The sequence below is a fragment of the Methylobacterium brachiatum genome, assembly GCF_020523825.1.
In the GTDB taxonomy this organism is placed as follows: Bacteria; Pseudomonadota; Alphaproteobacteria; order Rhizobiales; family Beijerinckiaceae; genus Methylobacterium; species Methylobacterium brachiatum.
Map to the genome: position 1 here is coordinate 1 of NZ_JAJALK010000009.1, position 57671 is coordinate 57671.

Sequence of the window (57671 nt, forward strand, 5' to 3'; positions counted from 1 at the left end):
GGGGCGTCCCGCCATACCCATCCAGGGGGTCAAAATTCGACGCCGATCCAGGGTCAATGTTCAACGCTGTTTGACACCCTGGAACAGGGCGGTGCCTGGAATGGCTACGTGCGGGCCATCGCGGGCTTCATGAGCGGCGTCGCGCCCGAGGACATCTCAGCGACCGACTACCTGGCCTACGACGACGCCTCGACCGGTAAGAACTGGCACTTGCCGCTCGGCTACGGCACCTTGGTCGCCGCCAGCTTGCCGTCCTCGGCGACGGTCCGGCTGGCCACGCCAGCCGAACGCATCGACCTGACTGGGGACGGCGTCGAGGTGACCACCCGCGCGGGTACCATCCGCGCCAAGGCCGCCGTTCTTACGGTCTCGACCGCGGTCCTGGCCGGCGACGCGATCCGCCTTCCCCGCGGCATCGACCCTTGGCGAGAAGCGGCCGCCGCCCTTCCCCTCGGGCGCAACGAGAAGATCTTTCTGGAGATCGAGCGCGACACCGCGTTCGGGCCGGACTCGCATGCCTACGGCAACCTGGAGGACCCGAGGTCGGCGGCCTATTCCATACGACCCAACGGCTGGCCGGTGATCGAGGCCTTCCTCGGTGGCGAGGGCGCGCGCATCCTGGAGGAGGAGGGCCCGGCCGACGGCTTCGCCTTCGTGACGGCGCAGTTGGCCGCCCTGTTCGGCAGCGACGTGGCGTCGGCGATCCGGCCGCTCGCGGCGACCTCGTGGAGCCGGATCGCGTCCATAGGCGGCGCGTATAGCTGCGCGCTTCCTGGTCGCTCGCAGGCGCGTTCGCGCTTGGCGCAGCCTTTCGAGAACCGGCTGTTCTTCGCTGGCGAGGCGACGCATCCCTTCGACTTCACGACCGCCCACGGTGCCCACGACAGCGGGCAACGCGCCGCCGACGAGGCCTTGGCTGCTCTTCGGGACAGCCATGTCCTGGATAGGCGGGATCCCCCGTTCGCAGCCTGACCGGCCAGATGGTGACCTCGTTTCCCCGGGGACGGCGCAGTCGCCGCCGAAGAGGGGTGATGCTCCCGCCCAGGCATCATGGTTGCTTGCTGGAGATCCTGGTCGGCGATGCTGCGGCCATCTGCCATCGGACGGGCACCCCACCGTGCCATGGCGCACATAGCCTTGGAACGGCGCACGCCCCGAGCTGTTGAGGTGCCATTCCCATGCGACATGAGATTTCGGATGCGTAAGATCGCACTCGCTTCCACGGCTTTGCTTGGCCTCGGGCTCTTGGCATCGGCACCCGCAGAGGCCCGCGGCTGGGGCTACGGCGGTGGCTACGGTTACGGCCATGGCGGATACGGTTATGGCGGCGGATATCGCGGCGTGGGCTTCCGCGGCGGCTACGGCGGCTACGGACGCGGTTACGGCTATCGCGGTTATGGCTATCGCCGCGGCATCGGCCCCGGCGCAGCCATCGGCCTCGGGATCGCCGGCCTCGCCGCAGGTGCCATCGTCGCGAACTCGTACGGTGGCTACGGTTACGGCTATGGCCGCCCGGTCGGATATTACGGCGGCTACGGCTATGCTCCGGCTTACGGATACGCTCCAGCTTATGGCTACGGATACCCCGCTTACGGCTACGGATACTGAAACATCACTTCGAACGGCGGGTCGCAGGCTTCGCCATAACGTCTAACGACAGAGGCGTCCGACGGACTGTCGGGCGCCTCTTTGCGTATGGGAGCATCCTGCGAGCGTCGACTAGAGCCCGATGCGTCCACTAGGTGCGTCGCCTTCAGGTCGACGAGACCATTTCCCCTGGTGTCGGTTCGGCCCCGGCGGCACCGGGTTCAGGCCCGGACGGGGACGCCGGCACGGTGGCGCTGGAGGCCGCGACGAGTGAGCCGATCACGCCAAGCAGCGCGAGCCGCTCCGGGCTGTCCGCCTCGGAGGAGAGGAAAGTCGAGAGTTCGACGCGGGACGGTCTCCCGCCTGAGGGACCGTTCGGCTCATGGAGGACGAACACGTCCGTCGGGTTCTTGCCGACGCACAGGAACCAGTTGTCGCCGTTCGATGCGGCGTAGATCAGTTTGCGCGCGATGGTCATAACCTCGACGGCCTCCTCGTTCACGAGGTCAACTAGGGCTGGGGATCAGACATGTCCGACGAGAAGGACCGTACCGACGAGGCACCCGAACCGACCGAGGACCTTGGGCTGCCGACGCCGCCGAGCCCGGGACGCGTCCCGCCTCCCCATTTGCCACCGCCTCCAAAGGACGACACCCCGCCCGCGGAACCGCAGACAGACGGCTGGCCATGAGGTCGGCGTGCGCTTGAGGGGTGTGGCCTGCCCCACGTGATCCCGCGCCCCTCGGGAGGGCCGTCTCAGGCCATCAGGCGGTGGGTGTTGTCGGCGACGAGTTCCCTGTAGCGGGCGATGACGTCGCTCTGACTTCCCCCCGCCATCAGGGTGTTGGCGGCCTCCATCGCGGCGACCACCTTCTCGCCGACCATCGAGACCATCTCAGCCTGGCCCTCGGCGCCGCCCCAGGCGATCCGCACCAGCCGCAACTCGATGACCTTCTGCGCCTCCACGGTAAGCAGGAAGGCGGCATAGAGGGGGTTCAGCATGGGGGCTCCGGCCTGACGATATACGTGGGCAACGCCTGGCCGTGGGCCCGGTCCCTGCGGATGATGACGCAGGACGCCTACCGTTCGCGGGCGGCGACGCCCGAGCCCGGCGACGTGGCGGTGTCCTCGGAGATACCCGACCGGTTTGTCGGGACGCGGCCGGCAAGCCGCCAAGCCGCAACCCCTACGTCTTCCTCGACCTGCCCTTGTCGCGCATCTTCGGGGGTCAGACCGTACGGGCTTGGTAGATGCGCTGCTCTCGACCAGACATGCGGACGCGTAAAGTGCCTGCGGGACGCTGGGACCTTGCCTATCCCGCGACGCACCTCCCGAGAGCGCATCGGCTTTCACGCCTATGCGGAAAGCCTGAGGATCACCGCGGACGATCCGACGATGTGGGCCAGGGTGACCAGGACCGACCCGGTATGAAGCACGCCGAAGCGCCTGCGATTGCCTACATCGCTCGCCGCGTTGATGGCCGGCATGAGAACCTGCCGCGCCAGGAGGGCCGTGAAGGCGATGAGCCCGAGGATGAGGGCGGAGGTCCCATCGAGATTGGCCGTCAGCGCCGCGCCGGCGAGGGCGCACCCTATGACGAAGGCGTAGAAGTGCGGGAAGGCGCGCCGCAGTAGCGGGCCTGCGGCTTCGGCAGGCAGGGCGCTGAAGAGGAACGAGGCGAAGCCGAACGAGTACAGGACCATTCCCCCGAACAGGAGGGCTGTCAGGAGGACGGCCGCTTGGGAGAGCATCGTTCCAGACCTTTTATTCAAGGATCGCCCTTGCGGGCGGGATTGATTTCGCTCGGCTCGACCGGGTCGCGTGTCGGTGGTGGCGCACGAGGGGGTTTCGGGGACGACCCTATGCGTCATCGGACGTTGGCGACACTCGTTGGCCCCGCGTCATTCGCGCCCCGGCCCGTCTGGGAGCGCCCCGCCGGCAGCAGGCGCCCTGGAACGTTGCGTCGCGCGACTCCGAGGGTAACGCGTAACGGGTCACGCCATGCGCTACGCGTTACGGCTTCGAGTTGAGGGCCCGAGGCCAATGGCTGGGTGGCGTCTTCCTCGTACGACTGCCATGCCCGGGCCTACCGCGGACATCGGGCGGTCGCTTGCGCTATGGATGGGCATGCCGCTTCCCGCCTGAACGGATCGTCTGCCTGACCGAGGAAACGGTCGAGACCCTGTACCTGCTGGGAGAGCAGGACCGGATCGTCGGCGTGTCCGGCTACGCCGTCCGCCCGCCCCAGGTCCGTCGCGAGAAGCCCCGGGTGTCGGCCTTCACCAACGCCGACATCCCCAAGATCCTGGCACTCGCGCCGGACTTGGTCCTGGCCTTCTCGGACTTGCAGGCCGGCATCGTCGCCGACCTCGCCCGGGCCGGGGTCGCGGTCCACCTCTTCAACCAGCGGGACGTGGCCGGCATCCTCGCCATGATCCGGACGGTGGGCGCCCTCGTGGACGCAAGGGACCGGGCGGAGGCGCTGGCCCGCGGCTACGAGGAACGGCTGGTGACGGTCGCCGGACAATCGCACGGACGCCCGCGGCCCCGTGTGTACTTCGAGGAATGGGACGAGCCGCTGATCTCCAGCATCGGATGGGTATCCGAGCTCGTGCGCATCGCGGGCGGCGACGACGTATTCCCCGAACTCGCCCGGCAGCCGGCCGCCAAGGACCGCATCGTCACGCCGGAGGCGGTGTTGGCCTCACGGCCGGAAGTCATCCTGGCGTCTTGGTGCGGGAAGAAGGTAGTGCCGTCCCGCATCGCGTCGCGGCCCGGCTGGTCGTCGATGCCGGCGGTCGCGGAGGGACGGATCGTCGAGATAAAATCGCCGCTCATCCTCCAGCCTGGGCCGGCTGCACTCACCGATGGGCTCGACGCCATTCTGCGTGCCTTAGCCGCCCCGATGAATCGTCCGACTGCGCCGATCTCAGTTCAAAGTCATACGTAAGGAATGGGCCATGACATGCTGATGTCATGGCCGCCGCTTTTAGGGCCGCTTCGCCTTCTGAGCTGACTTCGCCTTCGGACATCGGAAGCCGCAGGGTGGAAGGTCCGCAACGAGGCACATTCAGACGAGGGCCTAGGCCGTAACAAAGGTCTGCTTCTTCGTTTTAAACGCTGGAAGCGGATGGGCCGGTTTCGGCCAGCATCGGCCGTTGTGAGGGAGCCGCGCGGACGTCTCAGATGGGTGGATATCCGCCGTTCCGCTTTCGAGTAGTCTGGGGTCGGAAGCGGACGTCGTATCTACTCCCGCTTCCGACCCGTGACAGGCGCAGATCAGATTCATCCAAGCGCACCGCGCTCTCTCGCCTTGACCCGTTCGCCTCATCGCGGCGACTCTCGAAAATCATTCGGTGGGTCGGACGATGGAGAGCATGCTCGGCAATCTTGAAATTTTAAGCCGTCTGATGCTCGCCGCTGTTCTGAGCGGCCTGATCGGGGTCGAGCGAGAACGCTTGCTCTGGGCTGCCGGACTTCGAACGCACATGCTGGTCGGCGTGGGCGCATGCCTCATCGTCATTGTCTCAGCCTTCGGCTTCAGCGACGTGCTGGGTGCCCACAATGTCGTCCTGGACCCCTCACGCATTGCGGCGCAGGTCGTCTCGGGTGTCGGCTTTCTCGGGGCAGGAACGATCCTGCTCCGAGGTGAGGTCGTCAAAGGGCTCACCACAGCAGCGAGTCTGTGGGCGGTGGCGGCCATCGGCCTCGCAGTCGGCAGCGGCCTTTACGTCGCCGGCATCGCCACGACCATTATCCTCCTGGCGATCCTCGCCGGTTTGAAGCCCCTTCAGGATCGCTACCACAACCGGCTGCGCGTCCGGCCGCTTCGCGTGTTGGCCGAGCCGGGAAAGGTCACGTTCGATACCTTGCAGACGATCGCCGGCCAGAGAGCATCCCGCATTCGCCAGTTCGTCGTTCAGCGGGCTGCCGATCCAGGACAGGACGAGATCCTGGTTTCGTTCGCGCGACTGTCACGTCAGTCGGTGGCGGAGATCGCAGAGGGTCTCCGAGCGCATCCCGGTGTCGCCAGCGTCGAGAATGTCGAGGGCCACCTATAGCCTTCTCTTTTGTCGAGACACGCAACCGATATCTGCATGCCCCGTTGACCGGCACGGCAATTATGGAGGCGGCTAATGAAATCCCGGAACCTTGCCTTAATCGCCTTGGCCGCGGCCTTGGGGATCGCCGGCCCGGCCATCGCCAAGAGCGACAAGCCCGGCGCCGACTGGATGCCCGCCGAGCAGGTGAAGCAGAAGCTGATGGATGCGGGCTATTCCAGCATCACCGAACTGGAGGCCGATGACGGCCACTGGGAAGGCGAAGGCATGAAGAACGGCGTGAAGATGGAGTTCCACGTCGATCCCAAGACGGGTGCCATCACCAAAGAGAAGCCCGACAAGGACTGATGAGCAAGGTTGGGTAATCCGCCGCCGCGGAGATCAGCGGCGGCAAGAAGGGAAAGCGCACGGCGTACTTGATCGCCGTGCGCCAGAAGCGCGAAGCGACCCGCGTCTACGCCGTGGTCGCAACCTCGGCCGAGGCCGCGCTCGCGCAAGTGGCTGGACTTACTGTGGACGGCATCGAGACCGAGGTCGTTGGGACGTTCTCACGAGACCTCACCCGGAGCCTCGGCCTCAAGCCAAGCGAGATGCGGCTCGTCTGAGCGAGCCGCTCCCCCGGACCACACACCGGACGCTCACTACCGCTGCCAGCCTCCAGCCTGCTTCTTGGCCTTCTTCAGGCGCCGCAAGCTGCGGATCGCACGGACGAGCTTCTTGGCCTGCCGCTTCTCGCAGGTCTCGGTGACAGGACGACCGGCGACCTTGACCATGAAGTGCCCGTCGGCCGCCTTTTCCTTGGTGACGTAGTGCATGGTCCGGTCTCCTGTCGTTCAGGGCTCGGGTGTCGAGCGGTCTGTCTCCGGGGTTGGTGGATGCGGCAACGACCGGCGCGTGGGCGCCTAGGGTTGCCTAAAATCGCAGGTAGATACGTGGGCCCGCCTCGCAACCCGCCTCCCGCCTTCGTGATCCAGCCTGAAGCAATCTTCACCTCAACGACCGGAGGCGCTCTCCTGGGCCGCGATTTCTGCGTCTGCTTGGTCGAGATCACGTTCGAAGCGAGGGTCGTGGAACAGCGCCTCGGCGATGACGGCCGCAGCGATCCTCCCGGCTTCCAGGTCGGTCGGGAAATGGGTGCCGGCGATCACGCGGTTCTCCCCGTACGAGGCAGCGAACGCAAACAGTGCCTGGCGCTTCTCGGGCACGAGACGCGCCAGCACCGTGGCTGCGAGATACCCGAACGTGGCGTGGCCGCTCGGGTAGGACGTGCTGTCGGAACGATGCCCGAACGTGGCAAGATCCGACTTGAGCGTGTAGGGGCGCGGTCGGGCGATGGCTGTCTTGGCCGCCAGCACGGCGAGTTCTCCATCCTGGAACACGCGCTCGATCAGCGCCGCGGTGATCGGCATCGCCGCCGCGGTGAAGGCCGGACCGAGAACCCCGCCGAAGCGGTCGAGGGCGCACGGCAGGTTCGCGGTGATGCGGCGCTCGTCGTCGGGTGTGCGGGTTCGGACGGCTGCTTCCACGGCCTGCATGTCCGCCTTGGCCGCTTCCGAATTGGCTTCTGGCGGGGGCGACAGCACGCGCTGTAGCGCCATTGCCGCCGGGTCGATGTAGGTGCTGTGCAGCGTCCCGGCGGTGGCAGGCAGGGCAAGGGACAGGAGCACGGCCAGCGGCGCGATGAACCGCTGGCAACCCATGGCAGAAATCCGGTTTGTCACGGCCCCTCCTCACGCCTTGCCGGGTAGCACCGTTCGCAACCACGCCGCCGGGTCACTCCGATGCCTCCCGGAGGCGGTCTCCGGCATTAGCGTCACGAGCACCGCCAGCGCGACCGCTGCCACGGCGGCGCACGCGAAATACGCGGCATCGAACCCCGCCTGGTGAACCAAGGTTCCGGCGATAACGAACGACAGCGAAGCGCCCGCGCCCTGCACAGTCCCGATCAGGCCATGGGCGGCGTTGTAGCGACCGGTCCCGCGGGTGATGTCGGCCATCACCAGGGGCTTCACCGCACTGAGCAGACCGGCGCCGACGCCGTCGAGGCACTGGACCGCGATGAGCCAGTACGGGTCGCGCCAGACTAGGTAGAGCAAGGCCCGCAAGGGCAGCGCGGCGAAGCCGATCACGAGCAAGGGCTTGCGGCCCCAGCGCTCGGCCCGGCGGCCGACGATGAGCCCCATCGGCACCATCACCGCCTGCGCACCGACGATGCAGACGGAGACGATGACCGACGACCAATCAGGGCGCGCCTGCCCGATCTCCTGCGCGACGAGGGTCAGCAGCGGCGCGTTGGCGAAATGGAAAAGCCCTACGCAGGCCGCGAAGATCATGAGTGGCCGGCAGGTCAGCAGGGTCCGCCACCCGGCCGGGGCTTGCTCCCCGTCGCCCTCGCCGCCGCCGCGGGCTCGACGCGCATCGATGGCACCCCGTGGGATCGAATAGAGCGACGCGGCCGAGACGATGGCGCAGGCCGGGACCAAGAGGAAGACCGCCCGGTCCGGGAACAGCCAGCCGACGAGCCCGATCAGGACGGCGATGGCGACGTTCCCGGTCCGCTCCAGCGCGGCGTTGCGGCCGAAGCGCCGGGCGAGCCTCTCGGCCGGGAACAGGCCGAGCGTGAGCGTGGCGATGGCCGGGCTCAGCATGCCCCCGACGGCGGCCAGCACGCAGGAGGCCGCGAGGACGGGCCAGAACTGCGGGAAGAGCGCGACGAGGAGCGTGGTCAGCGAGAGCGCGACCAGGGCGCCGAGCAGGATCACGCGCTTGTCGCGCACCGCGTCGATGGCGGTGCCGATCGGCGTCTGCGCCACGATGCCGACGATACCCGATATCGTGCTGACCAGACCGACCGAGGCGTCGTCCCAGCCCCGGTGCACGTAGAGGTAGACGTTGAGGTATGGCTTGATCGCCCCATTCACGTCGATCAGCAGGAAGTTCAGGAGGTCGAGAGGTTTGGAAATGGACTTCCTCCCTGGGGCCGGAGGCTGCCCGTCACCTTCGTTGCTGTCCTGCTCCACTTGGTCGGCCTCCCTTTCCAGCCCACCTAGGGCAGAGCAGGACGGAACCGAGCGGTAGCCTACCTCGACCGTGTCCGCTTTTCAGAAGCGTTTGATGCGACTGACAAGACCGGGTTGGGTCGCAAGCGGGAGTGCCGCTCAGGGTGGATTTCCGAATATCTGCTTTCCGGCGTCGAATGCAAAAATGCAGACATACAGCCAACGGCAGGATTTCGCCGTGATCGGAACATCTACCCCAAAGCATGACCGCGGCGGAAACGAGCCAAGCAGTCTCGCTCACAAGGCAAGAGAGCTTAGCGGCCATGGTAGATGGGCGGCCGCCCCTCAGCTTCGGCCTTTCGGCCTTCGAGAAAGTCCTCGGTGCCATAAAGAGCGCGATACTGCTCCCCGAGGTTGGAGAAGGCCCTTCCTTCCCACTGGTCGATCGCATTGCGGGCGGAGGCCAGGGTAGCTTTGATCCCAAGCGGACCACAGCGGGCAATCCTGACCGCCATGCCCAGCCCCTTTTCCAAGGCGGCACGTGGATTCGGGGCGATCTCCTGTACCAGCCCCATACGTCGAGCCTCCTCGGCCCCCCAATGGTCGCCGGTCAGCATGTACCGCATCGCGTTGCCCCAACCGGCCTCCCTCGGAAATCGAACCGTCGAACCTCCTCCTGGGAAGCGGCCATGCGTGTTCTCGTCCTGGGCGAAGCGCGTCTCGGCGGACGCGATGCGGATGTCGGCCACGAGGAAGAGTTCGTGGCCCATGTTCCAGGTATCGCCGTGCACGACCGCGACGAGCGGCTTGCTTAGAAGGGCACGCCGTCCCAACGGATCGATGCCATCGGCATCGGGAGCGCGCGCCGTACCCGTCCTCAGGACCGAGGCGAAGGCATCGACATCGATGCCGCGCGTGAAGTTCTCGCCGTGTCCGAACAGCACCGCGGCGCGAAGGTCGTCGTCGGCATCGTACGCGGCGTATGCCCGTGCCAAGGCGCTGAACGCCTCGGGATCGACCCGGTTGTAAACATCGGGCCTGTTGAGGCCGATCAGGCAGACCTGACCGCGTCGCTCGACCGTGATCTTGCGTCCGTCCGGCGGTCGGCTCGGACCGTCGACAACGCGTTCCGAGGCCTGGGAACTTTCGACCGAAGCACCCTGGGCGAGCATGCCTGACGTCCAGCCGACCAGGGAGGACATGACAACCGTGCGCCGCGACGGTCGGGGTATCGGAGCTGACATCGGCAACACCATAAGCTTCGCAGACATCCCCCCCGGTCCGGACCTCGCTAGCCGCGCCGTATGAGGTGTGAACCTCGGACTCCGCGACATCCCCGACCGTGAGAACGAAGGCCATTGACGATAGATGACGACCATAATAGATGATGGTCTTAATTTCAAATCGTCGATTTGGCCGTGGGGGAACTGGCTATGGGTGCGAGGTGGGTGATCGGTTTGGCAGGGGTGGCCGTCACGGCTGTCTCGGCTTGTTCGCCGGCCGAGACAGCCGTGACGCCGGAGCCTCCGTTGGTGCAGATCACCGAGGTCGCTCCGGGCGTGAGTGGGGTCTCTCGCTATACGGGGGTCATCCGAGCCCGGACCGAGAGCAACCTCGGCTTCCGGGTCGGCGGCAAGATCTTTGAGCGTCTTGTCGATCCTGGCGACCACGTGCGCCTCGGCCAGCCCCTGATGCGCCTCGACCGCACCGACTTCACCCTGGCCCTCAACGCCGCCCGGTCCTCCGTCGAGGCTGCGCGCGCCCAGATGATCAAGGCCAAGGCCGACGAGGAGCGCAGCCGCAAGCTCGTGGGCGACGGCTGGACCTCGAAGCAGACCTACGACCAGAACAAGGGCGCGGCCGACGCCGCCATCGCCCAGTTCGCCAACGCCGAGGCGCAGGCGAGCCAGATCGAGAACCAGGCCGGCTATTCCGAGCTCAAGGCCGACGCCGACGGCGTCGTCATGGACGTGCCCTCCTATCCCGGAGAGGTGGTCGCCGCCGGCCAGACCGTGGTGAAGCTGGCACGGGACGGCGCGCGCGAGGCCGAGATCTTCCTGCCGGAGGCGAGCCGGTCCCTGGCCAAGGGCGTGGCAACGGCGACGCTCTACGCCGAGGGCGAGGCGACCTTCCCGGCCCGACTGCGCGAACTGTCAGCCATCGCCGACCCGGCCACGCGGACCTATCGCGCCCGCTACATCCTTTCCGGCGGCGGCGAGGATGCCCCGCTGGGCGCAACCGTGACCCTGCAACTCAAGTCCCGGGAGGCGGCTCGCGCCGCCATGGTCGAGGTGCCTCTCGCAGCCCTCTTCAACCAGGGGACCGGCGCATCGGTCTGGCGCTACGACGCCGCCACCGAAACCGTGAAGCCACAGGCCGTGAAGGTCGCGCGCATGGGCGAGGAACGCGCTGACGTCGTCGGCGGCCTCAACCCCGGGGACCGGATCGTGGCGCTCGGCGCCCATCTCCTAAAGCCCGACCAGAAGGTCCGCCTCGCGCCCTCCAGCATGACGGGAGCCGTGCAGTGAACGCGTCCCACTTCAACCTTTCGGCCCTGGCGGTGCGCGAGCGCGCCGTCACCCTGTTCCTCCTGATCGCCCTCGTCGGCGCCGGCTTCTTCGCCTTCGAGAAGCTCGGACGCGCCGAGGACCCGGCCTTCACCGTCAAGGTCATGACGGTCTCGGCCGCGTGGCCGGGAGCGACCGCCGAGGAGATGCAGCGCCAGGTCGCCGACCCGTTGGAGAAGCGGCTGCAGGAACTCGTCTACTACGACCGGGCCGAGACGACCGTCCGCCCCGGGCTGATGGTGACCAAGGTCATCTTCAAGGACCAGATGCCGCCTGCCAAGCTGCAGTCGGAGTTCTACCAAGCCCGCAAGAAGCTCTCCGACCAGGCCTCCAGCCTGCCGCGTGGCGTGATGGGGCCGCTGTTCAACGACGAGTTCTCGGACATCTATTTCGCCCTCTACGCCGTGCAGGCCAAGGGCCTTCCGCACCGGCAGTTGGTGCTCCGGGCGGAGGACATGCGCCAGCGGCTGCTGCGCGTACCCGGTGTCGAGAAGATCAACATCCTCGGCGAACAGGCCCAGAAGATCTTCGTGGAGGTCTCCTACCAGCGCCTCGCGACGCTCGGCATCAACGGTCAGCAACTCCTGGCGGCCTTGGCCAACCAGAACGACGTGACCCCGGCCGGCTTCGTCGAGGCCGATGGTCCGCGCGTGTACCTGCGGCTCGACGGCGCCATCGACAACCTCGACGCCATCCGCGACCTGCCGGTGGCGGCCGGCGACCGCAGCCTCAAGCTCGGCGACATCGCGCAGGTGAAGCGCGGCTACGAAGACCCGAAGACCTTCGAGATCCGCAACGACGGCGAGCAGGCCCTGATGCTCGGCCTCGTGATGAAGCCCGGTTTCAACGGGCTCGCCCTCGGCGAGGCGTTGAACGCCGAAGAGGTGGCGATCCACCACGAGACGCCGCTGGGCATCACCTTCACGAAAATCACCGACCAAGCCAAGGTTATCGACGACGCGATCCACGAGTTCATGGTGAAGTTCTTCACCGCGCTGGGCGTGGTGATCTTCGTGAGTCTCGTGGCGCTGGGCTTCCGGGTCGGCATCGTGGTCGCGCTCGCGGTCCCGCTCACCCTCTCGGCCGTGTTCGTGGTGATGATGCTCACCGGTCGCGACTTCGACCGCATCACGCTCGGCGCCCTCATCATCTCGCTCGGCCTCCTCGTCGACGACGCGATCATCGCCATTGAGATGATGGTGGTGCGCATGGAGGAGGGCTACGACCGCATCGAGGCGGCGACCTACGCGTGGAGCTCGACCGCCGCGCCGATGCTCACCGGCACCATCGTCACCATCGCGGGCTTCCTGCCGGTCGGCTTCGCCGCCTCCACGGCGGGCGAGTATGCCGGCAACATCTTCTGGGTGGTGACCTTCTCGCTGCTCATCTCGTGGATCGTGGCCGTGACCTTCACGCCCTATCTCGGCGTCAAGCTCCTGCCCGACATCAAGAAGGTCGAGGGCGGCCACGACGCCATCTACGCCACGAAGAACTACGAGCGCCTGCGGCGGGTCGTACGGCTCTCGGTCGACCACAAGTGGATGGCGGCGGGCATCACCCTGGCGCTCTTCGCGGGGGCCGTGGTGGCCATGGGCAAGGTCGAGCAGCAGTTCTTCCCGAACTCGGAACGACCCGAACTCATCGTCGAGGTGACCCTGCCGGCAGGCTCGGCCTTCGCAACCACCGAGGCCAGCGTGAAGAAGGTCGAGGCGGCGGTACGCGACCTGCCGGAGGCCAAGGAGATCACGAGCTACATCGGCCAGGGCATGCCACGCTTCGTCCTGTCCTTCGATCCGGAGCTTCCGGACCCCGCCTTCGCGCAGATCGTCGTCCAGACCGCCGACGCCCAGGCCCGTGACGCGCTGCGGGTCAAGGTCCGCCAGCTTGTCGAGGAGGGGCGCTTCCCCGAGGCGCGGGTGCGCGTCCTGCAGATCGTGTTCGGGCCGCCGGTGCGCTTCCCCGTCGCCTTCCGCGTGGTCGGCCCCGACCTCGACGTCATCCGCCGCATCGCGGCCGAGGTTGCCGGAGCGATGGCGACCAACCCGAACATGCGGATGGTCCACCTCGACTGGGGCGACAAGACGCCGACCCTGCACCTGACGCTGGACCAGGAGCGCCTGCGCCTGATTGGCCTGACCCCCAAGGAGGCCGGCCAGCAATTGCAGAACTACCTCAACGGCACGCCGGCGACCCAGGTGCGCGAGAACCTGCGCTCGGTAGACGTGCTCCTGCGCAGCCCCGGTCCGGAGCGCCGCTCGCTGGGCGACATCGGCGACCTGACGCTGGCGACGAAAGACGGTCGGCAGGTGCCGGTCTCCCAGGTCGCCCGCCTGGAAACCCGCTACGAGGACGCGGTGCTCAAGCGCTACAACCGCGAGACATACATCCGCGTGCAGGGCGACGTACTCGACGGAAAGCAGCCGCCGGACGTCCACTTCCAGGTCCTCCCCCTGCTGGACCCGATCAAGGCGAAGCTGCCGCCGGGCTACCGCATCGACACGGCCGGCTCGGTCGAGGAGAGCGCGAAGGCGCAGATGTCGCTGGCAGCGGTGTTCCCGCTGATGCTGATCGTGACGCTGACGGTCATCATGCTCCAGGTGCGCTCGTTCGCCACCATGTTCATGGTGCTCGCCACAGCGCCGCTCGGCCTCGTCGGGGCCGCGCCGACGCTGTTGCTCTTCCACCAGCCTTTCGGGTTCAACGCGATCCTCGGCCTCATCGCGCTCTCAGGTATCCTGATGCGCAACACGCTGATCCTGGTGGACCAAATCCACCACGACCAGGCGGCGGGCCTGGGAGACTACGACGCCATCGTCGAGTCGACTGTGCGGCGTGCCCGTCCGGTGATCCTGACGGCGGCCGCCGCGATGCTCGCCTTCATCCCGCTTACCCACTCGGTGTTCTGGGGGGCGCTTGCCTACGTCCTCATCGGCGGCGTCGGGGTCGGCACGATCCTGACGCTCCTCTTCCTGCCCGCGCTGTATGCCCTGTGGTTCCGGGTGAAGCGGGAGCCGCGAGAGGCGCAGGGCGCCGCCCGAGACGAAACGATGCCGATGCCGGCCAAGGGCTGAAGCACGAATGACCATCAACGACGTCCCGCCGACGGGACGTCCCGAGATCGCGCGCTAATCCTCCGAGCGCGCGGTGCATCGGCCGACCTGCGCTTCGCCCCCTCGCGCAGGTCGGTCGACAGCCTCTTCCGGAAGCCTGGGGAGGATCGGACGGCGCAGCACGTCCAAACTCACCAGGGACTTCAATACATGACTGCTCGCATCTATATTGAGTTCAGTTTCATCGAAGGACGGTAGGATGCCGCGGGTTTCGCAGGAGCAAGCCAAGCTCAACCGCCAGCGTGTCGTGGAGGTCGCATCCTCCTTGTTTCGGGAGCGCGGTCTGAACGGCATCGGCGTCGTGGACATCATGGCGGCCGCCGGCCTGACCCATGGCGGCTTCTACGGCCAGTTCGCCAACAAGGATGCCCTCGCGGCCGAGGCGTTCGACGCCGCCATCGGCAACGAGTACAGGGCGGACCTGGAAACCTTCATCGAGAACTACCTGTCCCTCGGCCACGTGCGCACACCGGGCAGGGGCTGTCCCGTCGCGGCACTGGTGAACGATATCGGGCGCGAGCCGCCAGGGAGCGCGCTGCGATCCCGGTTCACCCATGCGGTCAAGGGGCTCGCCGGCCTCATCGCGGACCGACTTCCCAAGTCTTCGAAGGAGCGGCGCAGGCAGCGCTCCTTGATCGCGTTGTCGACCATGGTCGGTGCGGTGGTGCTTGCGCGCGGTGTCGACGACGAGGCCTTGGCCGACGAACTGCTCGCGACTGCGCGCGCCACCATCACCGGCTGAACCATTCCTCGCTAGCATTCTTCGACGCCCTGCGTCTTCTGAGACGAATCCCGGTTGACCCGTACCGGACGCTTTAATAGATTACGACCATAATTTTACAGCGTCGATTCTTGGCCGAAACCGATGGGCATGGCTGGCCGGCGCGCCTGACCTATGCGGAGGAGTGCGCGATGAAGAACCCACCTCGCTTGGCGAGTCGCGGCTTACGTTTTCCGGCGGCGGTGGGACTGTCGCTCGCCATCATGTCCTTGAACGGACCCGTCTTCGCCGCCGGTGGAACGACGGCCGTGCGGTTGCCGGACGGCTGTCGCTTCCCGGAGAGCGTGACCTCAGACGCGAACCGCACCCTCTTCGTGAGCAGCATCGCGGATGGTGGCGTGCTCAAGGTCGCCGCGGACGGCGCCGTCACGTCGCAGTTCCTGAAGCCGGGCGAGAACGGCACCCGGTCCACCTTCGGTTTGCTGGCGGATCCCAAGCGCGGGGTGCTCTGGGTCGCCTCGAACGACGCGACGGCCCTCGGAGTTAAGGGGCCAACGGACACGGAAGGGGCGTGGATCAAGGCCTTCGACGTCGGGACGGGCGTCATGAAGACGAGTGTCAGGCTGCCGGGTGCCAAGGCGCTTGCGAATGACATGGCCCTCGGCGGCGACGGCTCGCTCTACGTCACAAACACCTTCGCCCCCCAGATCCTGCGGCTCAAACCCGGTGCCAAGGAATTCGAGGTGTTCGTCGAGAACCCGGTGCTCGCCAAGGGGCTAGACGGCATCGCCATCGGCGGCGACGGCAACCTCTACGTCAACACCTTCATGGGCGGCGAGCTGTTCCGCATCGCCATGAACCAGGGTGTCGCCGGTGAAGTCACGCAACTTGAGACGACGAGGCCGCTGAAGTTCCCGGACGGGCTGCGGACCTTCAAGGACGGGTTCCTCATGGTCGAGGGCAGCGGTGCGCTGAGCCGCGTCACGGTCTCCGGCAACGCCGCGAAGATCGAGCCTATCCACCAGTTCGCCGGGCCGACCGGCGTGACGGTCGCAGGTGACAAGATCTGGGTGGCCGAGGGGCAGTTGGGCCTGATGTCCAAGCCGGTCGAGGCCGGCAGCGAGGCGCCGAGCTTCCATCTCCGCTCCATGGACGCGCCATAGCGCGTCGCCCGACTGTCTCCGTCTAACGGGGCTGCGTCGGGCGCAAAGCTTCATGCCTGACGTTCGATAGTTCACCGTGAAGGTCCAGCGATGATCGACGAAGTGCCTCCGGAAACTCATGCGCCTTCACGGCGCAGAACGGTCGAGTGGGCCGATCCACGCACCATCGCCGCGGCAGGACAGGATCTTGCGGGCATCGACTTCCTACGCGCGCTGCTGGCGGGGGAGATTCCGCCGCCTCCTGCGACCCAGCTGCTCGGCATCGAGTTCGTCTCGGTCGATCCGGGTACGGCCTGCATGCGCATGCAGGCCGGAGAGTATCTCTTCAACCCGCTGGGGTCCGTCCATGGCGGGTCCCTCGCCACGCTCCTCGATAGCGTCATGGGGTGTGCCGTGCATTCCACGTTGCCGTTCGGGCGCGGCTACACGACGCTTGAGTTCAAGATGAATTTCATGCGCGCGGCGACCGGGAGGTCCGGTCTGCTGACCGCTTCTGGACAGGTCATCCACTCCGGGCGGCAGCAAGCCGTGGCCGAAGGCCGTCTTAGCGACGAGGCCGGCCGCCTCGTCGCGACCGCGAGTACGACCTGTCTCGTGTTCGATCTCCCCGGCGCCGTGAAACAGGGGTCGGCCGGCTGACCGAGCAGAAGCTTTGACGCCCACAGTCCATGCGAGCGAATTCCACCGATGACGTCACGCCAGATCGTTCTCTGCCATCCTGTCCGCACAGCGATAGGCGCCTATGGCGGTAGCCTCAAGGATGTCGCCGCGACCGAACTCGGTGCGGTGGCTATCCGGGAAACCCTGCGCCGAGCCGGCCTCGACGCGGGCCGGCTCTGCAGCGTGACGATGGGCAACGTCGTGCAGGCTGGCAACCGCATGAACCCGGCCCGGCAGGCTGCAGTGAACGGCGGCGTGCCGGTCAATGTGCCGGCGCTGACCGTCAACCGCGTGTGCGGCTCGGGCGCGCAGGCCATCGCGACAGCGGCCGACGAGATCTGGCTTGGCCATCACGACGTCGCGGTCGCTGGCGGAATGGAGAACATGGACCGGGCGCCGTACCTGATGGAGGGCGGGCGCTGGGGCCATCGGATGGGTCACGCCCAAATCCTCGACAGTATGCTCAATGACGGCCTCGTCGATGCATTCTCGGGCGAGCATTCAGGCTGGCACACCGAGGACTTGGCAAGCCGGTCCCAGATTGGCCGTGAGGCACAGGATGCGTGGGCGGCCCGCTCTCAGGCTCGGTTCGCAAGGGCGCAAGCGGCGGGCGCGTTCGAAGCCGAGATCGCGCCCATTGAGGTCAAGGGCCGCAAGGGCTCCGAGACCTTCGCGCGGGACGAGGCGCCGCGTCCCGAGACGAGCGTCGAGACGCTGGCCAAGCTGAAGGCGGCCTTCCGCAAGGACGGGACGATCACGGCCGGCAATGCGCCGGGCCTCAATTCGGGCGCGGCGGCGATGATCGTGGCCGAGAAGGGTTTCGCCGAGGCCAACGGCCTCGACGCCTTCGGCCGCCTCGTCGCCTACGGCGTCGGCGCCTGCGAGCCGGGCCTGTTCGGTCTCGGACCTGTCCCGGCGGTTCGGCAGGCGCTGGAACGGACCGGCTGGTCGCTCGGAGACCTCGACCGGGTCGAGATCAACGAGGCGTTCGCGGTCGTGCCGCTCGCCGTCGCGAAGGAGCTCGGCCTGCCCGAGGATATCGTCAACGTCGAGGGCGGGGCCATCGCCCACGGCCACCCCATCGGCGCGACCGGCGCGGTCCTGACGACCCGCCTGCTCCACTCATTGCGCCGGGATGGCCTCCGGCGCGGGATGGTCACGCTGTGCATCGGCGGCGGCCAGGGCATCGCGCTGGCCATCGAGGCGGCCTGAGCCGATGCGCCAGACGGCGCCAAACCGTCGTTCTGCGCGCCTGGGCTTGCGGTTCATGATCTCGCGAGAGTTCCACCATGGACACACGCACACGCCGCCTGTTGGAAGCGCCTCTTGTACCGACCCTGGCTCGGATGGCCGCACCCAACGTCACAGTGATGGTGGTCCAGACTTCAGTCGGGCTGATCGAGACGTACTTCGTGTCGACGCTTGGCACCGACGCACTGGCCGGGATGGCCCTCGTCTTCCCGGTGGTGATGCTGGTCCAGATGCTCTCCGCCGGCGGCATGGGCGGCGCGATCCAGTCGGTGGTCTCGCGAACCCTCGGTGCCGGCCGGCAGGCGGACGCCGGACTTCTGGCCTGGCACGCGACGGCGATCGGCCTAGTGCTCGGGATTGCGACGAGCCTCGTCGCGATCCCGTTCGGGCCAACCCTCTACGCGTTCATGGGCGGGGAAGGTGGTTCGCTCCATGCTGCGACCACCTATGCGGGCATCGTCCTCGGCTGCGCGGTCCTGATCTGGTTGTTCAACGCCCTGTCGGCGGTGATCCGTGGCACCGGCAATATGGGGCTTCCGGCCTTGGTCACCTGCGTCGAGGCTCTGGTGCTCGTCCCACTCTCGCCCGCGCTGATCTTCGGCTGGGGGCCTTTTCCCGCGCTCGGCATTAGGGGTGGGGGCGTCGCGTTCGCCGTCTACTACGCGGTCGGCACGGCGGTGTTCGCATACTACCTGTGGTCAGGCCGCGGCGTGCTGCGTCCGAGCCGGCGCCTGCCGAGACTGACCTGGGCCCCGTCGCGGGAGATCCTGCGCATCGGGGTGCTCTCGGGCATCGCCAGCGTGACCTCCAACGTCACGGTTATCGCCGCCACCGCCTTCGTCGGGGCGGCCGGGCCTGCCGCCGTGGCTGGCTACGGGACAGGCGCACGGCTCGAATACCTGCTGGTGCCCCTCGTGTTCGGTCTCGGCTCGCCCATCGCGGCCATCGTCGGCACGGCGCTGGGGGCCGGCGACCACGCCCGCGCGCGTCGGGCCGCCATGACCGGTGCGGCCATCGCGGGCGTACTGACGGAGGGCATCGGGATCGCGGCGGCCCTGCATCCGGTGGCTTGGCTCGGCTTGTTCGGTGAGGACCCGGCAATGCTCGCCACGGGCTCCCTCTACCTGCGTGCCGTGGGTCCGTTCTACGGGTTCTTCGGCGCCGGCCTGGCCCTCTACTTCGCCGCCCAGGGCGCAGGGCGTGTCGGCTGGCCGGTCGCCGCCAGCCTGCTCCGGATGGTGGTGGCTCTCGGCGGGGCATGGACCGCCTCGGCGCTCGGCTTCGGGTTGAGCGGCATCTTCCTCGCGATGTCGGCCGGGTTCGTCGTGATGGGTCTCGTCAACGCGGCCGCATTCGCGACGGGCAGCATGATCCCTCGCGCTGCCATCGGTGAACCATCATTCGGTCCGCTGCCTCTCGCGCCTGCGTCGAAACCCTGAACGCCCTGCCTTGCGGAGACATCATCGATGCCTGCTACGTTCGATTGGCGACGTCTTGGCGACCGAGCGCTCCGTCTCCTGCTCTCGACGGTCTTCATTGTCGCGGGCGGAATGAAGCTCGCGGCGGTGGAGTTCGAGGTCTCGAACTTCGAACGCTTCGGCTACGCAAACTGGTTCATGTACGCCGTGGGCATCGCCCAATTACTCGGAGCGGCCTCGCTCTGGGTCCGGCGCTACGTCGCCTACGGGGCGCTGTTCCTGGCCGCCATGATGGCCGCCGGTGCCGTCAGTCACCTCCGTACCGGTGATCCGGCCGTCATGGCGGCTCCGGCGCTCGTGCTGCTGGCGCTTCTGTGCGGCCTGGCCTTCACTCGGCGAGGCGAGCTTTCCACCGCCTGACGCCGGATCAGAAATGCCTGTGACGACCGAGGGGCATGGCGCCGGCTCAGTAGCTTCGAAGGTCGCGGCAGGGCGAAAACTTCGCCCGCCGAGCCTTGATAATAAAGATTATGAACTTAATCTATTAGCGCGGGCGGCGGTCGGCCCGCCGCCTCAACGGGAGGACAACGTGGCCCAGGGAAGCATCAAGACCGCAATCGTCACGGGCGCCGCCTCCGGCATCGGGCTGTCGACCGCGCAAGCCCTGGCGGCTGCGGGCTACCGGGTGTTCGGGACCAGCCGGAAGGCCGCCCCGGACATGGGCGGCGGGACCAGGATGCTCGTTTGCGACGTCACCGACGAGGCGTCCGTGGCCGACATGGTCGAGACGGTCTTCGGAGAGACCGGTCGCGTCGACCTTCTCGTGAACAACGCCGGCTTCGGCATCAGCGGCCCGGCCGAGGAGACCTCGGTCGCGCAGGCCCAGGCCATGTTCGACGTGAACCTGTTCGGCGTGATCCGGACGACCCAGGCGGTCCTCCCCCTGATGCGCGCCCAGAAGGGTGGCCGGATCGTCAACGTCAGCTCGGTGCAGGGCTTCATACCGGCCCCGTTCATGGCGCTGTACGGCGCCAGCAAGCACGCGGTCGAGGGCTACTCGGAGTCCCTCGACCACGAGGTCCGTGGCCAGGGCATCCGGGTCGTGCTCGTCGAGCCTGCCTTCACGAAAACCGCCTTCGACCAGAACCTGGTCCAGCCGGACAAGTCCCTCGACATCTACGCGGCGGACCGTGCCGGACGAGGCAGGTTCTGGAGCGAGGTCATGAAGACGGCCGACGAACCGGAGGTCGTGGCGAAGGTGATCGTGAAGGCCGCCACGGCGGTGGCACCCAGGCGCCGCTACGCCGCGGGACCCAAGGCCCGGCAGGTCAGCTTGCTGCGTCGGTTCGTTCCAGCCAGCGCCTTCGACAAGGCTCTCAGGAAGGAGATGCAACTTCCGCCGGCGTCATGACTACTGGGATCATCCCGACCATTAGCAAATATTACAACCGAGGAAGCACATGAAACTGCAAGACATCGACTATGCCCGCTCGACTGCTCTCGTCACGGGCGCCAGTTCAGGCATCGGTCGCGCAATCGCATTCGAGCTCGCCGCACGCGGGATCAGGAAAATGGTGGTCGTCGCCCGCGGCGAGGAGAAGCTCGCCAAGGCCGCGTCCGAACTCAGGCAGTCGGCCCCGGGCATCGACGTGCGGGAGATCAGCATCGATCTGTCGAAGCACGACGCGCCGGCGGAGATTCAACGGCAGGTCGAGGCTTGGGGCTGGCAGGTCGACCTGCTGGTGAACGACGCGGGGATAGCGCGTAAGCAGCTCTTCGCCAAAGACATGGAAACGGACATCTCGCTCCTGACCGTCGACCTGATGATCCGGGCGGTCATAGACCTGTCCCTCCGCTTCCTTCCGCCGATGGTCGAGCGGGGTCATGGCGGCATCCTGAACGTCTGCTCGACGGCGGCCTACAATCCCGTCCCCTTCACCGCGATGTACGCCGCGAGCAAGGCGTTCATGCTCTCGTGGTCTCAGGCGGTCCGTGAGGAGAATCGTGACACCGGTGTCCGGGTGGCCTGCATCGTGCCCGGCGTGACGGAGACCAACCTCGACGGCGATGGCCACGGCGAGCGTCGCGGGCTCCTGGATGCGGTCGGCATCGACCAGCCGGAAGATGTCGCGAAGGCTGCCGTCGATGCCCTTGAGGAGAACGCCGCCCAGAGCATCGTCGGCACCAACAACAAGCTTCTGAAAGTGGCCCAGGGCCTGCTGCCGGACTCGCTCAATGCTCGCTTGATAAGCAAGGCCCGGGGCGCGCCCGAGGAGAGCGACAACGTCGGTCCGAACCAAGGCTGAGGCACGACGCCTCGTCAGACAGCCGTCCGACGACCAACGTCGCCCCTGACGCAGGCGCGTGTGAAATGGGTGGACGACGGAGTATCCGTCTCCACCAGTCATAACAGCGCTCGCTCATCCGGCGGGTGAGGACGCTCTTCAGGAGAACGTCGCTTGTCCGGGGCGATTTAAAAAGATGCTTTTCACCTCGGCGGCTCGCAGGCTGAACTCGATCTCCCCCAGTTATTCACGGGGGGACCTCGAACTCATATCCCGGCCTGCGATTTCTGGCCGTCCATCCATATCGTTGCTTTTCGTCCACGGCATCAACGTCGGCGCCTGGGTGTGGGAAGACCACTTCCTCGACTATTTCGCGAAGGTTGGGTTCAATGCTCATGCGGTGAGCCTGCGCGGCCACGGACGCAGCTGGGGCTCCGAACACATCCGGGAATGGACGCTGGCCGACTACGTCGATGACCTGGTCGAGGCGACCGGGCGGATCGAGGGGGCCCTCGTCCTGGTCGGCCATTCGCTCGGCGGTGCCGTCGTCCAGAAGTTCGTTCAGGGTGGGGGACGGGCCGCCGGCATGGCCTTGATGGCTTCGGTCCCGCCTTGGGGCCTCGCTCCGTCGGCCTTCCGCATGGCCACTCGGTCACCGCAGATGCTCACGGTCCTGCTGGAGATGTCGTCAGGACACCGTCCTCCGGCCGACAAGGGGTTGTTACGGCGGATGCTGTTCACGCCGGATACGCCTGACATCGAGCTCGATAGGTTTCTCTTACGCGTCGGCCCTGAATCGCCGAAGCTGAAGCTGCAACTCCAAGGGTGGCCGCCGCTCGCCCCCTCTCCTTGGCTCGCGCCTAAGGTCTTCGTGCTCGGCGCAGCAGACGACGCCATCGTCCCCATCGACGAGGTCTGGCGGACCGGTCTGTACTACGGATGCCTCCCCGAACTCGTACCGGGGCTCGGCCACATGGTCATGTCGGGACCTCGATGGAGGGCATCGGCGGTCCGTCTTGAGAAATGGCTCAAGGCAAAATTCATGTGATTGTAGTCCATTGTCTGCTTTTGAATTCGGCCAGGCCGCCCGCGAACGACTGCGTTGGGTCGGTAGAAGCCCGTCTGCTATTCCGGTGCCTCTTCGCCGAAGCGGACCAGCAGCTTTCGGCCAGGTTCGGCCATTCCGATCGCCCAACGAAGTGCTGGCCGAATCGGAAGCAGCCGTTTGAGGGCACCCTGTCTGAGCATCGCGCGGTTGCGAGCGGACGGCAGTTTATCGGCCAGCAGTCATCGTCCTCCCGGCCACGAACACGGGTCGCGAACGCCAGTTCAAATCCCAATAGGTCCGCCCAATCGAGAGACCAGTGCAACCGGTTTCACAGAGGCCGCGCATAGGTCGACCCATCGGCCGGGGTTGATCTCTGCTACACCTGACTGCTACCCCGCGAGGGCAGGGGCCTTTTCTAAGTCATTGATTTTATTGGTGTTGGCAAATTCGGACGATTGTCCCGCTCCCTCCGCGATCTGACCCGCCAAAAATCGAACCCGATCAGCAGGTTGCCGAAGCCCATCCTAGTCCTGCTCGTCGCGGGACCGAAACCCCGCCCGTAGGGGATGCGCGGGCGGCGCTCAAGGCCGTCGGTGACATCCTCGAACCGGGGAGGATGCGTTGGTCTACAGTCTGATCATCATGCTGGCCGGATCCGGCTCCGCGATCGGGTCGGTGGAGTTCAACACCAAGGACGTCTGCGAGACGGCGGCCAAAGCGATCGCCAAGGCCGACCGCCCCTACGCCGGAGCCTCCGCGATAACCGTCTGCGTGGCCGAGGGCTAGGCGCGCGGCACATGCGCCCAGTCAGCAAGCGCTGCATGCATTCGAACAGCGCAAGCCTGCCTGTTCTTTGCATTTGACCTTCGCGCATAAGTGGTATTTACCACCGTAAATCTACAACTTGCACTCATAATAAACTGTGAAGTGTTTTGTCCGATCGAGGCGCTTCCATGAACTTCGTCAGACGAGACCCGTCCGGAACCCTGGTCGGTGCGCTGGCGGCGCAGATCGACGCGAACGGCTACGCCGTGATCGAGGATTACGTCGCGCCGGATGAGTTGCGCGGCGCGCAGGCCTTTGTCGCCGATGCGATCGCGGCCAATGGCGGCGAGTATGTCGGATTCACCGGGACCGAGCGTCTCGGCGGGACGTTCCTGGCCGACCTGCCCGAGGATCCGGATTTCGTGGCCCTGTGCCGGGGCATCTACGCGCGGGCGGTGGGCAAGCCCGCGCCGGAGGTCGGGTTCTACCAGATCCTGCGCTGCCTCTCAGGCCGCGGCGCCCGGGCGCATTCGATGCGCTTCCACTACGATTCCTACGTCCTGACGGCGCTGATCCCGATCGTGGTGCCCGAGCGCGGCAGTCCCGGACGGCTGATCATCCTCCCCAGCACCCGCGGCCTTCGCCGGACCTATCTCGGCAACCTCGTCGACAAGGTGCTGGTCGACAACCGGCTCGCGCAGGCGCTGCTGAACGTGGCCTATCGCCGGGGCAGCCGGCGCATGATCCGGCTCTCGCTCAAGCCCGGAAACCTGTATTTCTTCTGGGGCTACCGCTCGCTGCACACGAACGAGCCGTGCGACGCCGATGCGATCCGCGCCACCGCGCTGCTGCACTACGCCGACCCGCACGCGGACAGCCGGGTGAAGCGGGCGCTGCGCCGACGCTGAGGCCTCGGCCCGAGCTCACGCCGCCGCGACCCGCGTGGCGGCGGCCTCCCAATCCGACCCCCAATCCTGCACCACGTGGCCCGGGGAGACCTCCCGGTAGAGGCGCTCGGGCGGGACGTAGTCCGGCGCGCGGATCGGGCTGCGGATCTCGTCGTCCGGCAGGGCGTGCCGGTCTCGGCGGCGGGCCGGGTCGGGGACCGGGACGGCGGCGAGCAGCTTCTTCGTGTAGGGATGCTGCGGGTCGCCGAACACCGCCGCGCGCGGACCGATCTCGACGATCTCGCCGAGATACATCACCGCCACCCGGTGGCTCACCCGCTCGACCACGGCCATGTCGTGGGAGATGAACAGGTAGGCGAGCCCCATCTCGGCCTGCAGGTCGAGCATCAGGTTGACCACCTGCGCCTTCACCGAGACGTCGAGCGCCGAGACCGCCTCGTCGGCGACGATCAGGCGGGGGCGTAAAGCCAGCGCCCGGGCGATGCAGATCCGCTGGCGCTGGCCGCCGGAGAATTCGTGCGGGAACCGTCCGGCGGCCTCGGCCGGCAGCCCCACCCGGGTCAGCAGCGCCTCGGCCCGTTCCCGCGCCTCGCGAGCGGTGGCGAGGCGGTTGATCAGCAGGGGCTCGGCCACCGCGGCGCCGACGCTCATGCGCGGATCGAGGCTGGCGAAGGGGTCCTGAAAAATCATCTGCATCCGCTGGCGGCGCGTGCGCAGAGCCTTGGCGTCGAGGCCGGCGATGTCCTCGCCGTCGAGCACGACCGAGCCGGAGAGGGGCTCGACCAGGCGCAGGATCGAGCGGCCGGTGGTGGACTTGCCGCAGCCGGATTCGCCGACCAGCGCCAGGGTCTCGCCGGCCGCGAGGCTGAACGAGACCCGCTCCACCGCGTGGACCCGGCCGGTCACCCGGCCGAACAGGCCGGAGCGGATCTCGAACCGGGTGGTCAGGTCGCGCACCTCCAGGACCGGGCGCTCGGCCGCCCGGACGGTGTCGGGGGTCTCGGGCGTCGGCTCGGCGACCCCGGTGGCGCGGTCGATCACGGGAAAGCGCATCGGCCGGGCCCGGCCCGCCATGGCGCCGAGCCGCGGCACGGCGGCGAGCAGGGCCCGGGTGTAGGGATCCTCCGGCGCGGAGAAGATCCGGGCGGTGGGGCCGGTCTCCACGGCGCGGCCGCGATACATCACCACCGTGCGGTCGGCGATCTCGGCGACCACGCCCATGTCGTGGGTGATGAACAGGACCGACATGCCCTCCTCGTCCTGGAGGCTCTTGATCAGGTCGAGGATCTGGGCCTGGATCGTCACGTCGAGCGCCGTGGTCGGCTCGTCCGCGATCAGCAGCTTGGGCCGGCAGGCCAGCGCCATGGCGATCATCACCCGCTGGCGCATGCCGCCGGAGAACAGGTGCGGGTATTGATGGATCCGCGACCGGGCGCCCGGGATCCGGACCTTGTCGAGCAGCCGGACTACCTCGGCCTCGGCGGCGGCGCGCGACAGGCCCCGGTGCCGGATCAGCGCCTCGGCGATCTGGAAGCCGACGGTCAGGACCGGGTTCAGGGAGGTCATCGGCTCCTGGAAGATCATGGCGATGGAATCGCCCCGGACCCGGCGCATCTCGGCCTCGGGGGCGGCGAGCAGCTCGCGGCCCTCGAAGCGCACGCTGCCGCCGATGCGGCTCGCGTCCCGGGCCAGCAGGCGCATGATCGACATCGCGCTGACGCTCTTGCCCGAGCCGGATTCGCCCACCAGCGCCACGGTCTCCCGGGGCCCGATGTCGAACGAGACGCCGTGCACCACCTCGCGCCACCGCCCGTCGGAGCGGAAGGCGGCGGTGAGGTCGCGCACCGACAGGATCGGATCCGTCACGGGGGTCACTCCTGATCAGTCCGGATTTCGTTCAGCAAGCAACCTCCTACCCTCGACCTCATCCTGAGGTGCCGAAGCGCAGCGGAGGCCTCGAAGGAGCCCTCCAGGGATCGCGCGGCCGGCCGGGAGGCTCCTTCGGGGCTGCTGTGCAGCTCCTCAGGATGAGGGGGTCGGGTGGGAGATCCCCAGGCAGAACGCCCCACGTCACAGCACCCGCCGCGGGTCGAGGGCGTCGCGCAGGCCGTCGCCGATGAAGTTGATCGACAGGACCGTCAAAAAAATTGCGCCGCCGGGGAAGAGCGCCCAGTGCGGGGCGACGTCGAGATGGTCCTTGGCGTCGAACAGCAGCCGGCCCCAGGTCGGGATGTCCGGGGGGAAGCCGAGGCCGAGGAACGAGAGGGTCGATTCCGCGATGATCGCCGCCGAGACCTCGATGGAGGCGGCCACGATCACGGGGCCCAGCGCGTTCGGAAGGATGTGGCGGCGCACGAGGTGCCCGGTGGTGGCGCCCTGCGAGCGGGAGGCCTCGACGAACTCCTTCTCGCGGAGCGTCAGGAACTGGGCCCGCACCAGCCGGGCGACCGGCATCCAGCGCAGGCCGCCGATCACCGCGACGATCATGAGGAAGACGCCGCCCTGGACGCCGAAGACGGCCTTCAGGCTGTCCCGGAACAGGTAGATCACCAGCAGCAGCAAGGGCAGCTGCGGCAGGGACAGGAACAGGTCGGTCAGCCACATCAGCGCCGGATCGAGCATCCGGCGCGACATGCCGGCGAGCGCCCCGACCACGACCCCGATCAGGCTCGCCACCGCCATGGCGGCGAAGCCCACCGCCAGCGAGATCCGGCCGCCATAGATCATCCGGGCGAGCAGGTCCTGGCCGAGATCGTCGGTGCCGAACGGGTGCGCCCAGGACGGCCCCTGGAGCTGGGCGGAGAAGTCGATGTCGTCGATGGCCAGCGGCCAGATCAGGCCGCCGAACAGCACGCCGCCGACCAGCACCGCCAGCACGGCGACGCTCGCCAGCGCCAGCCGGTGCCGGCGGAAGCGCCGCCAGGTCTCCCGCCCGGGCGAGGCCGGGGCGCGGGCGAGGGGGGGCGCCTCAACGGAGGGCGATGCGAGGGTCGAGCCAGCCATAGAGCAGGTCCGCGACGAGGTTGAACAGGACGACGAGGCCGGCGAACACGAAGGTCACGGCCATCACCACCGGGGTGTCGTTGGCCAGCATCGCGTCGATCAGCAGGGAGCCGATGCCGGGGATCCGGAAGATCTGCTCGGTGACGATGGCGCCGCCGAACACCGCCGGGATCTGGAGGGCGACGAGCGTCACCACCGGGATCAGGGCGTTGCGGGCGATGTGCCGGCGGGTGACCGTGCCCTCGGTGAGCCCCTTGGCCCGGGCGGTGGTGACGTAGTCGAGGCGGGCGACGTCCAGCGCCGAGGCGCGCACGTAGCGGGTGTAGGAGGCGGCCTGGAAGAAGCCCAGAACCGCCACCGGCATGATCGCCTGGCGGACGTTCTCCCAGGCCCAGGCCAGGCCGGTGCCGGGCAGGTCGGCCTGGTAGACGAAGGGCAGCCAGCCGAGCTTGATCGAGAACAGCAGGATGAACAGCAGGCCGGTGAAGAAGGTCGGCAGCGAGAAGCCGACGAAGGCCAGGGTGTTGGCGACCTGGTCGGCCAGCGAGTAGGGCCGGCGGGCGGCGTAGAGGCCGACCGGGACCGCCACCAGCAGCGCCAGGATCTGCGAGGAGCCGACCACGAACAGGGTGGTGGGCAGCCGCTGCAGGATCAGCGTGTCGACGTTGACCCGGCTGGCGAAGGAGAACCCCCAATCCCCGTGCAGCATCGCCCAGAGCCAGCGCAGGTAGCGGGTGAAGATCGGGTCATCGAGGCCGAACTTCAGGCGCAGGGCCGCGCGCACCTCCGGGGGCACGTTTGGGTTGGCGGCGAGCTCGCCGAACGGATCGCCCGGCGCGAGCGCCAGGACGACGAACAGGATCAGGCTGATCCCAAGCAGGCTCGGGATCGCGATCAGCAGCCTGCGCAGGATGTAGGCGCCCATGGTTGTGCCTCGATTCTCGGCGCGCGGCTCCCGCTCAGGCCTCCCGGCTCCAATCCGGCAGGAAGGACAGGTCGTTGTCCCAGCCGCTGCGCGGCGCCACCAGCTTGGCGGCGGCCCCCGAGACCTCGGCCCGGTGGATCAGCGGCAGGATGTTCTCCGAGACCGCGAGGTCGTTGGCCTTGATCAGCAGGGCGGCGCGCTTGACCGGGTCGAGCTCGGACTGGGCGGCGTTGTAGGCCGCGTCGTACTCGGCGTTGCGCCAGCGCGAGATGTTGCGGCCCTGCCACTTGTTCTCCTTGGTGGCGGCCTCCCAGGAGACGTACTGGAGCAGCCAGGTCGAGGGATCGGCCTGGGTCATGCTGATCGCGTACATCTCCATGTCCGCGTAGAAATGCGGGAACGTGTCCGGGTTGGCGGTGTCCGAGGAGAAGAACACCGAGCCGGTGACCGATTTCAGTTCGATCTCGATGCCGGCCTTGGCGGCGGCCTGCTTGATGATCGCCTGGGTCTTCTGGCGCGGGGCGTTGATCGAGGTCTGGAACAGCAGCTTCAGCCGCTTGCCGTCCTTGGCCCGGATGCCGTCGGAGCCCTTCTTCCAGCCGGCCTCGTCGAGGAGCGCGTTGGCCTTGGCCGGATCGAACGCGAAGCTGGTGTTCTTCGAGACGAAGCGCTCCGGGCCGTTGACCGAGTTGGCCGTGGCCCGGCCGGTGCGGCCGTAGATGTAGTCCTGGATCGACTTGCGATCGACCAGGAGGTTCATCGCGTGGCAGACCTTCGGGTCGGAGAAGGCCGGATGCTTGGTCTTGAGCGAGGAGCGCTCGCCATCGACCTCGACGTTCGGGTCGGTGGCGTTGAGCAGCAGGAATTCGAGCTTGCCGCCGTAGACGACGTCGACCCGGCCCTTGCCGCCGGTCTCCAGGCGCTTGAGCACCTCGTCCTCGACGAGCAGGTTCCAGGCGTAGTCGTACTCGCCGGTCTGGAGCACGGCCCGGGCCGCCGAGACGGCGTCGCCGCCGCCCTTCATCTCGATGCTGTCGAAATACGGCCGGTTCGGCAGGTGGTAGGTCGGGTTGCGCTCGCCGCGGACGATGTCGCCGGGCCGGAATTCGAGGAACCGGTACGGGCCGGTGCCCACGGGCGCGAGGTTCTGGGGCGCCTCCCGGGACTTGGCGCCCGTATAGGCGGCGAACAGGTGCTTGGGCAGGATCATGCCCACGGTGCCCACGAAGGCATCACTCCAGTACGGCGTCGGCTTGTCGAACAGGATCCGGACGCTGAGGTCGTCGATCTTCTCGACCTTGCAATCCTTGTAGGAGCCGATCGTCACCGCGGCGGTGGCCGGGTCGCGGGCATAGGCCCAGGTGAAGACGAGGTCGTCGGCGGTGAGCGGCTTGCCGTCGTGCCACGCCACACCGGGCTTGATCTTCCAGACCACCGAGCGGCCGTCGGCGGCCAGCCCGCCATTCTCCTTGGACGGGATCTCGGCGGCGAGCACCGGCACGAGGTTGCCGTCCGGGTCCCAGGCCGCCAGAGGCTCGTAGAAGATCCGCGAGGCCTCCTGGTCCTTGGTGCCGATGGCGAAATGCGGGTTGATCAGGGTCGGCGCCTGCCACCAGAGCAGGCGCAGCGCGCCGCCGCCGCCGGCCTTGGCCGGCTTGTAGGCGGCCCGGAGATCGGCGGCCATCGCCACCCCGTTCTCGGCCAGCATCAGCCCGGCCAGCGGCGCGGAGAGCCCGGCCGCCAGCATCCGCTGCACGAAGCCGCGCCGTGACAGGTCCCCGGACTTCACCCGCCCGATGAGCCCGCGCAGATCCCGCTCGTCCATGCATCGATCCCTGATTGTCGCCGCGACCCGCACAGCATCCTTGTGGGTGCGGCTTTCGCAAGGCTCTTGGCAAGGGGCGCGCCAGTTACGCTTGGAGCGAAACGTCGTCGCCGGGGCTCGGCAGCTTGGCCCCGGGCCTGCATGACGGGGCTCGATACGGATTCCGGTTGAAGATCTCGAATGGCCTTCCCCGTCATTGCGAGCGCAGCGAAGCAACCCAGGGCAGCGCGCGATCTTGGGCCGTGGCGGATCCCTGGGTCGCTTCGCTGCGCTCGCGATGACGGTGGGAGGATCGGCCGAGCGACCAGACCGGGAACCGTCTGACATGCAGGGTGCGGCACTCGCTATGGTGGTGCGCATCGGCGCGAGACACGCTCGGAGACGACCTGATGGACAACCGCAACACCGTGTGGCGCCACGTGGACGCGCAGAAGGAGCGGCTGATCGCCCTCTCGGAGCGCGTCTGGGGCATGCCGGAGGTTTGCTACACGGAAACGCGCTCCTGCGCCGAGCACGCGGCGGAGCTGCGCCACCAGGGCTTCCGCGTCACCGAGCAGGTCGCCGGCATCCCCACCGCGGTGATGGGCGAGGCCGGGGAGGGCGGTCCGGTCATCGCCTTCCTGGGTGAGTACGACGCGCTGCCGGGCCTGTCGCAGGAGGCGGGCGTCGCCGAGCACCGGCCCGTGGAGGCCGGCGGCCACGGCCATGGCTGCGGCCACAACCTCCTCGGTGCGGCGGCTTTGCTGGCCGCCACCGCCGTGAAGGATTGGCTCGCCGAGACCGGCACCCCCGGCCGCGTGCGCTATTACGGCTGCCCGGCCGAGGAGGGCGGGGCCGCCAAGGCGTTCCTGGTCCGGGCGGGCGCCTTCGCGGATGCCGACATCGCGATCTCCTGGCACCCGGGCAGCTTCTGGGAGGTGGCGCCCCCGGTGGCGCTCGCCAATACCCGGGCGGATTTCATCTTCACCGGCCGGACCGCCCACGCGGCGGCCGCGCCGCATCTCGGCCGCTCGGCGCTGGACGCGGTGGAGCTGATGAGCGTCGGCGTGAACTACATGCGCGAGCACATGCCCTCCGACGCCCGGGTGCACTACGCCTATCTCGACGCTGGCGGCATCGCCCCCAACGTCGTCCAGGCGAGCGCGAAGGTGCGCTACTCGATCCGGGCGCGGGACCTGCCGGGGATGCTCGCCCTGGTCGAGCGGGTGAAGAAGGTGGCCGAGGGCGCCGCGCTCATGACCGAGACCAGCGTCGAGGTGCGGATCGTCAGCGCCGTGTCGAACCTCCTGGGCAACGACCCGCTGGAGCGGGCGCTCCACGGGGTCATGGAGGAACTCGGCCCCCCGCATTTCGATGCGGCCGACCGGGCTTTCGCCACGGAGATCCGGTCCACGCTCAGCGACGGCGACATCGATGCCGTGTTTCGCGCCATCGGGCTGCCGCGCACCGAGGCGCCGCTGGCCGATTTCCTGGTGCCGCTCGACGCCCCGCGCAACCCGGCGGTGGGCTCCACCGATGTCGGCGACGTGAGCTGGGTGGTGCCGACCGTGCAGGCCCACGCGCCGACCGTGGCGGTGGGCACGCCGTTCCACACCTGGCAGGTGGTCGCCCAGGGGCGCAGCCCGGCCGCCCACAAGGCGATGGTCCAGGTCGCCAAGGCGATGGCCGCCACCGGCGCCCTGGCGCTCACCGATCCCGCCCTGCGCGAGGCCGCCAAGGCCGACCTCGCCCGCCGGGTCGGCGCCGCCGGCTACGTCTCGCCGCTCCCCCCGGAGGTGGAGCCGCCGCTGCGGATGTCGGTGGGGTGAGGGTTTGTCTCCATTCCCGTAGGAGACAAGCGCAGATGGACATCGGCTTTGCCCCGAGGGTTCGGAAGTCTCACCGACGCCCGAGCCTTCACCCTGTCATCCCGGGGCCGCGCAGCGGAGCCCGGGATCCATAACCACTGATGGCTCCAGGTCTTGCGTCGGCGGCGGATCTGGATTCCGGGCTCGCCTGCGGCGCCCCGGAATGACAAGGTGGTTCATCCTGCAACCGTGGCACCACCAACAGTACCCGCATACCGAAACCCGCCGCGAGCGGGTATGACCCGGTCCGGGCTGCACGCGCCCCGCACGGCATCACCGATGGACGTCACCCCCTCCGAAACGACCTGCCTGGCCATCGTCGGCCTCGGTTATGTCGGGCTCCCCCTCGCGTTGGCCTTCGGGCAGGGCTTGCGCACGATTGGCTACGAGCGCGCCCCCGCCAAGGTCGCGGCCTACCGGGACGGGATCGACCCGGCCGGGGAGATCGAGCCGGCCGCGTTCCGGGCCGCGACCCGCCTGGCGATCACCGACGACCCGACCGCCCTGTCGGAGGCCGACGTGATCATCGTCACGGTGCCGACCCCGGTGGACGACGCCCAAAGTCCGGATTTCCGCCTGCTCATCGAGGCCTCGGCGCTGGTCGGGCGGCACATGCGGCGCGGGGCGATCGTGGTGTTCGAATCCACGGTCTATCCCGGCGCCACCGAGGAGGTCTGCGTCCCCGTGCTGGAGCAGCATTCCGGCCTGCGCTGGAAGGCGGATTTCTGGGTCGGCTACTCGCCCGAGCGGATCAATCCCGGCGACCGGGAGCACAGCCTCGCCAAGGTCGTGAAGATCGTGGCCGGCGACACCCCGCAGACCCTGGAACGGCTCACCGCCCTCTACGGGACGATCATCGCGGCCGGGATCCACGCGACCTCGTCGATCCGAGTGGCGGAGGCCGCCAAGGTCATCGAGAACACCCAGCGCGACCTGAACATCGCGCTGATGAACGAGCTGTCGCAGATCTTCGACAAGCTCGACCTCGACACCCTGGAGGTGCTGCGGGCCGCCGGCACCAAGTGGAACTTCCTGCCGTTCCGCCCGGGGCTGGTCGGGGGCCACTGCATCGGGGTCGATCCCTATTACCTGACCCACAAGGCCGCGATGGTCGGCCACCACCCGCAGGTGATCCTGGCCGGGCGGCGGATCAACGACAGCATGGCCGCCCATGTCGCCCGCAAGACCGTCAAGCTGATCGTCCGGCAAGGGGCACACGAGGGTGGCAGCGCCGGGGGTGCGAAGGTCATCGTGCTCGGCCTGACCTTCAAGGAGAATTGCTCCGACCTGCGCAATTCCAAGGTCGCCGACCTGGTCCGGGAGCTGGCCGAGTTCGGCTGCGCCGTCTCGGTCCACGATCCCCGCGCCCGCAAGGACGAGGCCCGGGCCGAGTACGGCATCGATCTGGTCGACTGGGCCGACCTGCCCGATCGGGTCGACGCCGTGGTGGTGGCGGTGCCGCACCGGGACTATGCCGAGCGCCCCCCAGAAGACATCGCCGCCCGGCTCAGGCCCGGGGGCCTGATCGTGGACGTGAAGTCGCTCTACGACCCGGACGCGTTCCGGGCGCTGGGGCATACGGTCTGGCGGCTATAGAGATGGGAGCCCGCACGGCCGCCGGCCTTGCGATGATGCGGCGGGAGCGGATCCGCGACATGCACGAGACGAGCGACATCGATGGGCCGGGGCCGGACTTCGCCGCCCGGCACGCGCGCTATCCCGAGGCGCAGATCCGCAAGATCCTGAACGACACGCGCACGATCGCGCTGGTCGGCGCCTCCGCGAACCCGGCCCGCCCGAGCTGGATCGTGCTGAAATACCTGATCGACCGGGGCTACGCGGTCACGCCGGTCAATCCGGGTCTCGCCGGGCAGGACCTGCTCGGGCGGCGGGTGGTGGCCGCCCTCGCCGACATCCCGGAGCCGATCGACATGGTCGAGATCTTCCGCAATTCCGCCGCCGCGGGCCCGCTCGTGGACGAGGCGCTCGCCCTCGATCCGCTGCCCAAGGTGATCTGGATGCAGCTCGGCGTGCGCGACGACGCGGCCGCCGCCCGGGCCGAGGCGCGGGGCGTCACGGTGATCATGAACCGCTGCCCGAAGATCGAGTACGGCCGGCTCTCGGGGGAGATCGGCTGGACCGGGGTGAATTCGCGCATCCTCAGCGCGAAGAAGCCGGTTCTGGCCGGCCGCGGCGTCCAGCGGCTCACCATCGCCGAGCGGGGCAAGCGCCCGGACTGACCGGCGCGGTATCATGATACCGCTAACGCTAAGCCTTTCGGAAAGAACACATTTTCAGGATTTCGATTTTCCCGGTTGACGCGCCGGGCGCGCCCGGCTATCCACCGGCCGTCGCCGCCGCGTGCCCCCCACGCGGCGGCTCGTTTTTCGGCACCCCGATGCTGTCGGCGCCCCGATCCGTCGGTGCCCGTCGCGTCGGAACCCTGGGATCTCGCCATGAAGACCACCTCGCTGAAACCCGCCGAGGTCGACAAGAAGTGGATCGTGATCGACGCGGAGGGCCTCGTCGTTGGCCGTCTCGCCTCGATCGTCGCCATGCGCCTGCGCGGCAAGCACAAGGCCGCCTACACGCCCCACGTCGATTGCGGTGACCACGTCATTGTCGTCAACGCGGACAAGGTGAAGTTCACCGGCCGCAAGTACGTCCAGAAGCGCTACTACTACCACACCGGCTACCCGGGCGGTATCAAGGAGCGTACGGCCAAGTTCATCCTCGAAGGGCGCTTCCCCGAGCGCGTCGTCGAGAAGGCCGTCGAGCGCATGCTGCCCCGCGGCCCGCTCTTCCGGCAGATCCTCGGCAACCTCCGCGTCTACAAGGGCGCCGAGCACCCGCACGTCGCCCAGCAGCCGCAAGCGCTCGACGTCGGCGCCCTCAACCGCAAGAACGTGAGCGCTTGATCATGGCGACCCTGCAGTCCCTCGCCGACCTCAACCGGGCGAATACCGGCGCGGTCGACCCCGCCAACGAGGCCCCGGTCCACGTCCAGAAGCTGGACGCCCAGGGCCGCGCCTACGCCACCGGCAAGCGCAAGGACGCGGTCGCCCGCGTCTGGATCAAGCCCGGCAAGGGCACGGTCACGATCAACAAGCGCCCGGTCGAGGTCTACTTCGCCCGCCCGGTGCTGCGCATGATCCTGCGCCAGCCGCTGGAAATCGCCAACCGCGTCGACCAGTACGACATCAACGTCACGGTCGCCGGCGGCGGTCTCTCGGGTCAGGCCGGCGCCGTGCGCCACGGCCTCTCGAAGGCGCTGACCTACTACGAGCCGGAGCTGCGCGCCCCGCTCAAGCGTGAGGGCTTCCTCACCCGCGACGCCCGCGTCGTCGAGCGCAAGAAGTACGGCCGCAAGAAGGCTCGCCGCAGCTTCCAGTTCTCGAAGCGCTGATCCGCGGCTTCATCGACGGTTCGGAGACGGGCGGTTCCTGCGGGAGCCGCCCTTTTTCGTTGGCCGGCCACGGACCGCGGGGCGGGGTTCGGCGGCCATCGGTCGGGGTGGGCTCAGCTCCGGGCCAGATCGACGTGTCAGATCGGTCGTCCGTCATCGACGCCGTCGGCCGCACCTGGAGCCTTGATCCGGATGAACAGACGCCGTGCCCTCGCCACCGGTCTCGGTCTCGGCCTTGCCGTCGGGCGCGCCTCCGCGGCGGGGCCGCTGCCGGGGCCCCGCTTCGTCAACACCGTGCTGCTGGGCGGATCGCCCGAGGAGAAGCTGCGCGCCGCCCGGGCCGCGGGCTTCGATCAGGTCGAGCTCTGGTCCTCCGACGTGGAGCGCGCCGAGGACGGGGCGGCGGGCCTGCGCGCCCGTGTCGCCGCCCTCGGCCTCGGCCTCACCGACTACCAGGTGCTGCTCGATTTCGACGGGGCACCCGGCGACAAGCGCGCCGCCAAGCGGAACGAGGCGCTGACCCTGCTCGACACCGCGGCGGCTCTGGGCGCCGGGACGCTGCTCGTGCCCGCCTCCACGGACCCGGACTGCGATCCGGCCCGCATCACCGAGGATCTGGTCTGGCTGGTGGACGAGGCCCGCCGCCGGGGCCTCCGGATCGCCTACGAGGGCATGGCCTGGAGCACGGTCAACCCGTCGCTGGTCCAGGCCTGGGCGACGATCCGCGAGCTCGATCCGCGCCATGCCGGCCTGGTGGTCGACAGCTACCACCTCTTCGTCCGCGGCGAGACGCCGGCCATCCTCGGCGACGTGCCGCCCGAGCGGATCTTCTTGGTGCAGGTCTGCGATGTCGCGGGCCCGGTGCAGCCGTCGGACTACCGGGAGGTAGCCCGCCACGCGCGCCTCCTCCCGGGCGAGGGGCGCCTGCCGCTAGCGAGCCTCGTCGGAAAGCTCGCCGCGATCGGCTATCGCGGGCCGGTCGGGCTGGAGGTCTTCAACGATCGGCTCGAGCATGAGCCGCCCGAGGCCGTGGCCAAGCGGGCTTTCGCGGCGCTGCAGAGCTTGCTGGTCGGCGCAGCGCCGTAGCGCCGTCGGTTCCGCCTGAACGGCCGTCGCAGCCCGACCGTCCTCGCACGCCCGGAGCAACCCAGGAATCCGCCGCGTCCGGAGCGGGCCCGCCAGGCCGGGTCGCTTCGCGATGATCGCGATGACGGCGCGGGGCCGGATGATCGGAGCCGAGACCGTAAGCCCCCGCACCACGACACCCGATTACTGACCTAAGTAAAATATACCAGCAGACCGATTGCGCACAAGGGAACCTCCGGTCCCGTCGCCTGTTACCCGCCGCCGATCCAGTCCGGGTCGCATCAGGCGGAGCAGACGAACCACCGTGACCGCGGGCGTCGACAGACACGAGCTGAGGCAGATCATCGCCGGCCTGACCGAGGGCGTGATCCTGGTCGAGCCGGACCAGACGATCACCTGGGCCAACGACGCCGCCCTGGCCATGCACGGCGCCGAGAGCCTGGAGGAGCTCGGCGAGACCGTCGACGCCTACCGGGACCGGTTCTCCGTCCGCTACCGCAACAACCGGCCGCCCGAGCATTACCCGATCGAGCGGGTGGTCCGGGGCGAGACCTTCCACGACGTCATCGTCGAGGTGGTGCGCACCGACCGGCCCGACGTCGCCTTCGTCCATTCCCTGCGCAGCCTGGTCGCCACCGACCGGGCCGGGCAGCCGAGCTGCCTCGCGCTGATCCTGCAGAACGTCACGCCGCAATTCGAGGCCGAGGAGCGGTTCGAGAAGACCTTCAACGCCAACCCGGCGCCGGCCGTGATCACCCGGCTGTCCGACCTGCGCCACGTCAAGGTCAATGCCGGCTTCCTGGAGATGACCGGCTACACCCGCGACGGGGTGATCGGGCGCAGCGTCTACGAGGTCGACGTGCTGGCCGAGGCCAAGCAGCGCGAGCTCGCCGTGACGCGGCTCAATGCCGGCCAGACCGTCCCGCAGATGGAGGCCTGCCTGCGTCTGCCGGATGGCGGCTCCCGCTTCGTCATCGTGGCCGGCCAGCCGATCGAGATGGGCGAGGAGCCGTGCATGCTCTTCACCTTCGCGGATCTGGAGCTGCGCAAGAAGGCGGAGACCTCCCTGCGCCAGAGCGAGTCGCGCTTCGCCACCGCGTTTCGGATGACGCCGGTGCCGACGCTGCTGGCCCGGGCCGACGGCTTCACCGTCACGGCCGTCAACGAGGCCTTCCCGCGGATCTTCGGCTACGGCCAGGACAAGGCCGTCGGGCGCTCCGCCGAGGAGATGGGCCTGTGGATCTCGGATGCCGCCCGGGCGAAGTTCGAGGCCACGGTCCGGCGCGCCGGCTACGTCCTCGGCCTCGAGACCTGCATGCGGCACGAGGACGGGACCGAGATCGACTGCCTCGTCTCGGCCGAGCGGGTGGTGATCGGCGAGGACGATTACGTCCTGGCGGTGCTCCAGGACATCACCGAGCGCAAGCGCTCGGAGCGCGAGCTGTTCACCGCGATCGAGACCGTGATGGCCGATACCTCGTGGTTCAGCCGCGGCCTGATCGAGAAGCTCGCTGGCCTGCGGCATCCCGGGCGCGACAGCGCCGACGAGGGTGTGCAGAGCCTCACGGTCCGGGAGCGCCAGATCCTCGGCCTGGTCTGCGCCGGCCTGTCGGACGAGGCCATCGCCAAGCGGCTGAACCTGTCGCGCAACACCGTGCGCAACCACGCCGCCGCCCTCTACCGCAAGCTCGGGGTCCACAAGCGCACCGAGGTGATCGTCTGGGGCCGGGACAACGGCTTCACCACGCGGGAAGCTAGTACATAAGTCGAGGAATACCGGTACGAACGTACCATTGATCTGAACAAAACAGACCCCATCTGCGGCTCAGCCAAGACGAGACCGCGAGAAACCTGAATTTCGAAGTCGACGCCGTCCCGGGGCAACCCCCGGTCCGGTGCCGGGTTCACCCACCAGAGCCATCGGCCCATCGACCGGCGACGCCGCGAAGGACCGGGCTCCTTACTCTTCGCAGAAGTCCGACGCGAAACCCGGGATCTCGCACCACGCGTAGACCGGGCCGAGCGGCGCACACCCACCGCACCAGTCCAGCAGGAGAGACACCATGGTTGATACGGATCGCGTGACGGGAGCCGCCAAGGAATTCGTCGGCAAGGCGCAGGGCGCCGTGGGCGACCTCACCGGCTCGAAGAGCGACTCGGTCGAAGGCCGTTTCCGCGAGGCGCAGGGCTCGGCCGAGAACCTCTACGGCCAGGCCAAGGACACCGTCCGGCACGTCGCCGACGAGGCCGGCCACTATGCCGAGGACGCCTACGAGCATGCCGGCGACTACGCCCGCCGGGGCACCCGCGTCGTGGCCCAGCAGGTCGAGGAGAGCCCGATCGTCGCGCTGCTGATCGCCGGCGCCGTCGGCTACGGCCTCGCCCTGCTGATGCACGCCCGCCGCCGCTGAGCGCCGGCCACTCTCTCACGACGACCAGGAGTCCCCCAGTGACCGCTTCCCCCAGCCTCTCGACCGCGCCGCTCGCTCATACGAGCGACACGCGCACCGTCCTCCTCCACCAGGTGTCGTGGGGTGCGATCTTCGCGGGCGCCACCACGGCGCTGGTGGCGCAGGTGATCCTCAACCTGCTCGGCGTCGGCATCGGGCTGTCCAGCGTGGGCATGGACACCGCCGACAACCCGGCCGCCTCGACCCTGTCGATGAGCGCCGGGATCTGGTTCGTGGCCTCCGGCATCGTCGCCTCGCTGATCGGCGGATTCCTGGCCGGCCGGCTCTCGGGCAAGCCCGTGGGCGGCGCCGCCGGCCTGCACGGGCTGGTCTCCTGGTCGGTGACCACCCTGGTCGTCCTCTACCTCCTGACCTCGGCGGTCGGCGGGATCGTCGGCGGCGCCTTCAACGGCGTGGCCACGACGCTCGGCGGCGCCGGCAACCTCGTCGGCGGCACCGTGCAGACGGCGGCCCAGGCGGCGGCGCCGTCCCTGTCGAAGATCTCGAACCCGATCGACGGGATCGAGCAGACCGTGCGCCAGCAGGCGCAGGGCCAGGATCCGCAGGCGGCGCGCGATGCGGCCGTGGCGGCGGTGCGCGCGGTTCTGACCGGTGATCCGGCCCAGAAGCAGCAGGCCGAGGCCCGGGCCGCGGACGCGCTCGCCAAGGCGCAGGGCATCCCGGTCGACCAGGCCAAGCAGCAGATCCAGGATTACGAGAAGCAGTACGACCAGGCGGTCGCCACCGCCAAGCAGAAGGCCGAGGCCGCCGCCGTCGCGGCGAAGTCGGCCGCCACGCAGGGCGCCTTCTACGCCGCCCTCGCTCTGATTCTGGGCGCGATCGCCGCCTTCCTGGGCGGCCGCCTCGGCGCCCCGAAGGTCGAGACCCTGACCGAGTCCTACGCCACCCGCCGCGCCTGATCCCCGCGACCCCCGCGCCCGGCGCGGGGGTTCCCAGGATCCACCTTTCCACCCCAACCGGAGCGCCACGATGAGCAGCACCACCGACAAGCTGAAGGGCCTAGCCAACGAGGCCGTGGGCAACGTCAAGCAGGCCGCCGGCAAGGCCACGGGCAACGACAAGCTCGTGGTCGAGGGCAAGGCGCAGGAACTCAAGGGCGAGGGCCAGCGCACGGTCGGCGAGGCCAAGGACGGCGTGAAGAGCGTCGTCGACTCCGTCGCCGGCAGGAAATGACCCGCCCGACCTGACGTGAACCACGGGAGCGTCCGCCCGGCCGCTCCCTCCGCCGACAACCACGGAGAACACCGATGATCCGCAAGCTGCTCACCATCTTCGTCCTGCCGAAGCTGATCGCCTATGTCAGCCGCCGCGTCGCCGGCCGGTCCGCGGCCCCGTCGCGCCGCCCCCGCTGACACCGCGCGCAGGCCCCGGGACGATCCGCCGACCGAGGTCCGCGCCCCAAGCCAGACAGGCGGACACCAGAGAGGACACGCCATGAGCAAGGGTTACCCCTCGATGACCGCGTTGCTGGGCTTGCTGGCTTTGGCCGGCTACCAGAACCGCGACAAGCTCGCCGAGCTGCTGAAGGGCCACGATCACGGGACCAGCCCGTCCCCGGTCCCGTCCGTGCCGAATCCCACGACCGCGAGCGGCGGCACCGACAATTTCGCCCGCCTCGGGGGCTTGCTGGGCGGCGCCGGTTCGGCCGGGGTCGGCGGCCTGATCGCCAACGGCCTCAGCGAGCTGGTCGATCACTTCACCAAGGGCGGGCACGGCGAGACCGCGACCTCGTGGATCAATCACGGCACCAACCGCGACATCCCCGAGACCGATCTCGAGCGCGCCATCGGCCCCGAGACCCTCGACCACCTGACCCAGCAGACCGGGCTCAGCCGGGCGGCGCTCCTGTCGCGCCTGTCCCGCGAGCTGCCCTCGGCGATCGACCGCTACTCGCCCGACGGCCGCCTGCCGACCTGACGTGGCGTTGACAGCGCCGCCCGCAGGCGCCACCTCCGGGGCGTAACGGCCGGGTGTGATTCTGGCCTGCGAGACGGATCATGGCGAGCGAAGCAGCGACGCGGCCCATCGTGTTCATCGATGGCGAGGCCGGCACCACCGGCCTCGGCATCCGCGAGCGCCTGGAGCGCGACGGCCGCGTCACCCTGCGCAGCATCGCGCCCGAGCACCGGAAGGATCCCGAGGCCAAGCGGGCGCTGCTCGCCGAGGTCGACCTGGCAGTCCTGTGCCTGCCGGACGAGGCCGCCAAGGAGACGGTGGCGCTGGCCGACAGCCTGCCCGGCGGCGGCCCGCGCATCCTCGATGCCAGCACCGCCCACCGGATCGCCCCCGGCTGGACCTACGGCTTCCCGGAGATGACCCGGGAGCAGGGCGCCGCCGTGGCCCGCGCCCGGCGCGTGGCCAATCCCGGCTGCTACCCGACCGGCGGCATCGCGCTCCTGCGCCCCCTGGTCGAGGCCGGCCTCATCCCGGCGGATTTCCCGATCAGCGTCAACGCGGTCAGCGGCTATAGCGGCGGCGGCAAAAGCATGATCGAGGATTACGAGCGGGGCAGCGCGGCGCCGTTCCTGCTCTACGGCCTCGGCTTCGCCCACAAGCACGTGCCGGAGCTGCAGCGGTTCAGCGGCCTGACCCGGCGGCCGATCTTCGTGCCGTCCGTGGGCAATTTCCGCCAGGGCATGCTGGTGAGCGTGCCGCTCCACCTCGACGCGCTGCCGGGCAAGCCCGCGGCCACCGATCTGGAGGCGGCCCTGCGCGACTGGTATGCCGGCCAGCCGCTGGTCCAGGTGGTGACCGGAGAGGGCAGCGAGAAGATCGAGCCCGAGGCACTCAACGACACCGACCGGCTGGAGCTGCGCGTGTTCGGCGCGTCCGAGCACCGGCAGGCGGTGCTGGTCGCCCGCCTCGACAATCTCGGCAAGGGCGCCTCCGGGGCGGCGGTGCAGAATCTCGGGCTGATGCTCGGGCTCGACGCCTGAATTTTCGCCGGTCCCGGGAATATCCGGGGCGGCTGGACGGTTCTCATTCCGGGGCGCGGAGCTGCGGGGTGAGCGGCCGATGGCGGCGCGAGCGATCGATCCGGGGGGCGGCGGCGCATGACGACGCTCGCCCGTGCGCGTTTCAGCCAATTGGTCCTGCCCCGCCTCGATGAGGGCTACCGGCTCGCGCACTGGCTCACCGGCAACGCCACCGACGCCGAGGACGTGATGCAGGAGGCGTGTCTGCGCGCCTACCGGGCGATCGAGACCTTCGCGGAGGGCAACGCCCGGGCGTGGTTCCTGACCATCGTCCGCAACACCGGCTATTCCTGGCTGCAGCGGCACCGGCCCCGCGCGGTGATCTTCGCCGAGGACCTCGCCCCGGAGGCCCGGGCCGCCCTGGATGCCGGGACTTTGCATGCCGAGGCGCCGGAGACCCCCGAGGCCGCCCTCATCGCCCACGACGAGGCCGGGCGGCTCGGCCGGGCGATCGAGGCCCTGCCGGTCCCGTTCCGGGAGGCGCTGGTCCTGCGGGAATATCACGGTCTCGGCTACCGGGAGATCGCCGAGGTGACGGGCGCGCCGATCGGGACCGTGATGTCCCGCCTGGCGCGGGCGCGCCAGCACCTGCTCGAACGGCTCGCGAAGGACGGGCGATGACCGGCGACGACGAAACCCTCCTGCTGCTGAGCGCCTATGTCGACGGCGCGCTGTCGCCCGGCGAGGTCCTGGCCATGGAGCGCCGCCTCGCCGCCGAGCCGGATCTGCGCGCCCAGGCCGAGCGCCTGCGCAGCCTCTCGGGCGCCGTGCGCGCGACCCTCGCGGAGGTGCCGGCCCCCGAGAGCCTGCGCGCCCGGATCGTCCAGAGGATCGGGTTCGCGGATCCGGAGCCTCGCCGCGCCCGGCTCGGCTCCTGGCCGGCGCTCGCCGCGACGCTGGTGGCCGGGATCGCCGTCGGCGCGTCGCTCGGCGGGGTCGTTCCCCTCGGGACCGCCGAGGCCCCGTCGCGACCGGCCGACGCCGTCCTGGCAGGCCACCTGCGCGGCCTCGCCGCGCCGCAGCCCTTCGATATCGCCTCCTCCGACGGGCACGTGGTCAAGCCGTGGTTCAACGGCCGCACGATCATCGCCCCCGACGCCCCCGACCTCTCCGAGCGGGGCTACCCGCTGGCCGGCGGCCGGATCGACATCGTCGACGGCAAGCCGGTGCCGACCCTGGTCTACCGCCACGACCGGCACGTGATCAGCGTCACCGTGGTTCCCGCGACCGGCGATGCGCCGGCCGGCGAGGAGCGCCGCGACGGGACGTTCATCGAGCGCTGGAGCGCCGGCGACCTCACCTACTGGGCGGTGTCGGACCTCAACGCCCGGGACTTGCGGAGCTTCGTCGCGCTGTACCGCGACCGGACCGCCCGGCCGAAATGACGAATTTTGCCGGCGCCCGGGAATATGTGCGCGGCGACGCGGGTTCTTCATCGCGTCAGCTCTACCGCTCCGACGGGGGTCGCGCATGATTGCCTTGACCGACCGAGACCTGAACCCGGCCTGCGGGTCCGGCGCCCCGCGATCCGCCCGCGAGGCGGTCCCGGTGGAGGCCGCGCTCTGCTGGCTGATCGACCATTTCGAGCAGGGCATCGCCGTGACCGACCGATCCGGCCACCCTTTCTTCCTGAACGGCGCCGCGCAGGCGCTGATCCGCCGGGGCCTGCTGCGCCTTCGGAACGGGTGCCTGTGCAGCGCCACGCCCGAGCACGGCGCGGCGCTCGGCCGGCTCATCGCCCGCTGCGCGGTCGGCGCCGGCGGCTCGATCCGCCTGGTGGGCGAGACCGGCACGCTCCTGATCGCCGCCTGCGCGATCCCCGGGAACACCGTGCTCCTGCGCATCATCGACCCGGATTCCGCGCCGCTGCCGGATCCGGGCGCGCTGCAGGATCAGTTCGGCTTCACCCCCGCGGAGGCCGCCCTGGCCACCGACATCCTGGCCGGGAACGACCTCGCGGCGAGCGCGGCCCGGCGCCGGATCACCCTGCACACGGCCCGCGCGCATCTGCGCCGCCTGTTCGAGAAGACCGGGACCCGCCGGCAGGCCGCGCTGATGCGCCTGCTGCTGCTCTGCCCCCAGCCGGTCCCCGCGGCCACCCACGCGGGGCAAGTCGCATTGAGATCTCCGCATTGTTCAAACGCGTGATGCGGCAATTTTCAGATAGATCCACGCTCTCATCTGTCGATACGCGGTATTCAATCCGTATCACTTCAGACAGAGAGCGGGAAATGATCTTGGATATTCTGAAATCCCTCCAGGCGCGTCGTGCGGCGGCGCGTAACTACCGCATCCTTTCCGTCCTGGACGACGCCGTGCTGTGCGATGTCGGCCTGGACCGACGCACGCTGCGTGCCTTCTGCGACAACGGCTGCCGCCATCACGCCGCCACCGGAAGCAGGCCCGGCACGGGCCTGGCGATCCCGATGCCCGGGGGCCTCGCGCCAGCTCTGCGCTGAGGTCGGCTTCAACTTGGGCGTCTTACGAAACCTGTCGTCCGGGATATCGAGCGCTTCTCGGACACGGGATCAGCCAATGGATCGCTCCCCGAGGTCGGACCATCGAGCCCTGGCGCAAATCAACATCAAAAAGACGATTGGCATTATCCGCTCGGCCCCTCCGTCCGAGCCTACGGACATGATGTCCCGCAAAGGAAATTAGGATCGGTGTTTCTTCGACCGCCCTGTCGCCGCCACCTTTGTCGTCGACAGCGTGCCCCTCCGATCCGCGAGGCGACAGCATGTCCTTCCTGCACGAACTGCCCATCGGCGACTTCGTCGCAAATTACGGCTACATCGCACTCTTCGTCATCATCACGCTGGAGAGCGCCGGTCTTCCGCTGCCCGGCGAGACGGTTCTGCTCACCTCGGCGGTGTACGCCGGCAGCACTGGCAACTTGAATATCGCCCTCGTCGTGGCCGTTGCTGCGACCGCCGCGATCGTGGGCGACAACGCGGGCTACTGGGTGGGACGTCGGTGGGGCCTGCCCCTGCTCATCAGCAAGGGCCACCTGATCGGCCTCGACCACAGTCGGCTCAAGCTCGGCCAATATCTCTTCCGCCGGCACGGCGGCAAGATCGTGTTCTTCGGCCGCTTCACCGCGATGCTTCGCGCCTACGCGGCGGTGCTCGCCGGGGTGAACCGTCTCGACGCGCGCCGCTTCATGGCCTTCAACGCGCTCGGCGGCGTCGCTTGGGCCTCGATCATGGGCGTCGGCGCTTACTTGTGCGGACGCTCGATCGAGAACGTCATGGGACCGGTCGGCCTCGGGCTGCTGGCCTTTGTCCTCCTCGGAGCTGTGGCGTTGTGGCTTTTCATGCGACGGCACGAGGCTCGCCTGATGCGTGCTGCGGAGGCGGCGATTCCGGGGCCGCTGGTGCCGGAATCGACGGCAGAGGTAACGGCTCCGCGGACGGTCAAGGCGTAGAAGCCACCGCTTCCTCCAGATGTGCCCCGCCCAGCGCGGCAGGCGGTTCGACGGTCGATAGGGGTGAATCTACCACCGTTGCCGAGCCGCCCCCCCCCGCAAGAGTGTGTGACTTCCGTGGCTTCCCGATCCACCCTCGCAACCCCGGCGAATGCGTCGGTTAGGGTCTCGCGACGGCATGGCTGGAGTCCGTGGATGGCGTCGCGGACCACATCGGGCCGACGGTATCGATCGATCCTTCCGACTGCCTTGCGCACATCGCTTGTCGACCGCGACGCTGCACAGTCGATGCGACTCTCGCGGCTTGCCACCGGGGCTCGCGCTTGTCCTCCGGACCCTTGAACACCTCTGGTCGACCCGTCCGCTTCCCGGTGGGGTTAGCGCGAAACCGATGATCGGGCGCGGATCACCCCTCCACGAGCGCTTCATCCCGAGCCCCGTCGTCTCACAGGTCGGTCACGCCCTCGTCACGGCCGGCTCCATCCGGCGCTGAAGGAGGTACCTCCACGCGCTGAACTGGCATCCGCGGCGGTGCAGGGCGCGCCGGCCAATCTCAGAAGACCGTTCAGACGGCGACACAATCGTGTGGCAAGGGCAGCAGGCACATCCTGGCGCGGTGTCGTCCGGCGCGCCGACCCGCCGGGAGGGCGGCGATCGGCTCCCTGCCGTTTGACGCCCGCACGAACATGGATCCGGCATACCCCGATGCAAGCGGGCATGGCCGGTCCGTCACCCCGTCTCTCGTATCTTCGACGCGATGAGCGCTTCGACGATTTCGATCTGGTGCTGCACCATCGCGAACCGGGTTCCGCTGGCGGCCCCGTCGCCCAGGACGAAGGTGCCCTTCTGCCTGCGGGTGTCCCGCAGTTTCCTCACGGAAGTGACGATGTTCAATCGCTCCTCGACGAGCGCGGCCAGCAGCTCGTTCAACCCATCCAGTTCCAATTGGTCCGGCATGCTGGGCTCTGATCTCCTGAGTACCGATCTGTGCGCCCCCGTCGCCCTCGGGGATTCATGCCGCACCAAATAAACATAAACGCTCGTGGCCCCATCCGGGACACCTTCGCGATGGGTTCGCGCAAAGCCAGGCCTTCTCGGGCACGACCTGGTTCAGCCGATGCCTTCAACCGGGCTGCAGCAACCCCGACCCGCTGTTACGGTGCGCGATCGGAGGATGCCAGCCGTCAGACGCCGAGACGATGGCGGTGAAGATCAGTTATGTCTCCTCAGCCGGCGCAGCGGTTGGCGGATCGCGCGTTGACCGGACGCAGAGGCGCCTGACGCGAATCAAGGAGCTGCCCACCTCTCGGGCCGATGTACCCGCCCCCGGCGCATCGGGGCCCCGCTGGCGATCAAACGGCGCGGCCGACATGCACACTTCCGAGCTCACCGCCCGCGCCGCATCGGCCACGCGACGGGCCCGTCGAGCATCGCAGAAGGTTTCTCAGGGCTTCATCGCAGCCGCTGACGCCGCCAGCCCCCACCGGACGAGGTCCTGAGCCTCCGTCGCCGTCCGCGCTTCGGCGTAGCAACGCAGCTCAGGCGCGTTGCCGGAAGCGCGGAAGTGGATTGTGCCTCCGCCATCCAGCCCGATCCGAATCCCGTCCTGCCGGTCGACCGATTGCGGCGCACCGATCGGGCTCAGAAATGCTCGCAGGGACGCCTCGTCGCCGAGCCGCCCGAGAAAAGCGCCGCTGCGCTCCGCCGGCGTGTCGGGCAAGCGGTCGCTCGCCATCTCGCCGACGTCGAGCGCGGCGATCAGTTCGGCCAACGCCACACCGGCCGAGCGCGCGGCGGCCAGCGTGGCCAGCATGGGCAGCATCGCATCGCGCGTCGGCAGCGCCGGCAGGACCGCGCCGCCGATCGCGACATCCGATCCGAGCATGAAGCCACCGTTGGCCTCAAAGCCCGCGACGACGCGGGCCCCGTCGCGCCGCGCCTGCTCCATGCCGGCGATCACGAACGGCGAGCCGACCCGGGTCCGGACCACCTGCCCGAAGCCGCCGGAGCGCTCAAGCGCCGACCCGGCCGTGACCGGCACCGCGACCGCGTCGACGCCGAGGTAGCGGGCGGTGATCAGGCCGAGCACGTCGCCGCGCACGATTCGTCCGGTGCCATCCGCAACCAGGGGTCGGTCGGCATCGCCGTCGGTGGTTACGAGCGCGTCGAACGCGCCGGACGTCATGGCCTGGCGGATGAAGGCGATGTCTTCTGGCCTGTGCGCCTCGGTGTCGATCGGCACGAAGCGGTCCGATCGGCCGATCGGTTCGGGGCGCGCTCCGAGCGCCCCGAGCAGGTCGACTAGGAGGTCGCGGGCGACCGAGCTCTGCTGGTAGACCGCGACGCGCATGCCTGACAGGATGTCCGGGACGAAAGCGTCGCTGTAGCGTCGCCGGTAGCGGGCGATCGCGTCGGGCTCGGGGGTGACCGGGAGAGCCGGCGCGCCATCGACCGCGTCCGCGACCGGCCCGAGGGCCGCCAGGATGGCGGCCTCGTCGGCTTTGGTGATCTCGCCATCGGGCCGGTAGAATTTCAAGCCGTTGCGATCCTCCGGGATGTGGCTGCCCGTGACCATGACGGCGTAGGCGCCCCGCCGCATCGCTTCGAGCGCCAGGGCGGGGGTCGGCAGTGCCCCGCAGTCGATCGCCTCGAAGCCCGCCGCCGCCGCGGCCGCGGCCACGGTCGCGGCGATGCCCGGGCTACTCGCGCGCAGATCCCGCCCAATCACGACGCCGCGGCCGCCGGCCGCGGCGACGGACCGGAAGAACGCGTCGGCGTAGGCGTGGCTCGGCGCTCCAACGAGGTCCGTCACGAGCCCCCGCAGACCGCTCGTTCCAAATTTGAGGCTGCTCACGATATCCCCATCAGCCTCGACGCTGGGCTGCGCTCGAACCGAGAGTGCCGCAGATCGCGCGCGGTCACAATGCGCGGCCTCGCGGCGCCGGCTTGTCCCGGGGGTGGTCCGGGAGTCGGCTGGAGTGTTCATGCGGGTGTTTCACGGCATGTCCCGCGCCGAGAACGTCCCTGCCGTGCGCGTGCCGGGCGAGCAGGTCGGCGCGGAACACGCGCGTCTGATGAAGAGCGCGCCGCGTGCCGAACGCTCTCGGGTCAGCCGCCCCACGCCCCCATGATTCGCGGCCCGCCCAGCCCGACCACTGGCATCGACCAGCTTTTGAAGACCCCCACCATCGCGGACAAGCTGCTGCTTCTGATCGCGGATTACGAATCGCTGAACAGGACGACGGTGATCGGGCGGTTGAGGGAAGTGGCCGGCCGGAACCGGCCGCGGGCGAAGACTGAGGACGGGATCGGCGAGACGCTCATCGGCCCCGTCGCGGACAGTTGGTTGGAGATCGATGACGCCTGACGCCACTGAATCGTCAGCCCAGGCGGCGCACTCGATCCGTCGGCAGATCATGAAGCCGTCCTGACGACGGCCTCGCCGGGCAGGTCGGGAGTCGAGAGGACGCCGATACCGGTCGGGGCTAACCCCCGCCAGCGAAGCCCGTCACCCAACACCGGACGCAGGTGACCCGTTCGCGACGTCGGATGAGTCCGGGGCGATCGCCGGCCCGACCCGGTGGGAGAGATCGGAGCCGATCGGCGATACGCGTTCTCCGAACGGGAAACCGTCCCCCGTCCCCACGACCGCGCGGCGAGTACGGGATCGAAAGGCCGCGTCAGCCAGTGTCTCGTCAGCCTCCGAGCCCCCGTTAGAGCGCCGTCCGAATGTCGCCATCATGATGGCTACTGAGGGTGCGTCCATCCTCCCTTAGCCCGTCGAACTGCGGCGCGCTCGCGGAGGCGACGGGGGTTTGAGCGCGAGATCGGCCGGCGCCCGGAGAGTCCTGACACGGGCGGATCCACGGGAACACGTATGACGATCGATGCACCCGAGTCCGCCGTCGACGCCGAGAAGCGAAAACTCGTCCGCCACCTCGATACCTTCGACGCGAACATCAGGTTTCCGGCACCGTATGTCGGTTTCGCCGGCAGACCCTCGTCGCAGATCTTCGACCACGGCTGGCACTACGACGCGCTCGGGTACCGCAACGATGCCACGATCGGGCCGCGGAGCGCGAATGAGACCCTGCGAGTGCTGATCGTGGGCGATAGCACGATGGTCGACGGCGTCACCGCGGGTGACACCGTCCCCGGCCGGATCCAGACGGCGCTGCGCGCGAGGACTGGGGCAGGCGCCCACGTCTACAATTTCGGCGCCATATCCAGCTGCATGAATCAGATGATCATGCTGACGACCACGAAACTCATCGACATGGACGCGGACGCGATCGTCATCTTGGCCGGTGGAACCGATGTCTTCCAGCCTTGGACCTTCGATCCTCGGCCGGGATACCCGTACAACATGTTCGCCGTCGAGGGGATCTACGACGAGCTGTTCTCCCAAACCCGGCTCCGCGGCGACTTGGATGATCTCGGTCAAGCCGCGATGCAGGATTTGATCTTCACGCGGCTGCGCAACCTGCGAGCGGTGACGCGCTGGAAGGATCCCGCCTGGGAGTGGGAGGTCGTCAGGCACTTCGAACTCGCGGTCGATCGCATCGGCAGGCTGGCCAAAGGGATCGGCATCCCAATCCATATCATCCTGCAACCGATGGTCGTGCGCAAAGCGCAGCTCACTGAGACCGAGCGGACCTTCGCGTCGAGCGAATTTCTAGCCTATCTGGACCGGCAATACGGACGGATCAAAACGGTCGTCGGAGAGTATCACGGTAAATTTGGGGCGCGGCCGTCTTTCCGCATCCACGATCTCAGCGATATCTTCTTTGAGACCGAGCAGCCGATTTTCACCGATATCGTCCATTACAACGATGTCGGCCGGCAGATGATGGCCGAAGCGGTGGCGTCGTGCCTCGACCTCGGCCCGGCAGACTGACCCGCGGCCGGCCGATCGATTCTTGACTTGGAAGGGGAACTGCCCCCGACGGCATCGGCTGCGCCCTGCCGACTTGACGTCACCTCGATGGCAGCCCTAGCAGCCGGGCAGCAACGGGACGGGACGGGACGGTTTCATGACGGGCAAGCGCGCGCTGATCACGGGGGTTACGGGCCAGGACGGCGCGTATCTGGCGCAGCTGCTGCTGCAGAAGGGCTACACGGTCACCGGGATCGTGCGCCGCTCCAGCCATGCCGGGGTGTTCGACCACAGGTTGAAGTGGCTCGGCATCCTCGACGATGTCGAGCTCGTGGACGGCAACCTTCTGGACCAGTCCGCCCTGCTGCGGATCGTCCAGACCGCCAAGCCGGACGAGATCTACAACCTCGCCGCCCAGTCCTTCGTCACCTCTTCCTGGCAGCAGCCGCTGCTCACCGGCCAGGTCACGGGCCTCGGCGCCGTGCACATGCTCGAATGCCTGCGCTCGGTCGTCCCCCAGGCTCGGTACTACCAGGCCTCGACCTCCGAGATGTTCGGCCTGATCCAGGAGGCGCAGCAGAGCGAGACGACGCCGTTCTACCCGCGCTCGCCCTACGGCGTGGCCAAGCTCTACGCGCATTGGATGACGATCAACTACCGGGAGAGCTTCGGGCTGCACGCCTCGAACGGCATCCTGTTCAACCACGAGAGCCCGCTGCGCGGCGTCGAGTTCGTCACCCGCAAGGTCACGGACGCGGTGGCGCGGATCAAGCTCGGCAAGCAGAAGGAGTTGCGGCTGGGCAACATCGACGCCAAGCGCGACTGGGGCCACGCCCGGGACTACGTCCAGGCGATGTGGCTGATGCTGCAGCAGGACAAGCCGGACGATTACGTGATCGCCACCGGCCGCACGACGACGGTGCGGGACATGTGCGTGATCGCGTTCAAGCATGTCGGGTTGAACATCGACGACCACCTGGTGATCGACCCGGCCTTCTTCCGGCCGGCGGAGGTGGAGGTGCTGCTGGGCAACCCGGCCAAGGCGAAGGCGACCTTCGGCTGGGAGGCGCAGACCAGCCTCGAGTCGCTGATCACCGAGATGGTCGACGCCGACATCAAGCGCCTCAGCGCCAACGCCTGAGGGCGCGCGGGCCGACGGGCTCACCGGGGACGCCGCCGGCTCGCCGTGACGCGCGGGACTGGAGTCGAGCGGCCGCCTCATCCATGCTTCTGGGCGATCGGGCGAGATCGGACAGCATGACCACCAAACCCTACACCGTCGAAGACTATGCCTTCGCGCAGGCCGAGTTCTACACCTATCGGCGGACGCTCGCCGACTACGCCGCGCTTCTGTCGGAGGCGGGCGCGTTGCTGCGCGAGCGTACCGACCGGGTGACGGTCACCGGCATCGCGAGCCAGCCACCGAACGGGTCGGCCACGATCGACGGACGGGCCCTGCCCGGGGCCGCCGACATTCAGCGCACGCTGGTGCGCTACCGCGGTGCGTACGAGCGGCTGCGCGCGACCTGGGATGGCCTGCCGCACGCCGAGCGCGCGGGCCAGCGGCCGCCGCCCTCCGAGTTGCCGACCCTGCGGCCCGCGCACCCGTAGGGGGTCCGGCACGGCCGGGGCCGCGGTCGTCCCACCGGCCGATGCCCGGGTTGCGCCGCCGAAGGCCGGGCCCGAGACCCGGTCGTTGCGGCGTGGCGGAGCCGCCGCTATTTGTTGCGCCCGCACGACGAACCGGGACGACATGGACGCCTCGCCGTACTCCGACCTGCCCGCCCCGGACCGTCCGGGGACCGCGCCGGGGCGCCCGACCGAAGCCGATTCCGCGGCCCGGGCGATCCGGGAATCCGGCCTGTTCGACGCCGTCTGGTACGCCGCGCGCCACCCGGAGGCGGCCGACGATCCGCTCGCGCACTACCTCGCCCATCAAGACCGGCCCGGACACGATCCGAACCCGCTGTTCGACACCGCCTGGTACCGGGTCCAGGCCCCGGATGCGGGCGAGAGCGCGCTCCTGCACTTCGTCGCGCGCGGCGCCGCCGCGAAGCTCGCCCCGCACCCGGCCTTCGACACCGTCTGGTACCTCGCCTGCAACGCCGACGTCGCCGGTGCGGGGGCGAACCCGCTGCAGCACTATCTCGCCGAGGGCGGGCGCGAGGGCCGCAACGTCCACCCGCTGTTCGACACCGCCTTCTACCTGCGCCAGCGCCCGGACGTGGCGGAGGCGGGCCTCAACCCGCTGTTGCACTACCTCGCCGACGGAGCCCGGGAGGGGGTCGACCCACACCCGCTGTTCGACAGCGCGTGGTATCTCGCCCGCCACCCGGAGGTCGCCGCGACCGGCGAGAACCCGCTGGTCCACTACCTGAGGATCGGGGCTCAGGCTGGCTACGACCCGCACCCGCTGTTCGACACGGCGTGGTACCGCGCGGCCTTCCCGGAAGCCGGCGAGAACGCGCTGCTCGACTATCTCGGGCGCGAGCCGGAGGCCGGCGCCGAGCCGCACCCGCTGTTCGACTCGCCCTGGTACCTCGAACAGGTGCCGGACGTGGCCGAGGCCGGGGTGAACCCGGCGATCCACTATCTCACCGACGGGGCGCGGGCTGGGCTCAGCCCGCACCCGCTGTTCGATCCGGCGCACTACCTGCGGCAGGTGCCGGAGGCGGCCGACGCCCGGGCAAACCCGCTGCTGCACTACCTGAAGGACCGCGGTGGGACCGACCCGCACCCGCTGTTCGACGCGGCGTGGTACCTGGGGCACAACCCCGACGCGCGCGGCGCGAACCCGTTGCTGCATTACCGCACCCGGGGGGCCGCGCTCGACCCCCATCCCCTGTTCGACGCCGCCTTCTACCGTGCCCGCAACCCGGACCTCGTCGAGACCGGCCGCAGCCCGCTCGCCCATTTCGTCGAGGGCGGCGCGGCGGAGGGGCGCGATCCGCACCCCCTGTTCGACAGCTCGTGGTACTTGGAGCGCAACCCGGACGTCGCGGGCTCTGGTCAGAACCCGCTCGTCCACTTCCTCGGCGACGGCGGCCGCGAGGGGCGCGACCCGCACCCGTTGTTCGACGTCGGCTGGTATCGCGCCCGCGCCCCGGATCTCGGCGACGCCAATCCGCTGGTCCACTACCTGACGCACGGCATCCGAGCCGGCCGCGATCCGAACCCGCTGTTCGACGCCGCGTGGTATCGGGCGCGCCACCCGGAGCTCGGTCCGGACGCCGATCCGCTGGTGGACTACGTCGAGCGCGGGGTCCACATCGGCTCCGAGCCGCATCCGCTGTTCGACGGCGGCTGGTACCTGCGGACCTACCCCGAGCTCATCGACGGCCACGAGACGCCGCTGCACCACTATCTGCACCTCGGCGTCGCGGAGGGGCGGGACCCGAGCCCGGACTTCTCGACCCGCTGGTACCTCGACCGCCACCCGGACGTGGCCCGCGCCGGCCTCAACCCGCTCGCCCACTTCGCCGTCGCCGGACGGGCCGAGGGGCGCTCGCCCCTGCCGCTGGAGGCCCTCCACGCCCGGCGCGTCGCCGCCGAGCGCGTGGCGCTCGCCGGCGAGATCCAGGACCTCCATCGACACATCGGGCTGATGGTGCTGCAGCCGACCTTCGTCGTGCTGATCGATGGCGACGACGCCGAGGCGACGCGCGGCACGCGGGCGTCGCTGGCGCGGCAGATCTATGACCGGGCCATCGCCTGCGAGACGCGCGGCGCCGCCCGCGATGCCCTGCGGGATCGGGCGGATGCCTACCTGCTCTGGCTCAGGGGAGGCGACGAGTTGCCCCCGCGCGCCCTCTACGACCTCGCCTGCGACATCAACCGCGCGCCAGCGGCCGACCTGATCTACGGCGACGAAGAGGTCGCAGGTCCGCGCGGCGCCCTGCCGTTCTTCAAGCCGGGCTGGAGCCCGGACTACTTGGAGAGCTTCGACTATGTCGGCAGGGCGGCGTGCTTCCGCGGCGCCGCGGTGGACGGCCTGCTGGCGGCAGCGCGCAGCGCCTTCGAGTTGACCCTGCACCTCGACGAGGCGGGCGCCCCGGTCCGGCACCTGCGCCGGATCCTGCTGCGCGGTCCGGACCGGCGCTTCGGGCAGGACGAGGGCGAGCGCGCCCTGATCGGCGAGCGGCTGGCGCGCACCGGCCGCACCGGCGCCAAGGTCGAGGTCGCCGCCGGGGCACGCCGTTACGCGGTGGCGCCCGGTCCGCGGGACGAGACCGTCTCGACGATCGCCCTGCTGCCGCTCGGCCGGGCGGGCGAGGAGGCGCGCGCGGTCGAGGCGTTTCTGGGCCGGATCGCGGCGATCCGGGAGGCGTCGAGCCACGGCGCCCTCGACCCGATCGCCGTCCTCGACCGCGCGGATGACCCGGCCGAGACGGCACTGCGGGCGGCGGGGTGCCGCCCGGTGGTCGCCCCCGAGGGCGGTCCGGCGCGCCGGCTCAACGCCGGCGCCCGAGCGGCATCGGGGGAGTTCCTGCTATTCCTCGATCCAAACCTGGAACCGGTCGAGCGCCACTGGATCGAGCGCATGGTGATCCAGTTCGAGAAACCCGCGGTCGGCGTGGTCGGCGCCCGCCTGATCGGTCTGGATGGACAGTTTCGCCACGCCGGCATCGTGGCCCATGCGGGCAGGCCCGAGCCCGTGCGCGAGGGTAACGGCGGGGCGGAGGGCTACTTCTTCAGTGCGGCGGCGGCGCGGAACTTCCTCGCCGTGAGCGGGGAGTGTCTGATGACCCGGGCCGAGGCGTTCCGCGTGGCCGGCGGCCTCGACGCGGAGCTGGGCGCCGGCCTTTGGGACGTCGATTACTGTCTCGGCCGACGCGCGGCCGGCCTCCGGATCGTGTACGAGCCGGGCGCTGTCCTCGCCGATACCGCCCCCCGGCGCGCACCCCGGACGGGTCCCGGCGAGGCCGCGCGGTTCGCCGAGCGCTGGGGCGCGCGGATCGCGCACGATCCGTACTACAACGAGGCCGTCCTGCGCCTCGGACCGCCGGACTACGACGGGTGGCCACAGGCTTGAGGCGCAAGCCCCCGAGTTTACGGCGCCGGCCGGTTCGATTAGTCCGCTCACCCAGATCAGATCCGCGCGGCGATCGTCCGCCTCCCCAAAGTCAAGCTGACATGTGCCCGACCGACCCGATCTCTGCGATCGCGCCCGCCCTGGTCGCGGGTCCGCCGTGCCCGCGCCGCGAGGTGGCGTGATGGCGCCGCGCTTTACCCGGGGCGGGGCTCGGGGCCTGACCGAACTGGGTCGCCCCCTCGGCCGGACGATCGCCCGCGGCGGCGCCGCACGCCTCCTCGGCGCGGGCTGGCGCCGGGGCGGGGGCTTGCTCGGCGACCTCGACGGGCTGTTTCATCGCTGGGCCGGGGCGCCGGGCACGCGCGCGAGTCGCAATCCGCTGGTGCGGCTCGCGGCCCGCGGTGGCCTGCCGCGGGCGACCGACCCGACCGCAGAGGCCGATCAACTCGCGCTGTTAGCGCCCCATTTCGACGCGGCGTTCTACGCGAGCTGGTACGGGATCGGCGGCGAGGCGGCGCTGCGCGATTACCTGCGCACCGGCTGGCGCCAGGGCCGGGACCCGCGCCCCGACTTCTCCACTGCGGAGTACCTCGCCGCGCGCCCGTTCCTCCAGCGCGCCGACATCAACCCGTTCGTGCACTATCTGCGCGGCCTGCTCGACCGGGGGGGCGCGGCGATCCCGCCGCCCGACCTCCGACGTGCCACCCGCCTCGCCCGTCGCCTCGTCGATGCGGAGTATTATCTCGCCGGGAACCCCGACCTTCGGGAAGCGGGCGTCGATCCGGCCGGCCACTACATGAGTTCGGGCTGGCGCGAGGGCCGGGAACCGTCGCCCCATTTCGACATCCCGTATTACTGCCTCACCCGCGGCATCAGCTACGCCGCGGAGAACCCGCTGCTGCACTACGTCCGGCACGGCGGCCAAGCCTGTCCGCTGAGCGAGGACGAGGCGGTCGCGTTTCAGGTCGGCACGATCGCGCCCTACTTCGACGCCGGCTACTACCGCGGCCGCGACGACGATCGCTCCGACGAGAAGCTTCTGCGCGCCTACGCCGCCGGCGAGTGGCGGGCGATGCGCAGCCCGCGCCAGGAGTTCGACCCGGCCGGCTTCGTGCAGGAGCGGGCTGACAATCGCGCCGTGCGCCGCGATCCGTTCTTCCAATACATCGCCGAGACACTGCTGTTGAGCGGGAGGCCGTTCGCGGGCCCGGGCCGGATCAATTTTCCGGCAGTCGACGAAGAGTGGTACCGGGCCACCTATTCCGACATGCGCGGCGGCGTGCGGCCCTACACTCACTTCGCGAGCACGGGCTGGCGCGAGGGGCGCGATCCGGGACCGCGGCATTCGACGCTGTTCACCCTGCTGCGCGTCTGCGGTTTCCGGCCGGAGAAACCGCCGGTCGAGGAGACCGGTTGGATCGCCGAGATCGGCCGCGAGCCGGTCGACCGCGAAGCCTATCTGCACCTCCAGGCAGCCCTGGCCGCGCTGCATTTCGACCATGCCTTCTACCGTCGACGCTACGGCGTGCCCGACGCGGTCGACGCGATCCGCGACTATTGCGAGCGCGGCTGGCGAACGGGGCGCAACCCGCGCGCGGATTTCAACGGGCAGCAATATCTCGACCAGCACGGCTCCGTGCAGGAGACCGGGGTGGCGCCGTTCGTCCACCATCTGGCCACCGCCGTGATGCTCGGCGTCGATATCGCGCCCGGCATATTCGACCCTCGCTACGGCACCCCGCCCTCGGAGGAGGACGAGGCGCTGATGGACGAGGCTCTCTTGATGGAGCCGCACTTCGACGCCGACTTCTACGCGAAGCGCTACCCGGACGTCGCCGGCGCGCGCGGCGGCGCGCTCGCCCATTTCGTCGCCCACGGCCAGCACGAGGGCCGGCTCCCGAACAAGCGATTCTCGTACGAGTTCTACGGTCGGGCCTACGGCCACCTGTTGGCGGCGGGCGAATCGCCGTTCCTGCACTACGTCCGCACCGGCCGCGCCGCCGGGCTGATGGCATGCCCCGAGGATCTCGGCACCTGGCCGCCCATGGAAGCCCCCGCGCCGGGGGAATGGGATGGCCTCCCCTCCGGGCTGCCGATCGCGCGGGCCGAGGTCGTCGTGATCATGCCGATCTATAAGGGCCGCGGCGAGACCCTCCGGGCGATCCACGCCTGCCTCGCCGCACCGCAGAAAACACCCTTCACCCTGCTCGCCATCAACGACCGATCCCCCGACCCGGACCTCACCGCCGAGCTGG

Annotated in this window: 55 protein-coding genes (1 of these 55 running past the window's edge); 42 read left to right on the top strand and 13 right to left on the bottom strand. The window is 69.0% G+C overall.

Annotated elements, in window-relative coordinates:
• Positions 1-972: flavin monoamine oxidase family protein (locus LGR69_RS19295; RefSeq protein ID WP_230367025.1), on the top strand; the 972-nt coding region annotated here is incomplete at its 5' end.
• Between the two features lie 225 nt (positions 973-1197).
• Positions 1198-1608: a hypothetical protein gene (locus tag LGR69_RS19300; protein WP_007558243.1), complete on the top strand. Its 411-nt coding sequence runs from the start codon at positions 1198-1200 to the stop codon at positions 1606-1608.
• Between the two features lie 145 nt (positions 1609-1753).
• On the opposite strand, the gene LGR69_RS19305 is transcribed toward LGR69_RS19300, so the two are convergent.
• The 3 genes from LGR69_RS19305 to LGR69_RS19315 form a co-directional block, all read right to left on the bottom strand.
• Complete coding sequence (locus tag LGR69_RS19305) at positions 1754-2065, bottom strand: hypothetical protein (protein WP_007558242.1); 312 nt, start codon at positions 2063-2065, stop codon at positions 1754-1756.
• A gap of 278 nt (positions 2066-2343) precedes the next feature.
• Entirely contained in the window at positions 2344-2589 is a 246-nt protein-coding gene (locus LGR69_RS19310) for a hypothetical protein (RefSeq protein ID WP_007558241.1), read from the bottom strand.
• Between the two features lie 353 nt (positions 2590-2942).
• Complete coding sequence (locus LGR69_RS19315) at positions 2943-3338, bottom strand: DUF4149 domain-containing protein (RefSeq protein ID WP_007558240.1); 396 nt, start codon at positions 3336-3338, stop codon at positions 2943-2945.
• Between the two features lie 359 nt (positions 3339-3697).
• On the opposite strand from LGR69_RS19315, the gene LGR69_RS19320 reads away from it, so the two are divergent.
• The 4 genes from LGR69_RS19320 (at position 3698) to LGR69_RS19335 (ending at position 6253) form a co-directional block, all read left to right on the top strand.
• A complete protein-coding gene (locus LGR69_RS19320; protein ID WP_007558238.1) occupies positions 3698-4537 on the top strand; it encodes a cobalamin-binding protein in 840 nt (279 codons plus the stop codon).
• 427 nt (positions 4538-4964) lie between these two features.
• A complete protein-coding gene (locus LGR69_RS19325; protein ID WP_230367026.1) occupies positions 4965-5648 on the top strand; it encodes an MgtC/SapB family protein in 684 nt (227 codons plus the stop codon).
• 75 nt (positions 5649-5723) lie between these two features.
• A complete protein-coding gene (locus LGR69_RS19330; protein WP_230367027.1) occupies positions 5724-5996 on the top strand; it encodes a PepSY domain-containing protein in 273 nt (90 codons plus the stop codon).
• 77 nt (positions 5997-6073) lie between these two features.
• Positions 6074-6253 (top strand): hypothetical protein, encoded by a 180-nt coding sequence (locus LGR69_RS19335; RefSeq protein WP_230367182.1) that lies wholly within the window; start codon positions 6074-6076, stop codon positions 6251-6253.
• Between the two features lie 36 nt (positions 6254-6289).
• On the opposite strand, the gene LGR69_RS19340 is transcribed toward LGR69_RS19335, so the two are convergent.
• The 4 genes from LGR69_RS19340 to LGR69_RS19355 form a co-directional block, all read right to left on the bottom strand.
• Complete coding sequence (locus LGR69_RS19340) at positions 6290-6463, bottom strand: hypothetical protein (protein ID WP_230367028.1); 174 nt, start codon at positions 6461-6463, stop codon at positions 6290-6292.
• Between the two features lie 177 nt (positions 6464-6640).
• On the bottom strand, positions 6641-7369 hold the full coding sequence (locus LGR69_RS19345; RefSeq protein WP_230367029.1) for a phosphatase PAP2 family protein: 729 nt from the start codon (positions 7367-7369) through the stop codon (positions 6641-6643).
• 9 nt (positions 7370-7378) lie between these two features.
• Entirely contained in the window at positions 7379-8668 is a 1290-nt protein-coding gene (locus tag LGR69_RS19350; protein WP_230367030.1) for an MFS transporter, read from the bottom strand.
• Positions 8669-8961: 293 nt separating this feature from the next.
• Positions 8962-9849 carry a crotonase/enoyl-CoA hydratase family protein gene (locus LGR69_RS19355; protein WP_230367031.1) on the bottom strand — a complete coding sequence of 296 codons (888 nt, stop codon included), beginning with the start codon at positions 9847-9849 and terminating at the stop codon, positions 8962-8964.
• A gap of 231 nt (positions 9850-10080) precedes the next feature.
• On the opposite strand from LGR69_RS19355, the gene LGR69_RS19360 reads away from it, so the two are divergent.
• The 13 genes from LGR69_RS19360 (at position 10081) to LGR69_RS19420 (ending at position 24543) form a co-directional block, all read left to right on the top strand.
• Positions 10081-11175, top strand: a complete 1095-nt coding sequence (locus tag LGR69_RS19360; RefSeq protein ID WP_230367032.1) for an efflux RND transporter periplasmic adaptor subunit — start codon at positions 10081-10083, stop codon at positions 11173-11175.
• Positions 11172-14285: an efflux RND transporter permease subunit gene (locus LGR69_RS19365; RefSeq protein WP_230367033.1), complete on the top strand. Its 3114-nt coding sequence runs from the start codon at positions 11172-11174 to the stop codon at positions 14283-14285. The genes LGR69_RS19360 and LGR69_RS19365 overlap by 4 nt, the downstream gene beginning before the upstream one ends.
• 238 nt (positions 14286-14523) lie before the next feature.
• A complete protein-coding gene (locus LGR69_RS19370) occupies positions 14524-15066 on the top strand; it encodes a TetR family transcriptional regulator (protein ID WP_091861454.1) in 543 nt (180 codons plus the stop codon).
• A 110-nt stretch (positions 15067-15176) separates the two neighbouring features.
• Positions 15177-16208, top strand: coding sequence for a Vgb family protein (locus LGR69_RS19375; RefSeq protein WP_230367034.1), 1032 nt, complete (start codon positions 15177-15179; stop codon positions 16206-16208).
• Between the two features lie 90 nt (positions 16209-16298).
• Complete coding sequence (locus LGR69_RS19380) at positions 16299-16847, top strand: PaaI family thioesterase (RefSeq protein WP_230367035.1); 549 nt, start codon at positions 16299-16301, stop codon at positions 16845-16847.
• A 48-nt stretch (positions 16848-16895) separates the two neighbouring features.
• Positions 16896-18080, top strand: coding sequence for a thiolase family protein (locus LGR69_RS19385; RefSeq protein WP_091861448.1), 1185 nt, complete (start codon positions 16896-16898; stop codon positions 18078-18080).
• A gap of 77 nt (positions 18081-18157) precedes the next feature.
• Positions 18158-19558, top strand: coding sequence for an MATE family efflux transporter (locus tag LGR69_RS19390; protein ID WP_230367036.1), 1401 nt, complete (start codon positions 18158-18160; stop codon positions 19556-19558).
• 27 nt (positions 19559-19585) lie between these two features.
• Positions 19586-19957 (top strand): DoxX family protein, encoded by a 372-nt coding sequence (locus LGR69_RS19395; protein ID WP_091861442.1) that lies wholly within the window; start codon positions 19586-19588, stop codon positions 19955-19957.
• A gap of 169 nt (positions 19958-20126) precedes the next feature.
• Positions 20127-20948 (top strand): oxidoreductase, encoded by an 822-nt coding sequence (locus tag LGR69_RS19400; protein ID WP_091861439.1) that lies wholly within the window; start codon positions 20127-20129, stop codon positions 20946-20948.
• 49 nt (positions 20949-20997) lie between these two features.
• Positions 20998-21843, top strand: coding sequence for an SDR family NAD(P)-dependent oxidoreductase (locus LGR69_RS19405; protein WP_230367037.1), 846 nt, complete (start codon positions 20998-21000; stop codon positions 21841-21843).
• 175 nt (positions 21844-22018) lie between these two features.
• Positions 22019-22870, top strand: a complete 852-nt coding sequence (locus LGR69_RS19410) for an alpha/beta hydrolase (protein WP_091861433.1) — start codon at positions 22019-22021, stop codon at positions 22868-22870.
• Positions 22871-23491: 621 nt separating this feature from the next.
• Positions 23492-23656 (top strand): hypothetical protein, encoded by a 165-nt coding sequence (locus LGR69_RS19415; protein ID WP_007569403.1) that lies wholly within the window; start codon positions 23492-23494, stop codon positions 23654-23656.
• Between the two features lie 167 nt (positions 23657-23823).
• Positions 23824-24543, top strand: coding sequence for a phytanoyl-CoA dioxygenase family protein (locus tag LGR69_RS19420; protein WP_230367038.1), 720 nt, complete (start codon positions 23824-23826; stop codon positions 24541-24543).
• Between the two features lie 15 nt (positions 24544-24558).
• Here LGR69_RS19420 and LGR69_RS19425 read toward each other — a convergent pair whose 3' ends face one another.
• The 4 genes from LGR69_RS19425 to LGR69_RS19440 all read right to left on the bottom strand — a co-directional run bounded on the left by LGR69_RS19425 (position 24559) and on the right by LGR69_RS19440 (position 30296).
• Complete coding sequence (locus LGR69_RS19425) at positions 24559-26409, bottom strand: ABC transporter ATP-binding protein (RefSeq protein ID WP_230367039.1); 1851 nt, start codon at positions 26407-26409, stop codon at positions 24559-24561.
• A 204-nt stretch (positions 26410-26613) separates the two neighbouring features.
• A complete protein-coding gene (locus tag LGR69_RS19430) occupies positions 26614-27546 on the bottom strand; it encodes an ABC transporter permease (protein ID WP_230367040.1) in 933 nt (310 codons plus the stop codon).
• Positions 27512-28471 (bottom strand): ABC transporter permease, encoded by a 960-nt coding sequence (locus LGR69_RS19435; protein WP_007569395.1) that lies wholly within the window; start codon positions 28469-28471, stop codon positions 27512-27514. The genes LGR69_RS19430 and LGR69_RS19435 overlap by 35 nt, the downstream gene beginning before the upstream one ends.
• A 34-nt stretch (positions 28472-28505) precedes the next feature.
• Positions 28506-30296 carry a peptide ABC transporter substrate-binding protein gene (locus LGR69_RS19440; RefSeq protein ID WP_230367041.1) on the bottom strand — a complete coding sequence of 597 codons (1791 nt, stop codon included), beginning with the start codon at positions 30294-30296 and terminating at the stop codon, positions 28506-28508.
• 389 nt (positions 30297-30685) lie between these two features.
• Here LGR69_RS19440 and LGR69_RS19445 point away from each other — a divergent pair, with 389 nt between their 5' ends.
• The 17 genes from LGR69_RS19445 (at position 30686) to LGR69_RS19525 (ending at position 45508) form a co-directional block, all read left to right on the top strand.
• Entirely contained in the window at positions 30686-32104 is a 1419-nt protein-coding gene (locus tag LGR69_RS19445) for a M20 family metallopeptidase (protein WP_007565858.1), read from the top strand.
• Positions 32105-32422: 318 nt separating this feature from the next.
• On the top strand, positions 32423-33739 hold the full coding sequence (locus LGR69_RS19450) for a nucleotide sugar dehydrogenase (protein WP_230367042.1): 1317 nt from the start codon (positions 32423-32425) through the stop codon (positions 33737-33739).
• Between the two features lie 59 nt (positions 33740-33798).
• The gene (locus LGR69_RS19455; protein ID WP_047170888.1) at positions 33799-34383 is read left to right on the top strand and encodes a CoA-binding protein; all 585 of its coding nucleotides are present in this window, start codon (positions 33799-33801) and stop codon (positions 34381-34383) included.
• A gap of 216 nt (positions 34384-34599) precedes the next feature.
• Entirely contained in the window at positions 34600-35061 is a 462-nt protein-coding gene (gene rplM / locus LGR69_RS19460; protein ID WP_007565855.1) for a 50S ribosomal protein L13, read from the top strand.
• Positions 35062-35063: 2 nt separating this feature from the next.
• On the top strand, positions 35064-35549 hold the full coding sequence (rpsI, locus tag LGR69_RS19465) for a 30S ribosomal protein S9 (protein WP_007565853.1): 486 nt from the start codon (positions 35064-35066) through the stop codon (positions 35547-35549).
• Between the two features lie 192 nt (positions 35550-35741).
• Entirely contained in the window at positions 35742-36635 is an 894-nt protein-coding gene (locus LGR69_RS19470) for a sugar phosphate isomerase/epimerase family protein (RefSeq protein ID WP_230367043.1), read from the top strand.
• A 304-nt stretch (positions 36636-36939) separates the two neighbouring features.
• The gene (locus tag LGR69_RS19475; RefSeq protein ID WP_050734896.1) at positions 36940-38400 is read left to right on the top strand and encodes a helix-turn-helix transcriptional regulator; all 1461 of its coding nucleotides are present in this window, start codon (positions 36940-36942) and stop codon (positions 38398-38400) included.
• Between the two features lie 298 nt (positions 38401-38698).
• The gene (locus LGR69_RS19480) at positions 38699-39046 is read left to right on the top strand and encodes a CsbD family protein (protein ID WP_007565848.1); all 348 of its coding nucleotides are present in this window, start codon (positions 38699-38701) and stop codon (positions 39044-39046) included.
• A 38-nt stretch (positions 39047-39084) separates the two neighbouring features.
• On the top strand, positions 39085-40005 hold the full coding sequence (locus tag LGR69_RS19485; protein ID WP_007565846.1) for a hypothetical protein: 921 nt from the start codon (positions 39085-39087) through the stop codon (positions 40003-40005).
• 70 nt (positions 40006-40075) lie between these two features.
• On the top strand, positions 40076-40279 hold the full coding sequence (locus LGR69_RS19490; RefSeq protein WP_007565845.1) for a CsbD family protein: 204 nt from the start codon (positions 40076-40078) through the stop codon (positions 40277-40279).
• Between the two features lie 261 nt (positions 40280-40540).
• Complete coding sequence (locus LGR69_RS19495) at positions 40541-41023, top strand: YidB family protein (protein WP_230367044.1); 483 nt, start codon at positions 40541-40543, stop codon at positions 41021-41023.
• A gap of 80 nt (positions 41024-41103) precedes the next feature.
• Positions 41104-42042 carry an N-acetyl-gamma-glutamyl-phosphate reductase gene (argC, locus tag LGR69_RS19500; RefSeq protein WP_230367045.1) on the top strand — a complete coding sequence of 313 codons (939 nt, stop codon included), beginning with the start codon at positions 41104-41106 and terminating at the stop codon, positions 42040-42042.
• 117 nt (positions 42043-42159) lie between these two features.
• Entirely contained in the window at positions 42160-42702 is a 543-nt protein-coding gene (locus LGR69_RS19505) for a sigma-70 family RNA polymerase sigma factor (protein WP_230367046.1), read from the top strand.
• Complete coding sequence (locus LGR69_RS19510) at positions 42699-43466, top strand: anti-sigma factor family protein (RefSeq protein WP_230367047.1); 768 nt, start codon at positions 42699-42701, stop codon at positions 43464-43466. Before LGR69_RS19505 ends, LGR69_RS19510 begins: the two co-directional genes overlap by 4 nt.
• Positions 43467-43551: 85 nt before the next feature.
• Positions 43552-44229 carry a helix-turn-helix transcriptional regulator gene (locus LGR69_RS19515; RefSeq protein WP_230367048.1) on the top strand — a complete coding sequence of 226 codons (678 nt, stop codon included), beginning with the start codon at positions 43552-43554 and terminating at the stop codon, positions 44227-44229.
• 83 nt (positions 44230-44312) lie between these two features.
• Positions 44313-44540: a DUF1127 domain-containing protein gene (locus LGR69_RS19520; protein WP_230367049.1), complete on the top strand. Its 228-nt coding sequence runs from the start codon at positions 44313-44315 to the stop codon at positions 44538-44540.
• A 281-nt stretch (positions 44541-44821) separates the two neighbouring features.
• Positions 44822-45508 carry a DedA family protein gene (locus LGR69_RS19525; protein ID WP_230367050.1) on the top strand — a complete coding sequence of 229 codons (687 nt, stop codon included), beginning with the start codon at positions 44822-44824 and terminating at the stop codon, positions 45506-45508.
• Between the two features lie 729 nt (positions 45509-46237).
• Here the strand turns inward: LGR69_RS19525 and LGR69_RS19530 are convergent.
• Together LGR69_RS19530 and LGR69_RS19535 are read right to left on the bottom strand one after the other, a co-directional pair.
• Positions 46238-46465 carry an HOOK family protein gene (locus LGR69_RS19530; RefSeq protein ID WP_230367051.1) on the bottom strand — a complete coding sequence of 76 codons (228 nt, stop codon included), beginning with the start codon at positions 46463-46465 and terminating at the stop codon, positions 46238-46240.
• Between the two features lie 487 nt (positions 46466-46952).
• Positions 46953-48362 carry a phosphomannomutase gene (locus tag LGR69_RS19535; protein WP_230367052.1) on the bottom strand — a complete coding sequence of 470 codons (1410 nt, stop codon included), beginning with the start codon at positions 48360-48362 and terminating at the stop codon, positions 46953-46955.
• 273 nt (positions 48363-48635) lie between these two features.
• Between LGR69_RS19535 and LGR69_RS19540 the strand changes: the two genes are divergently transcribed.
• The 6 genes from LGR69_RS19540 to LGR69_RS19565 form a co-directional block, all read left to right on the top strand.
• Positions 48636-48875, top strand: coding sequence for a hypothetical protein (locus LGR69_RS19540; RefSeq protein ID WP_230367053.1), 240 nt, complete (start codon positions 48636-48638; stop codon positions 48873-48875).
• Positions 48876-49385: 510 nt separating this feature from the next.
• Positions 49386-50405, top strand: coding sequence for an SGNH/GDSL hydrolase family protein (locus LGR69_RS19545; protein WP_230367054.1), 1020 nt, complete (start codon positions 49386-49388; stop codon positions 50403-50405).
• A gap of 136 nt (positions 50406-50541) precedes the next feature.
• On the top strand, positions 50542-51525 hold the full coding sequence (gene gmd, locus LGR69_RS19550) for a GDP-mannose 4,6-dehydratase (protein ID WP_230367055.1): 984 nt from the start codon (positions 50542-50544) through the stop codon (positions 51523-51525).
• A gap of 116 nt (positions 51526-51641) precedes the next feature.
• Positions 51642-51995, top strand: coding sequence for a hypothetical protein (locus LGR69_RS19555; protein ID WP_007559306.1), 354 nt, complete (start codon positions 51642-51644; stop codon positions 51993-51995).
• 142 nt (positions 51996-52137) lie between these two features.
• Positions 52138-55416 (top strand): glycosyltransferase, encoded by a 3279-nt coding sequence (locus LGR69_RS19560; RefSeq protein ID WP_230367056.1) that lies wholly within the window; start codon positions 52138-52140, stop codon positions 55414-55416.
• 181 nt (positions 55417-55597) lie between these two features.
• Positions 55598-57671, top strand: the 5' portion of a protein-coding gene (locus tag LGR69_RS19565; protein WP_230367057.1) for a glycosyltransferase. It continues 1853 nt past the right edge of the window; 2074 of the gene's 3927 nt are visible here — the first part of the coding sequence; it begins with the start codon at positions 55598-55600; the stop codon falls past the right edge of the window.

Coding starts and splice junctions, on each gene's coding strand:
- LGR69_RS19390 (WP_230367036.1), top strand. CDS start 18,158: ATGGACACACGCACACGCCGCCTGTTGGAAGCGCCTCTTGTACCGACC.
- LGR69_RS19360 (WP_230367032.1), top strand. CDS start 10,081: ATGGGTGCGAGGTGGGTGATCGGTTTGGCAGGGGTGGCCGTCACGGCT.
- LGR69_RS19330 (WP_230367027.1), top strand. CDS start 5,724: ATGAAATCCCGGAACCTTGCCTTAATCGCCTTGGCCGCGGCCTTGGGG.
- LGR69_RS19530 (WP_230367051.1), bottom strand. CDS start 46,465: ATGCCGGACCAATTGGAACTGGATGGGTTGAACGAGCTGCTGGCCGCG.
- LGR69_RS19410 (WP_091861433.1), top strand. CDS start 22,019: ATGCTTTTCACCTCGGCGGCTCGCAGGCTGAACTCGATCTCCCCCAGT.
- LGR69_RS19540 (WP_230367053.1), top strand. CDS start 48,636: ATGATTCGCGGCCCGCCCAGCCCGACCACTGGCATCGACCAGCTTTTG.
- LGR69_RS19370 (WP_091861454.1), top strand. CDS start 14,524: ATGCCGCGGGTTTCGCAGGAGCAAGCCAAGCTCAACCGCCAGCGTGTC.
- LGR69_RS19435 (WP_007569395.1), bottom strand. CDS start 28,471: ATGGGCGCCTACATCCTGCGCAGGCTGCTGATCGCGATCCCGAGCCTG.
- LGR69_RS19490 (WP_007565845.1), top strand. CDS start 40,076: ATGAGCAGCACCACCGACAAGCTGAAGGGCCTAGCCAACGAGGCCGTG.
- LGR69_RS19545 (WP_230367054.1), top strand. CDS start 49,386: ATGACGATCGATGCACCCGAGTCCGCCGTCGACGCCGAGAAGCGAAAA.
- LGR69_RS19420 (WP_230367038.1), top strand. CDS start 23,824: ATGAACTTCGTCAGACGAGACCCGTCCGGAACCCTGGTCGGTGCGCTG.
- LGR69_RS19455 (WP_047170888.1), top strand. CDS start 33,799: ATGCACGAGACGAGCGACATCGATGGGCCGGGGCCGGACTTCGCCGCC.
- LGR69_RS19385 (WP_091861448.1), top strand. CDS start 16,896: ATGACGTCACGCCAGATCGTTCTCTGCCATCCTGTCCGCACAGCGATA.
- LGR69_RS19470 (WP_230367043.1), top strand. CDS start 35,742: ATGAACAGACGCCGTGCCCTCGCCACCGGTCTCGGTCTCGGCCTTGCC.
- LGR69_RS19515 (WP_230367048.1), top strand. CDS start 43,552: ATGATTGCCTTGACCGACCGAGACCTGAACCCGGCCTGCGGGTCCGGC.
- LGR69_RS19395 (WP_091861442.1), top strand. CDS start 19,586: ATGCCTGCTACGTTCGATTGGCGACGTCTTGGCGACCGAGCGCTCCGT.
- argC (WP_230367045.1), top strand. CDS start 41,104: ATGGCGAGCGAAGCAGCGACGCGGCCCATCGTGTTCATCGATGGCGAG.
- rplM (WP_007565855.1), top strand. CDS start 34,600: ATGAAGACCACCTCGCTGAAACCCGCCGAGGTCGACAAGAAGTGGATC.
- LGR69_RS19520 (WP_230367049.1), top strand. CDS start 44,313: ATGATCTTGGATATTCTGAAATCCCTCCAGGCGCGTCGTGCGGCGGCG.
- LGR69_RS19440 (WP_230367041.1), bottom strand. CDS start 30,296: ATGGACGAGCGGGATCTGCGCGGGCTCATCGGGCGGGTGAAGTCCGGG.
- LGR69_RS19450 (WP_230367042.1), top strand. CDS start 32,423: ATGGACGTCACCCCCTCCGAAACGACCTGCCTGGCCATCGTCGGCCTC.
- LGR69_RS19355 (WP_230367031.1), bottom strand. CDS start 9,849: ATGTCCTCCCTGGTCGGCTGGACGTCAGGCATGCTCGCCCAGGGTGCT.
- LGR69_RS19430 (WP_230367040.1), bottom strand. CDS start 27,546: ATGGCTGGCTCGACCCTCGCATCGCCCTCCGTTGAGGCGCCCCCCCTC.
- LGR69_RS19300 (WP_007558243.1), top strand. CDS start 1,198: ATGCGTAAGATCGCACTCGCTTCCACGGCTTTGCTTGGCCTCGGGCTC.
- LGR69_RS19325 (WP_230367026.1), top strand. CDS start 4,965: ATGCTCGGCAATCTTGAAATTTTAAGCCGTCTGATGCTCGCCGCTGTT.
- LGR69_RS19340 (WP_230367028.1), bottom strand. CDS start 6,463: ATGCACTACGTCACCAAGGAAAAGGCGGCCGACGGGCACTTCATGGTC.
- LGR69_RS19495 (WP_230367044.1), top strand. CDS start 40,541: ATGAGCAAGGGTTACCCCTCGATGACCGCGTTGCTGGGCTTGCTGGCT.
- LGR69_RS19380 (WP_230367035.1), top strand. CDS start 16,299: ATGATCGACGAAGTGCCTCCGGAAACTCATGCGCCTTCACGGCGCAGA.
- LGR69_RS19560 (WP_230367056.1), top strand. CDS start 52,138: ATGGACGCCTCGCCGTACTCCGACCTGCCCGCCCCGGACCGTCCGGGG.
- LGR69_RS19315 (WP_007558240.1), bottom strand. CDS start 3,338: ATGCTCTCCCAAGCGGCCGTCCTCCTGACAGCCCTCCTGTTCGGGGGA.
- rpsI (WP_007565853.1), top strand. CDS start 35,064: ATGGCGACCCTGCAGTCCCTCGCCGACCTCAACCGGGCGAATACCGGC.
- LGR69_RS19405 (WP_230367037.1), top strand. CDS start 20,998: ATGAAACTGCAAGACATCGACTATGCCCGCTCGACTGCTCTCGTCACG.
- LGR69_RS19445 (WP_007565858.1), top strand. CDS start 30,686: ATGGACAACCGCAACACCGTGTGGCGCCACGTGGACGCGCAGAAGGAG.
- LGR69_RS19310 (WP_007558241.1), bottom strand. CDS start 2,589: ATGCTGAACCCCCTCTATGCCGCCTTCCTGCTTACCGTGGAGGCGCAG.
- gmd (WP_230367055.1), top strand. CDS start 50,542: ATGACGGGCAAGCGCGCGCTGATCACGGGGGTTACGGGCCAGGACGGC.
- LGR69_RS19480 (WP_007565848.1), top strand. CDS start 38,699: ATGGTTGATACGGATCGCGTGACGGGAGCCGCCAAGGAATTCGTCGGC.
- LGR69_RS19510 (WP_230367047.1), top strand. CDS start 42,699: ATGACCGGCGACGACGAAACCCTCCTGCTGCTGAGCGCCTATGTCGAC.
- LGR69_RS19555 (WP_007559306.1), top strand. CDS start 51,642: ATGACCACCAAACCCTACACCGTCGAAGACTATGCCTTCGCGCAGGCC.
- LGR69_RS19505 (WP_230367046.1), top strand. CDS start 42,160: ATGACGACGCTCGCCCGTGCGCGTTTCAGCCAATTGGTCCTGCCCCGC.
- LGR69_RS19305 (WP_007558242.1), bottom strand. CDS start 2,065: ATGACCATCGCGCGCAAACTGATCTACGCCGCATCGAACGGCGACAAC.
- LGR69_RS19525 (WP_230367050.1), top strand. CDS start 44,822: ATGTCCTTCCTGCACGAACTGCCCATCGGCGACTTCGTCGCAAATTAC.